The sequence below is a fragment of the Aquabacterium sp. genome (assembly GCF_041915145.1).
GTDB lineage: Bacteria > Pseudomonadota > Gammaproteobacteria > Burkholderiales > Burkholderiaceae_C > Aquabacterium.
In genome coordinates this window covers 1-57,671 of sequence record NZ_JAYSBZ010000011.1, presented here as the reverse complement: position 1 = coordinate 57,671, position 57,671 = coordinate 1, and the positions used below count along the sequence as shown (strand labels likewise).

The window sequence follows — 57,671 nt, the reverse complement described above, 5'->3', positions numbered from 1 at the left end:
GCAGCTTCCAAGGCTTGAAGCAATTCGACGCATCGCCGGCCCCGCTTCTCTCGTCTGAATCCTTCCGCTGAGCCCTGTAGCGCATGTCCTTGCCTTCCTTCCTCCAGCGATTTCGCGCCAAGCCGACCGACGAATGGGTGGCTTCGGCAGCCACGCCGAGTGAAGAAGCCCGCACGCGTGCGCGCCGCCGCCTGATCGGTGCTGCGGTGCTGGTGGTCGTGGGGGTGATTGGTTTTCCGCTGTTGTTCGATAGCCAGCCCCGGCCGCTGCCGTCCGATTTGCCCATCGTGATGCCGCACAAGGATGGCGGGCATGATCTCGAAGTGCCCCGCGTGGCTGGTGCCACGGCTGCTCGCCGAGTGGACGAACCCGCGCCGGCGGCACGTTCTGTTGCCGAGGACGAAACGCCCGCTGGTGCCGCTCCAGCTGCTCCAGCCGCTTCCGCTGCGTCGCCAGCGGTTGTCGCCGCGCACGACGTATCTCGGGCCGCGACCAGGCCGTCCGTGCCGGCTGCTGTGTCCCCGAAGCCGGAGGCGGCGGCCAAGCCCGCCAGCAAACCCGACAGCAAGAACCCAGGCGGCAAATCCAACGACGGAGCAGATGCGGCTCGCGCCCAGGCCCTGCTCAATGGCAAGGAGGCCGCCAAGCCGGCCGCCGGCGCCGCGCGCGCTGCCTCGTCAGCGGATGTGCGCTACATCGTGCAGATCGGCGCCTTTGCCGATGTGCCCAAGGCGCACGAAGCACGAGTCAAGGTCGAGAAACTCGGTCTGAAAACCTATACCCAAGTTGTGAACGGTGAGGGCGGCAAACGCATTCGGGTGCGGCTGGGGCCCTTCCCGGACAAGGAAGCGGCCGAGAAGGCCGCCAGCAAGATTCGACAGGCCGGCATGACCGCGGCCATCCTCACGCTTTGAGCCCGACGGACTGACCGGGGGCGCATGCATGGCTTGGGTGGATGTGGCATTGTTGAGCATGTTGGCCCTGTCCGTCGCCGTGGGTGTGCTGCGGGGCTTGCTGGCCGAGGTGCTGTCGTTGTTGGGCTGGGCGGTAGCGTATGTGCTGGCGCATCGGTTTGGCGCGGACTTTGCCGTTTACGTGCCGGTCGGCGCGCCGGGGTCGCCGGTGAATGTCGGCGTCGGCATGGGGGTGTTGTTTTTGATCGTGCTGGTGCTGTGGGGCGTGGCGTCGTGGCTGCTCAACCAACTGGTGCGGGCGTCGGCCTTGAGCGGGACCAACCGCTTGCTGGGTGGCGTGTTCGGATTGGCCCGTGGGGTCGTGATTGGGCTGGTGGTGGCGACGGTGGTGCAGATGACCCCGCTGTCGCACTCTTCAGCGTGGCAAGCCTCGCAAGGGGCGGCTTGGTTGCTGGTGTTGATCGACGGGTTGAGGCCTCTCATGCCCGATGCGGTCGATCACTATCTGCCCGAGTCGGCTGGGCGTGGTGTTCTTGAGATGGGGTGAGATATGTGCGGCATCGTGGGCGTGATTTCTAAGGCGCCTGTCAACCAGTTGATTTATGACGCGCTGCTGCTGCTGCAGCACCGTGGTCAGGACGCCGCCGGCATCGTCACGGCCGGGCCCGATGCGCGTGGCACCAAGTTCTTCATGCACAAGGCGCGCGGCATGGTGCGCGACGTCTTCCGCACGCGCAACATGCGCGCGTTGCCGGGCACCGTGGGTCTGGGCCAGGTGCGCTACCCGACGGCAGGCAATGCCTACAGCGAAGAAGAGGCACAGCCGTTCTACGTCAACGCGCCATTCGGTCTGGTGATGGCCCACAACGGCAACCTGACCAACGCCCATGCCCTGCGCGGCGAGCTGTTCGCGATCGATCGTCGTCACGTCAACACCGAGAGCGATTCCGAGGTGCTGCTCAACGTGCTGGCTCACGAGCTCGAAGTGGCCGCCCGCGAGTTGCCGCTCACGCCCGAGAAAGTCTTTGCCGCCGTCAAGTCGGTGCATCGCCGCATCAAGGGCTCGTACGCGGTGGTCTGCCTGATCGCCGGCCATGGCCTGCTGGCATTCCGGGACCCCTACGGCATTCGCCCGTTGTGCTTTGGCGAGTCCGACGGCCCGGACGGGCGCACCGTGATGGTGGCCAGCGAGTCGGTGGCGCTGGAGGGCACCAGCCACCGCCTGGTGCGCGATGTGGCGCCGGGCGAGGCCGTCTTCATCAACCTCGATGGCGAAGTCCAGGCACAGCAGTGCGCCGAGCAGACCAACCATCACCCGTGCATGTTCGAGTTCGTCTACTTGGCGCGACCGGACTCGGTGATCGACGGTATTTCTGTCTACCAGGCCCGTCTCAACATGGGCGAGACGCTGGCGCAGCGGGTCATCTCGACCATGCCGCCGTCCGAGATCGATGTGGTCATTCCGATCCCGGAATCGAGCCGGCCGTCTGCCATGCAACTGGCACAGAAGCTCGGCAAGCCTTATCGCGAAGGCTTCGTGAAGAACCGCTACGTGGGCCGCACCTTCATCATGCCGGGGCAGTCGGTGCGCAAGAAGTCGGTGCGCCAGAAGCTCAACGCCATCGGCTGTGAGTTCGAAGGCCGCCGCGTCCTGCTGGTGGACGACTCCATCGTGCGCGGCACCACGTCCAAGGAGATCGTGCAGATGGCGCGTGAGGCGGGTGCCAGCAAGGTGTATCTGGCCTCGGCCGCGCCGCCGGTGCGCTTCCCGAACGTTTACGGCATCGACATGCCGACCAAGACCGAACTGGTGGCGCACGGGCGCACCGCCGAAGAGATCCGCCAGATCATCGGGGCCGATGCGCTGATCTATCAGGACGTCGAAGCCATGAAGCGCGCTGTCGGCGCCTTGCAGCCGGGCATCAAGGGATTCGAAGCGTCGTGCTTCGATGGCGTGTACGTCACGGGCGACGTGTCGCCGGAAGACTTCGACGCCATCCAGACGCAGCGCGTCTCGGCCGCCCAGGGTGACGAAGAAGACGCCGCCGCGCGCGGGCGTCTGGCCTTGCAGTCGAGCTCGGAGTCGAACTGATGGCGGTGCCGCCGAACAGCAAGGGGCTGCGCCCGCAGACGTTGGCGGTGCGCGCGGCCGTCGAGCCCAGCCAGTATGGCGAGAACTCCGAGGCGCTCTACCTGACCAGCGGCTACGTTCAGCCCAGCGCTGAGGCGTCGGCACGTCGCTTTGCCGGTCAGGATGCGGGCTATACCTACGGACGGTCGGGCAACCCCACCGTGGCCAGCTTCGAGCAACGGCTGGCGGCGCTCGAGGGCACCGAAGCCGCGCTGGCCACGGCCTCGGGCATGGCAGCCATCATGCTCATGTGCTTCAGTTTGCTGAAGGCGGGCGACCATGTGCTCTATTCGCAGTCGATGTTCGGCTCGACGATCAAGCTGATCGGCACCGAGTTCGCGCGCTTTGGCGTCGAATCGACCTGCGTGCCGCAGACCGATCTGCCGGCCTGGAAGGCGGCGATCCGCCCGAACACCCGCTTGCTGTTCGCCGAGACGCCCACCAATCCGCTCACCGAGGTTTGCGACATCGCGGCGCTGGCTGATCTGGCTCACGAGGCGGGCGCCTTGCTGGCGGTGGACAACTGCTTTGCCACGCCGTCGCTGCAGCGCCCCACCGAGCTGGGCGCCGACATCGTCATGCACTCGGGCACCAAGTATCTCGATGGGCAGGGCCGCGTGATGGCTGGCGCGTTGTGCGCCAGCGAGCAGCTCGTCAACGAGAAATTCCTGCCCGTGCAGAAGAACAGCGGCATGGTGCTCTCGCCCTTCAACGCCTGGGTCGTGCTCAAGGGACTCGAAACGCTCGACCTGCGCATGCGTGCGCAAAGCGCCCAGGCGCTCGAGCTGGCGCAGTGGTTGCAGCAGCAGCCCGCCGTGGCGCGCGTGTACTACCCGGCCCTGGCCGACCACCCGCAGCACGAGCTGGCCATGAGGCAGATGGGTGGCATGGGCGGCGCGGTGCTGTCCTTCGACGTGCAGGCTAGCGGCCCCGAGCAGGCGCGTGAGCGGGCCTTCCATGTGCTCGATTCATTGCAGACGCTGTCGCGCTGCACCAACCTCGGCGACACCAAGACCCTTCTGGCGCACCCGGCCAGCACCTCGCACGGCAAGCTTTCCGAAGCCCAGCGCCAGGCGGCCGGCATCGGCCAGGGGCTGATCCGCGTGGCGGTCGGCCTGGAGCACCCGCTCGACATTCAGGACGACCTCCTGCGCGGCCTGGGCACCTGGGCCTGAATCTGAAATTGTTTTGAATTCTTTATGACTTCTCGCGTTCGCACCCGTTTCGCACCGAGCCCGACCGGCTTCATCCACCTCGGCAACATCCGCTCCGCGCTGTACCCCTGGGCCTTCGCCCGCGCCAATAACGGCGTGTTCGTGCTGCGCATCGAAGACACCGATCTCGAACGCTCGTCGCAAGCGGCCGTTGACGTGATCATCGAAGGCATGAAATGGCTGGGCCTCGACCACGACGAGGGCCCGTTCTTCCAGATGCAGCGCATCGAGCGCTACAAAGAGGTGCTCATGCAGATGCTCGACGCCGGTCTGGCCTACCCCTGCTACATGTCGCAAGCCGAGCTCGACGTGCTGCGCGAGCGCCAGATGATGGCGAAAGAAAAGCCGCGCTACGACGGCACCTGGCGCCCGGAGCCGGGCAAGGTCTTGCCCCCCGTCCCCGAGGGCGTGCAGCCGGTGATCCGCTTCAAGAACCCGATCGGCGGCTCGGTGGTGTGGGACGACAAGGTCAAGGGCCGCATCGAGATCAGCAACGACGAGCTCGACGATCTCGTGATCGCGCGCCCGGACGGCACGCCCACCTACAACTTCTGCGTGGTGGTCGATGACCTCGACATGGACATCACGCACGTGATCCGTGGCGACGATCACGTCAACAACACACCGCGTCAGATCAATATCTTCCGTGCGCTCGGCAAGCAGCCGCCCGTGTACGCGCACTTGCCCACCGTGTTGAACGAGCAGGGCGAGAAGATGAGCAAGCGAAACGGCGCCAAGCCGGTGACGCAGTATCGCGACGAGGGCTATCTGGCCGATGCCGTCGTCAACTACCTGGCGCGCCTGGGCTGGAGCCATGGCGACGACGAGGTGTTCTCGCGCGAGCAATTCATCTCGTGGTTCGACCTGGACCATCTCGGCAAGTCGGCCGGTCAATTCGATGGGGCCAAGCTCCGCTGGCTGAACGCACAGCACATCAAGATGACGGACGACGCCAAGCTGGCATCCCTGGTGGTGGAGCAGTTGGCCAAGCGCGGCATCCAGACCACGGCGGACGATCGGCTGGTGAGGGCGTGCGGCCTGTTCAAGGATCGTTGCGCCACCACCATCGAGTTGGCCGAGTGGCTCTCGATGTATTTCGCCGACGTGACGCCGGCCGATGAAGACCGTGCCACGCACTTGACCGACGCCATCCGGCCTGCCGTGCAGGCATTGGCTCAGCGGCTGAGCGCGGCCAATTGGGACAAGGCCTCGATCAACCAAGCCATCAAGGACACCATCGCCGAACACGGCTTGAAGATGCCGCAACTGGCCATCCCGGTGCGCGTGCTGGTGTGCGGGCGTGCTCAGACGCCGTCGATCGACGCGGTACTCGAACTCTTTGGCAAAGAAATTGTCATCAACCGCTTGCAAAGATTTTGATGGCGGTGCTATAGTAGCGGTCTTGCTTGAGCAGCACTGCAATCAACGCAACGCAAGCCAAAAGCTTGCAGGTTTGAATGCAGAATCAGCGCGGTACTCGTGAGAGTTTGGCAACAAACACCGGGGGTATAGCTCAGCTGGGAGAGCGCTTGCATGGCATGCAAGAGGTCAGCGGTTCGATCCCGCTTACCTCCACCACATACCAAAGCTGAGTGCGGTTCAAGTTCGACGAAGATTCAGTCCCCTTCGTCTAGAGGCCTAGGACACCACCCTTTCACGGTGACTACAGGGGTTCGAATCCCCTAGGGGACGCCAAGTTTGACGGCACTTGGCTGGCGCAAGTCAGCAAAGTCGTTGCCACTGCGGAGTGGTAGTTCAGTTGGTTAGAATACCGGCCTGTCACGCCGGGGGTCGCGGGTTCGAGTCCCGTCCACTCCGCCAAAAATTAAAACCGCCTTGAAAGCAATTTCAAGGCGGTTTTTCTTTGTACCTGTGTTTTGCGCTCGCTAGTGAGACTGCGCATGCGTTCAGCCGACTGCAATGCCGGGCTTGGGCGGCGAGCTCGTGCGTCGCATCAGCGTTCTTTCAAGGCGGTGGCGATTTCGCGACGGGCTGCCTGGCGTTCGCGGCGCATCGACTTCTGATGCGAGCCGGCTTTGCGCTGACTGGTTGGGGCCACCAGCGGATTGCGGGGCTTGGCGAGCTTCAGGCTCAAGCGGTGCTTGTGCTGGCGTTGTGTGGTCATGTCCGTTCTGTGTTTGTTCGAGCTCGGCAGTAGTCTGTTGACGACGAATTGTCAGCCGGCTGGTTGCGAGTCACGGGTGGCTCGTGATCGGTATCTAAAATCGCCGCACTTCAATTTCTACCATTCACCAACCAGCGTTCGCGCTGAAGGGACCGTCATGCAAGTTGCCGCATCCATTTTCAAGGCTTACGACATCCGCGGCATCGTGGGCCAGACATTGAACGAAGTGGTGGCCGAGCATCTGGGCCGCGCGTTTGGTACCGAGGCTGCCAAGCTGGGCGAGCGCACCGTGGCGGTGGGGCGCGATGGTCGCGTGTCGGGCCCCTCGCTGGTGGCGGCGCTGATTCGCGGCCTGCGTGCTGCGGGCGTCAATGTGATCGACCTCGGCGCGGTCACGACCCCGATGCTGTATTACGTGGCCGCCACGCGGGGCGCCGAGGGCTGCCACAGCGGCATCCAGGTGACCGGCAGCCACAACCCGAAGGACTACAACGGCTTCAAGATGGTGCTGGCCGGGCGCGCCATTTACGGCGACGACATCCAGGGCCTGCGCAAGCGCATCGAAGCGGAAGACTACGCCAGCGGCGCCGGCTCGCTGACGCAACTCGACGTGCTGGCCGAATACACGCAACGCATCGTGGGCGATTGCAAGCTGTCGCGCCCGATGAAGATCGTGGTCGACTCGGGCAACGGCATTCCGGGCGCATCGGCGCCGGGCATCCTGCGTGCGCTGGGCTGCGACGTGACCGAGTTGTACTCCGAGGTGGATGGCGACTTCCCGAATCACCACCCCGATCCGTCCAAGCCCGAAAACCTCGTTGACCTCATCAACAAGGTCAAGGAGACCGGAGCCGAGCTCGGCCTGGCGTTCGACGGTGATGGCGACCGTCTGGGGGTGGTCACCAAGGACGGCAACAACATCTTCCCGGACCGGCAGTTGACGCTGTTTGCCCGCGACATCCTGACCCGCGTGCCGGGCGGCCAGATCATCTTCGACGTGAAGTGCTCGCAGCGCTTGGCGCAGGCGATTCGCGATGCCGGCGGGCAGCCGCTGATGTGGAAGACCGGCCACTCGCTGGTCAAGGCCAAGCTGAAGGAAACCGGCGCGCCGATCGCCGGCGAGATGAGCGGCCACATCTTCTTTGCCGAGCGCTGGTACGGTTTTGACGATGCCACTTACACAGCCGGGCGCTTGCTCGAGATCCTGTCGCGCAGCGCCAACCCGAGCGCGGTGCTCGACGCCTTGCCGACCAGCTTCAGCACGCCCGAGTTGAACGTGCCATGCGCCGAGGGCGAGCACCACGCGCTGGTCGAGAAACTGCGCAGCACCGCCCAGTTTGAGGGCGCTCGCGAAGTCATCACCATCGACGGCCTGCGCGCCGAATACGACGACGGCTTCGGCCTGGTGCGCGCCTCGAACACCACGCCGGTGCTCGTGCTGCGCTTTGAAGGCCAGACGCAAGCCGCGCTCGACCGCATCCAGGCGCAGTTCATGGCGGCGATTCACGCCGTCAAGCCTGACGCCCACGTGGGGGCGGGGCACTGAGCGGCGCCGCTTTGCCGTTGACGCTCAAGCAGCGTTGCGCGCGCGGCGTCTATTCGGCGCTGCTGCGCTTGTTGACGCCGGTGTATCTGGCGCGATTGTGGTGGCGCGGCCGGGCTGAGCCGCTGTATCGCTTCGCGTGCTTGCAGCGGCTGGGTTGGTATGGCGCTGATCGATCCGCCGATGCCTCGGTTGGATGGATCTGGGTGCACGCCGTATCGCTGGGCGAGACTCGCGCGGCCACCGCGCTGATCGACGCGCTGCGGGCTGATCTGCCCGGCATGCGCCTGCTGCTGACGCACACCACCGCCACCGGTCGCGAGGCCGGGCAGGTCTTGCTGCACGAGGGCGACCGCCAGGTCTGGTTGCCTTACGACACCCCGGGCGCCACGCGGCGCTTCATGCGGCAGTTTCGCCCGCGTGTCGGCGTGTTGATGGAAACCGAGGTGTGGCCGAATCTGCAAGTGACGGCGGCTGATGCCGGCGTGCCCATGGTGCTGGCGAATGCCCGCTTGAGCGAGAAGAGCCTGCGGCAAGGTTTGCGCTTTGCAGCCTTGCTGCGGCCGGCTGCCCAGCAGCTCGCCTTGACCTTGGCGCAGACGTCGGATGACGCGGCCCGTTTGCGGCAAGCCGGTGCGCCTGAGGTGCTGGTGACGGGCAACCTGAAGTTCGACGTGACGCCCAAACCGGCCTTGATCGAGTTGGGGCAATCGTGGCGAGGCATCAGCACTCGGCCCATTGTGTTGGCGGCCAGCACGCGCGAAGGCGAAGATGCCGACTTGCTAGATGCCTGGTTGGCGCAACATCAACCGCGTCCGCGTTTGTTTGTGGTGCCCCGGCATCCGCAGCGTTTCGATGAGGTCGCCGCAACCATTGCCGCGCGAGGCATGACACTGGCTCGGCGCAGCACCTGGGGAGCTGGATTGCCGGACGCCCGCGCGCAGGCCGCCGACGTATGGCTGGGCGACTCGATCGGCGAAATGCCGGTCTACTATGCGGCAGCCGATGTGGCCTTGCTCGGCGGGAGTTTTGCCCCACTTGGCGGGCAGAACCTGATCGAGGCTGCGGCATGTGGCTGCCCCTTGGTGATGGGGCCACACACCTTCAACTTCGCTCAAGCGGCCGAGATGTCGGAGCAGGCGGGGGCGGCGCGTCGGGTGGCGGATTGGGCAGACGGCGTGCGCGCGGCCTGCGAGATCGCCCAAGACCCGGCGATGCGTGCGGCGATGGCTCAGCGTGCCACGGCATTCAGTCAGGCCCACCGCGGCGCGGCGGCTCGCATGAGCGAGCAGATCGCCGGCTTGCTGCGCGCGGTTTGATCCGCCCCGGTCCGGGTGGTTTGCCGGACGGTGCGAGGGGCGGTCAGTTCCCGAGCAGGCGGTTGACGGCTTCGAGGTCTTCGACCTTCAGCGAGCCGACGGCCTGACGCAGCTTGAGCGTGGCCATGATCACGTCGTAGCGCGCCTTGGACAGGTCACGTTGCGTGGTGTAGAGCTGCGTCTGCGCGTTCAGCACGTCGATGTTGACGCGCACCCCGACGCGATAGCCCAGCTCGGTGGCTTCGAGCGCCAGCTTGGTCGATGTTTCGGCCGCCTCGTAGGCCTTGACCGACGCGAAGCCCGATTGCACGCCCAGATAGGCTTGGCGTGTGCCCAGTGTGACGGCCCGACGGGCGGCGTCCAGATCGCGCTCGGATTTCTCTTCCAGGGCCAGCGTTTCTTTCACGCGGTTTTGCACGGCGAAGCCGGCAAACAGCGGCAGGTTGCCTTGCACGCCGATGCTGGCGTTGTCGGTGCTGCCGGGCAGGGTGGTGGAGGTGCGCGAGTTGTTGTGGGTGCGGGCCAGCGAGCCCACCAGATCGACGGTCGGCAGGTGCCCGGATTTGGCGACTTGCACTTCTTCCTTGGCCACGTCGAGGCCGACCTGGGCCTTGCGGATCGTGGGGGCGGTGTCGGCGCGGGTGAGCCAGTCTTCCATGCTGGCCGGGGCCAGCGGCGGCAGGACGATGGGCGACATCAGGGGCTTCGGCGCGATCGCCGGCCGGCCGACGAGCTGATCGAGCGCGGCGCGCTTGGTCATCAGGTCGTTGGTGGCCGCGATTTCTTGCGCCGTGGCCAGGTCGAAGCGGGCCTGGGCTTCGCGGGCGTCGGTGATGGTGGCGTTGCCGACCTCGAAGTTGCGCTTGGCCGAGGCCAGTTGCTCGCTGATGGCCGCCGCATTGGCTTGCGCCGCGGCCAGCTGGTCGCGGGCGGCCAGCACGTCGAAGTAGGCTTGGGACACCCGCACCATCAAGTCCTGCTCGGCGATTTCCAGGTCGGCTTGCGCGGCGTCGAGCGAGCGTTGTGCCTGGTTGATCTGCGCGGTGTTGGTGGCGTTGTAGAGCGCCTGTTTGGCCTGCAGCGCGATTTGCGTGGACGTGTTGAACTGGTTGCCGTCAGCGGTGGTGCCGGCTTGGGCCGTAGCGATCGGGCCGCTCACGGGCAGCGAGGTGCCTGTGCGGTTGACGCCGGCCGACAAGCCCACCGTGGGCAGGCGTTTCGATTCGGCCTGGCGGGTCTTGAAGTCGGCCGAGCGGGCTTGGGCGATGGCGCCCAGGTAGGCCGCGTCGTAGTCGCGCGCGGCCTGATAGACATCCATCAGGCTCTGCGCGGACACCAGGGACGATCCCATGGCGAGCAGGCCAAGGGCCACGCAGCGAGGCAGCATGCGCAGTCGGGGGCGTTGCGAACCGGGCTGGAGCGTGCGCTGGGACATGGATCTTCCTTTGGTAGGTACCGTGCAGGTTGTGTGAACTGGATGCGGGCGTCGAGCCTCGGGCGGCTCAGAACTGGAAGCGGGAGAGCTCGCCGAAACCGTCGAGGCGGGGGGCGACCGTGTCGAACAACTCTTTGCTGTTGAAGCGGCCGTCAGCGCCTTGCGTGACCAGCACGGCGCGCATCACAGGCTCTTGTCCGACGATGGCGATCAGGCGGCCGCCCGGCTTGAGCTGGCTCAGCAGCTTGTCGGGCACGCTGGCCACCGAGCCAGACAGCACGATGGCGTCGAACGGCGTGTCTTGCGAGCAGCCCAGGGTGCCGTCGCCTTGGCGCACTTCGGCGTTGGTGATGCCGGCGCGGCGCAGGTTCTGCGCGGCCAGGGCGGCCAGCTCGGGGCGGATTTCGAGCGACACCACGCGCTGCGCCTTGTGCGCCAGCAGGGCAGCCATGAAGCCGGAGCCCGCGCCGATTTCGAGCACCTTCTCGTGCTTGTGCACGTTCAGCTCTTGCAGCATGCGGGCTTCGACGCGCGGGGCGAGCATGCACTGGCCATCGGGCAGCGGCACTTCGAGATCCATGAACGCCATGGAGCGGTAGGCGGCGGGAACGAAGTCTTCGCGCTTGACCATGGCCAGCAGCGACAGCACGGAGCTGTCCAGCACGTCCCAGGGGCGGATCTGCTGCTCGATCATGTTGAAGCGGGCTTGTTCGATATTCATGGCGACATCCTCAAATTGCGCTGTACGGGTCAACCGCGCATTGTATGAAGCTGGACAGGGTGGGGTGGCCGGGGTTCCGAGAATCTCTACGCATGGCCCACATCCTCAGGGGATCGGCGCAGGCGCTTGCGTACAGCGCTGGCAAAGTCGTCGAGATAGCAGTAGATGACCGGCACCACGATCAGCGTCAGCAGCGACGACGCGATCACCCCGCCGATCACGGCCTGGCCCATGGGGGCGCGCTGCTCGGAGCCTTCGGACAGCGCAAACGCCAGCGGCACCATGCCGAACACCATGGCCAGCGTCGTCATCAGGATGGGACGCAACCGCACGCGGGCGGCCAGCAGCAGGGCGGCGTTGCGGTCGAGCGGCTCGGTGTCGGGGCCGACGCCGCTGTGCCCCGAGCGGGCGCGGTTGGCGAAGTCGATCAGCAAGATGGCGTTCTTGGTAACCAGCCCCATCAGCATGATCACGCCGATGATCGAGAACATGTTCAGCGTCGAGCGGAACACCAGCAGCGCCAGCACCACGCCGATGAGCGTGAGCGGCAGCGACACCATCAGCGCCACCGGCTGCAGGAAGCTCTTGAACTGCGACGCCAGGATCATGTAGATGAAGATCACCGCCATGGCCAGGGCCGACAGCGCGTAGCCGAAGGACTCCTGCATGTCTTTCGTGGAGCCGCCGAAGCGGTAGCCGTAGCTGGGTGGGAAGGCTGTGCGGTCGAGGATCTGCTTGATGTCGGCCGAGATTTCACCCAGCGATCGCCCCGCGAAGTTGGCAGTGATCTCGACCTCGCGATTCAGGTCGCGGCGGTTGATCTGATTGGGGCCGAAATCGGGCTCCACATCGGCCACCTGGGCGAAGCGCACCACGCGCGGCGTGCCGTCGCTGGCCAGGGTGGTGGCCAGGCCCAGGTTCAGCAGGTCGCCGGGCGTGCGGCGGGCGTCGGGGTGCAGGCTGACCTTGACGTCGTAGCTCTGGTCGTCTTCGGCGCGCCAGGTGCCCACGGTGTCGCCGGCGTAGAGCGTGCGCAGCGCCTTGGTCAGCGAGCCGACGCTCATGCCCATGTCGGACGTCGCGTCGCGCCGGATACGCACGGTGGCCGTCGGCTTGTTGGGCTTCATGCTCGAATCGAGATCGACCACGCCCGGCACCTGGCCGATGGTGGCGCGCAACTGCTTGGTCAGGCGTTCGAGCTCTTTCAGGTCGGTGCCCTGGATCGACAGCGAGATCGGCTTTTGCCCGCCCACGGCATCGAGCAGCCCGACGTGCGTGACCGTGATGCCGGGCACCCGCGCCAGTCGCTCGCGCAGCGGGGCCGACATCTGATCGACGTTGCGCTGGCGCAGATGGCGATCGACCAGGCGCACATACACGCTGACGAAGTTGCGCCCCAGTGCCTGCCCGGTGTTGATCGAGGTGACGGTGTACTGCACCTCGGGCATCTCGCGCAGGATCGCGTCCACCTGCCGGGCCTTGGCCTCGGTGGCCTCGATCGACGAGCCCATCGGGGTGTAGAAGTTGACGAAGGTCTCGGAGTAGTCGGCCTTGGGCACGAACTCGGTGCCGACGAAGCGCAGCATGCCGATGGCCCCGACGATGCTGGCCACGGCGATGAGCAGCGTCACGAACTTGTGCTGCAGCGACCAGCTCAGCATGGTCTCGTAGAACCGCCCCAGGCCGTGCGACCAGCGGTCCACCCAGCCGGTGACGCGGCCGATGGTGCGGTCGTAGAAGGTGCGCGGCGCGGCGGTGGCGCCTTCGGCGTGGATGGCGGGGTCGTGCCAGATGCTGGACAGCATCGGGTCGAGCGTGAAGCTCACGAACATCGAGATCAGCACGGCTGCCACGATGGTGATGCCGAACTCGTGGAAGAACTTGCCGATGATGCCGGCCATGAAGCCGATGGGCAGGAACACCGCCACGATGGACAGCGTGGTGGCCAGCACCGCCAGGCCGATCTCGCTGGTGCCGTCGAGCGCCGATTGCATCGCGCTCTTGCCCATCTGCACGTGGCGCACGATGTTCTCGCGCACCACGATGGCGTCGTCGATCAGCAGGCCCACGCACAGACTCAGCGCCATCAGCGTGACCATGTTGATCGAGAAGCCCAGCACCTGCATGAAGAAGAAGGTGCCGATCAATGCGATGGGCAAGGTCAGCCCCGTGATGACGGTGGATCGCCACGAATTGAGGAACAGGAAGACGATGCCGATGGTGAGCAGCGCGCCCTCGATGAGCGTGCGCCGCACGTTGTTGACCGACACCTGGATGGGCCGCGAGTTGTCGCGCACCACGGTGAGCCGCATGCCTTTGGGCAACTGCGCGTTGAGGTCCGTCACCACGCCTTGCAGGCCGCGCACCACGTCGATGGTGTTCTCGCCCTGGGCCTTGAGCACGTCGAGCGCCAGGGTGCGCTGGCCGTTGTAGAGGGCGAGGCTGTCCACCTCTTGCGGGCCGTCCACCACGTCGGCGACTTGCGACAGGCGCACGGCCGCATTGCCGCGTCGCGCCACGATCAGTTGCTTGAAGTCGTCGGGGCGCTTGAGCCGGGCGTCGATCTGCACGACGCGGTCGTTGATGCGCGAGCGCAGCGTGCCGGCGGGCAGGTCCTGGTTCTCGCTGGCCACCACGGCCTGCACCTGATCGACCGTGACGCCCTGGGCTTCGAGGTCGTCGGGCCGCAGGTAGATGTTGACCTCGCGCTTGAGCCCGCCGACGAGGCTGACGGAGCCCACGCCGCGCACGTTTTCGAGGCGCTTCTTGACGATCTGATCGGCGTAGGTGGTCAGCTCCATCTGGCTGCGCGTGCCATCGGGCGAGAGCAGCGCCAGCGTGTAGATCGGGCGGCTGGCCGGGTCGAAGCGCAGCACGCGCGGCTCCTTGACCTCGTCGCGCAGGGTCGGGCGAATCAGCGAGAGCTTTTCGCGCACGTCGTCGGCGGCGCGGCGGCCGTCCATTTCGAGGTTGAACTCGATGATGACGACCGAGGTGCCCTCGTACGAACGCGAGTAGAGCTGCTTGATGCCGGCGATGGTGTTGACGGCCTCCTCGACCTTCTTGGTCACCTCGGACTCGACGATCTCGGGCGAGGCGCCGGGGTAGTCGAGCTGCACCACCACGGTCGGGAATTCGATGTCGGGAAACTGATCGACCTTGAGGCGCTGGAACGAAAACAGCCCGAGCACGACCAGGGCCAGCATGACCATGGTCGCCATCACGGGGTTGTGAATCGAGACGCGGGTGAACCACATGGCGCGGCCCCCGATCAGTGCGCAGCCGAGGCGCTGGACGCAGGGCTCGCCTTGGGCGTGGCCGTGATGCTGACGAGCGTGCCGTCGCGCACCAGGCCGACGCTGGCGGCCAGCAACTGCGCGCCGGGTTGGATGCCGTCAAGAATCTCGACCTGTGCTTCGTCGCCCACGCGGCCGTGCGTGCCCAGGCGCACGCGTCGCTGCACCACGTGGGCGGCGGTGCCCGCTGTGGCATCGATGGTCAGCACGTAGGGCGCGGCCTGGTCGGTACGCACGGCCGACTCGGGCACGGCCAGGGCCTTGCGGCGTTCCAAGTCGATCTGACCGGTAGCGAACAGTCCTTGGCGCAGGGCGGGGTGCGGTGCGAGGGCCAGGTAGACCATCACCGCGCGGCTGCCGGCTTGTGCAGCGGGGCTGATGCGGGCGACCTTGGCGGCGACGGGCGTGTCGATGCCGTCCACGCGCAAGGAGGCCGGGTAGCCGGGCTTGAGCTCGGCCACGTCTTGCGGGGTGAGTGCGGCTTCCAGCTCGATACGCGAGAGATCGACGATTTCGACGAGGCGGCCGTCCACCGCGATGCGTTCGCCCGGTTGGGCCAGGCGCTGCGAGACGAAGCCGCTGATCGGCGCACGCAGCGTGGTGTCATCCAGCGCCTTCTGCGCCAGGTCGACCGCAGCCTGCGCCGCTTGCAGGTTGGCAAGCGCCCCGGCGGTGTTCGACACCGAGGTGTCGAGCGCATTTTTCGAGATGAAGCCCTTGTCCACCAACGCCTTGTTGTTGTCGAGGGCTCGCTGGGCGATGTCGAGCTGGGCCTTGGTGGACGCGGCTTGCTCGCGAGCCTGGGCGAGCTTGAATCGCACCTCGCGCGCGTCGAGATGGCCGATCACCTGCCCGGCTTGCACCGGGTCGCCCTCGCGCACCGTGAGGCTCTCGATCTCGGCAGCAATCTTGGCCTTGACCACCGCCGAGTTGGCCGCCTTGAGCCCGCCCGACACGGCAATGCTGCGGGTGAGCTCGATGGTGCGCGCGGTGATCACGTCGGTCGGGCTCAGTTCCAGCGCAATGGCGGTGCGCGTGTCGGCGGCGGCCGGGTCGGTCTTGCGCCCGCAGCCAGCGAGCGAGAGCAGAGCGGCGCACAAGGTCACGGCGCCCGCCAGACTGGTCAGCTTGGCGTGAGGCAAACGCAGGGTCAAACGCGAAAGTGGCGATGAGGTCATGGCGGAGCGAGGTGGGTCAAGGGGGCAAGGAGCGCGGGCACATCAAGCTGCCGGGTCGCTTCGGGGCGCATCATGCCGTAGAGCAGCATGTCGATCTGGGTGCTCATGAAGCTTTGCGGCGACAGATCAACATCGTGAAAACCGCAGGCGCCGATCGAGTGCTGGTGCAGCACCAGGTATTGAACCGGGGCAATCAGCGCATGAGCAACTTCATCGACGTTGAGCGGGCGAAATTCACCCCGATCGATGCCGCGCTGCAGCGCCCGCACCAGCAGTTGGCGGGTCGGGATCACCACCTCGTTGACGTAGAACTGCGTCAGATCCGGGAAGTTGCAGGCCTCGGCCAGGATCAGCTTGAAGATGCCCGAGGCACGCGTGTTGCCCACGCTGTTCCACCAGGTCGTCATCAGGCGCACGAGCAGTTCGGGCGTGCTGCCGGTGAAGCTGCCCACGATGTCGGCGCCACGGGCAATGATGGGAGTCAGGCTCTGCCGCACCACGGCCTTGAACAGCTCCTCTTTGCTCGGGTAGTAAAGGTAGAGCGTGCCCTTGGATACGCCGGCGCGTCGGGCCACTTCTTCGGAGCGGGTGGCTGCAAAGCCCTTTTCGACGAACAGGCTCAATGCGGCGTCGAGCAGCTCATGCGGGCGGGCGTCTTTGCGGCGCTGGCGGCGAACCGGACAGAGGGTCATGGTTTCATACTGACTGACTGGTCAGTAATGTAGCTCAGCCGCGAGCTGTCTGGGCAGATTGCATACAAACCGGCTGACGGGCAGATCGTTCGTGCCGCAGCTCGGCGTGGCGCGCATCACGAATTGTCAGACGTGGTCGCTAAGATCGCGAGCTTTGCCAGCCGGCATCCCGTTCAACCCGCCAATTCTTTCGAGGTTGGCCGTCAACTGCGAGACCCATCTTGGACATTCTTTTGCTGATCAAGGCCGCCATCATGGGCGTGGTCGAAGGCCTGACCGAGTTCCTGCCGATCTCCAGCACCGGACATTTGATCCTGGCCGACGCGTTGCTGCATTTCGAGCAGGTGGTGGGGGCAGATCGGGCGCGCGCTTTTGAAATCGCCATCCAGCCGGGTGCGATCCTGGCGATCATCCTGGTCTATGCCCAGCGTATTCGCGATACGGTGGCCGGTCTGGGGTCGGACGCCCGCGCGCAGCGCTTCACGCTCAACGTGCTCATCGCTTTCTTGCCGGCCGTGGTGATCGGCCTGGTGCTCGGCAAGTTCATCAAGTCGCACCTGTTCACGCCGTGGGTGGTGGCTTCGGCCTTTATCGTCGGGGCGCTGGTCATTTTGTGGGCCGAGCGCCGTCAGGTGCAACCGCGCATTCATTCGGTGGACGACCTCACGCCGCTGGACGCGCTCAAGGTGGGCCTGGTGCAGTGCTTCGGCATGATCCCCGGCACCAGCCGCTCGGGGTCAACCATCATTGGCGGCATGCTGCTGGGCCTGTCGCGGCAGGTCGCCACGGAATTCAGTTTCTTCCTGGCCATTCCGACGCTGGTTGGCGCCGGCGCCTACAGCTTGTACAAGGAACGTGCCTTGCTGAGCGTGGCCGATGTGCCGCTGTTCGCGGTGGGCTTGCTGCTGTCCTTCTTGTCGGCCTGGGTGTGCGTGCGCTGGCTGCTGCGCTACGTGGCCACGCACAGCTTCGTGCCGTTCGCGTGGTATCGGCTGGTGTTTGGCGCGGTGGTGCTGCTGACCGGGTTCACCGGCTGGGTCGACTGGAAGGCCTGATCAGGCCCGCTTGAACACCAGATCCCACACGCCGTGGCCCAGCCGCAGGCCACGGTTTTCAAACTTCGTGAGTGGGCGGTAGGCCGGTTTGGGGGCGTAGCCTTCAGCGGTGTTGCGCAAGTCGGGGTTGGCCGACAGCACGGCGAGCATCTGCTGGGCGTAGGGCTCCCAGTCCGTGGCGCAATGCAGATAGCCGCCGGGTGCCAGATGCGAAACCAGTGTCTCGACGAACGGCGCCTGGATCAGCCGGCGCTTGTTGTGCTTCTTCTTGTGCCACGGGTCGGGAAAGAACACGTGCACCCCGGCCAGAGAACCCGGCGGAATCATGTGCTGCAGCACCTGTACGGCGTCGTGCGCCACGATGCGGATGTTGTCGATCTGCAGGTCGCCCATGTGCTTGAGCAGGGCGCCCACACCGGGTTCGTGCACCTCGCAGCCGATGAAGTTGGTGTCCGGCATGGCCTTGGCGATCTTGGCGGTGGCGTCGCCCATGCCGAAGCCGATCTCCAGCACGGTCGGGGCGTTGCGACTGAAGGCGGCGGCAAAGTCGAGCGGCTTTTCTTCAAATGGCAACACGAAGCGCGGCCCCAACTCGGTCAGGGCGCGAGCTTGGCCTTCGGTGGTGCGCCCGGCACGCCGCACATAACTGCGGATCGTGCGACGCGGCGGCGCTGTCTCGGAGGCCGGCGTGGCGTGCTGGTCAGACTCCGGCGAATTCGGATCAGCCGGATCAGGGGCGTGACTGGATGCGGACATGGGGTTGGAGCAGCATTCAGGAAGCGAATGCGCCAAGTAGTAGTGGCGCAGTCCGAAACTGCCATCAAGCGGTGAAGGGAAGCTAAAAACAGTTGCAAGCTGTTGTCAGCTATGGGATTTTCTCATAATTATTGCTGCGTGTTCCCCCACTTGTTCCCCCGCTTTGCGACTGCTGGCGGCCGGATGTTCGTGTCGGATCGCCCCTATGGTTGGTAACCACGTGGTAACCACATGGCAGCTGCATGGTAACCACACTGGTTAACCCTCGTCAGCCAAGTTTGGTCGGCTGGCACTGACCTTGCCGCCAGCCAGAATGCTAACCATCAAGCGCGAGGTCTGACCTGATTCGTCCGGATCCGGCCTCGGTTTTGTGCCTTGGCACATCGCGCTTGTTTTCCTGCGTCGGTTCTTCGACCCACGCTGCCGGGTCACCCACGCCAAACAGCGGCATGCGTTTGATTGGTCGATCACTGTCTAGCCAGAGCACGGGCGCCGCAAGCGTATCGGTAGCGCCAATCAGATCCGCATATCTTTCGGCCTGCTCACGCGTGTCAAACGCTCCGCAGGGTTGCAATCCGTTTGAGCCAAGTACACGCCACGTCTTTACATGCTGCTCAGTCGGCTGCACGCGGCGCTGCAACAACAAGACACGAGACAGTTCCAGCTGCAAAACACGCGACAGCTTCCGGGCGGCATCAGGTAAATCATGCCGATAAACGCCGCTCGGCGGATACCACCCTTCCCAGCGCAATTGATGCAACTCTGGCGAGCTCCATGCCACCCCATCCAGCCCCTGTTGCGATGCCCACCACAAGGCGACCTTGAGCGCGAGCATCGGCCACTCGCGCGCAAACGGAGCATCTGGCGCTGAGGATGCTGCGTCTCGATCGACATGCGACTGCTTCGCCAGCATGCCGTGCCAATCGCTCTGCACCTCGTCCAAAAAGAGCACGCGTCGCCCATCGTCGGTGCGGCAAACGTTGGTTCGCAGATGCACGAGCAAGTTGCGCACACCGGGAAAATGCCGTGGACTGTAGAAACTGTCCACCCACTCCGGCAGAGTGATCAACAACTCGGCATAGGTTCCCAGGCCGTGCAAGCTGAAATGCTCCCAGCGAGGCGTATGTCGCGCCCTGGCCGACTTCTTGAACTGTCCTGCCAAGAACACCCGAGCCTGCGCCAACGCTTGGCGTGCCGACGAATAGCCATGGATCGGCTGACCATGAACACTTTTCCCCTTGGCATCCAGAACCAACCACCACTTGCGCTCGCTTTGAATCAGATCGTGGTGCCTTGCCAGCACAACAGACCAGCCGAGCGAGCGATGCCGGTACCGGACCACATACACCGATGTCGGCCATCGGCCGAGCAAGTTGCGCTTGGTGTATTCGGTGCGCTTGATCGGCTGCGCGCATTCAATCCAGTCGTTCGAGGGGCGAAAGCTCTCATCGACCATCAAGCGGACCCGTGGCGTTGCGGCCTGCAGGTTCACCATTGACGCAACCTGCTGGCGCGTGAGTACGTCTGCCTCCTGGAAGGCTCCCGCCAAGCGGTGAATCACGCCGGAATGTTTGGTTTCGTCCTTGCTGACCCCATGCTCACCAGATGCCAAGATGAACCGAACCCATTCTCCGGCAGTTGCCCGAGCGGGGCCGCGGCGACGAATGCGTTCAACCAGGGCTGAGCCCCAGATGGGAGACCCGAGATCTTGCATGGGCGGCATGACCGGGCCGCGAAGCGCGTTCGTCAGTTCACGACCGACCCGCTCCGTCTGCGACGAGTACCAATCAAACCAGGACCAGGCATCGTCGTCGGAGCGCAGCAATATCGCCTGCCATTCAAAGGCATTCTTGCCAATGAAACGTGGGGGGAGCCCGCAGCCGTCAAGCACCACAACATCGATGAGACGCTGCACGCTAGGCAGAGAGGCCCTTAGCGACGACCTCGGCGACAAAACATGTCGCTGCTCGGCGCATCGCTCAAACGACAGGTCATAGGTTCGACCATCGGACAGCGTGACGGGCATCTTCCCCCCTGAATGCTTCGCCAGCTTCGCTCAATCTTGCGTCGGCAGATCGGCTTTTTGTTTTGTCGGAATCAGGCGACTGCTTCCATCCTTGAGGTGCACCTCGATAAAACCGCGCCGGAATTCCTCGTATGTATCTGGTTCGTCTGGATCAGGTTGAAGCCGACGCCAAACAGCTTTTGTCTGCGGCTGGCTCGGCGCCTCCCGGCTACCAAACAGACGACGCTTCAGGTCAAGAAAAAAGCTGAACATGGTTGAAGGGCTCCGTTGATCCGCTCACATTGCGCAGCACCACAGGCGTTGGACTTCTCCCGTAGAGATCAGGCTTGGGCACAGCCTTGTCCTTGCTAAGCGTCCGATGCTTTGCCAGCGTTACCTGGTGAAGCCGGCTCATACAAGTGCCGTTGAAACCCAACGAAAACGCCGCGTACCTGCTCGGGTTTGCCCAGTTCGGCAAACGCATCCGACAGCGCGTTTTGATACTTCAACTTCAACAGCGGTGACAACTTCTCGGCATCCAGTTCGTCCACGCCTTGCTTCACGTATTGAGCCAGCACGAAATCGACGAATGCGCGCTGTTTGTCAGTGAATTCAGTGGCGGAGGCCGCGCGTGCAGCAGCAGCTCGCGCTTCACGAGTTTGGGGTGCGGCGGCGAACGCCACGTAGGCCAACACATCGAATAGATCGCTGTCGGTCGCATCGATGGCTTTTTGCATTTCGGCCAGGGGTTCGCGGCCAAAACCTTTGTCGCCCAGGCCTGCCAGCAGCGCCTTGCGGGTTGCTGGATCGCTCCAGATGCGGCGCAACTCGTCTTCATCCTTGAAGAACTCGGGCAGCGCACCGAACAGGCTCTCCAGAAACTGCGCAGCCGACATAGGCCGCCCATCTGCGCTCCAGAAGGTGGTGGCAGACATGTGCTGAATCGCGCGCTCTTTGCCATCGGCCAGCTTTACCTTGATCTTTGCCGGGCGCGGGTCGATCGGATCCTTTGGCCGGGGCTCGTTGACGCCAACCACGATAGGCCCGTTTTCCACGCCCCCCGTTTTGGGCTTGGGCGGTTCCGGCTCGATCGGTTCGCCATCCCATTCCGGATCGCTGAACAGGTGATGCGCCTTCACGAAGTCATAGATCGTGAAGTAGTCCTTGCCGTCATACAAGCGAGTGCCACGGCCGATGATCTGCTTGAACTCGATCATCGAATTCACCGGCCGCATCAGCACGATGTTGCGCACATTGCGTGCGTCAACGCCCGTGGACAACTTTTGCGACGTGGTCAGGACAGTCGGGATGGTCTTCTCGTTGTCCTGAAAGTCGCGCAGATATTGATCGCCCAGTGCGCCGTCGTTGGCCGTCACCCGCACGCAATAGAGCGGGTCGGTGCTGGTCTTGGCCTGGTTGATCAGGTCACGCACGGCCAGCGCATGGGCCTGGGTGGCGCAGAACACGATGGTCTTCTCGCGCTGGTCGATCATGCTCATCAAGAGTTTGACCCGGTAGGCCTCGCGCTCCTTGATCTCGATGATCTTGTTGAAGTCCTTTTCTTCGTAGCGCTTGCCAGCCTGAATATCACCCTCAACCACCAGGTCGTCAGGCGTATACACGTACTCGTCCAGCGTGGTGGCGATCTGTTTGACCTTGAACGGCGTCAGGAAGCCATCGTTGATGCCCTCCTTGAGCGAATACACAAACACCGGCTCGCCGAAGTAGGCATAGGTGTCGGCATTGAGTGTGCGCTTGGGCGTGGCCGTCAAACCGAGCTGCACGGCCGGCGCGAAGTAATCGAGGATGGCGCGCCAGCTGCCTTCATCGTTGGCACCGCCGCGGTGGCATTCGTCGATCACGATGAAGTCGAAGAAGTCGGCCGGGTACTCACCAAAGTATGGCGAGCCGCCTGGGCCGCTCATGAAGGTCTGAAAGATCGTGAAGAAGATGCTGCCGTTCTTCGGCACCCGGCCCTTCTTGCTGATGCTGGCGGGGTCGATCCGCACCAGCGCATCGTCAGCGAAGGCCGAAAACGCGTTGTAGGCCTGATCCGCCAGGATGTTGCGATCGGCCAAAAACAGAATGCGCGGGCGTCGAGACGGCTCGGCGCCGCTTTTCCAGTCGGCCAGATTCCAGCGGCTTTGAAAGAGCTTCCAGGCCAGCTGAAAGGCGATGAAAGTTTTGCCCGTGCCTGTGGCCAGCGTGAGCAAGATGCGATCGCGCCCGTCGGCTATGGCTTGCAGAACGCGATCGATCGCGATGTCCTGGTAATAGCGCCCCTGCCACGTGCCGCCCTTGTCTTCAAAAGGTACGGCAGCGAAGCGGTCGCGCCAGGCGTTGGCCTCGGCAAAGGTCAGGGCCCACAACTCGTCCGGGCTCGGGTAGTTGGCAACGTCACCTTCGGCGCCCGTGGCCATGTCGATGCCGTAAATCGCCTGGCCATTGGTGGCATAGGTATGGCGCACAGCCAGCTTGGCCGCATAGCTCTTTGCCTGCGCCACACCTTCGGTATACGGCTTGTCCCAAGCCTTGGCCTCGATGACGGCCAGCTTGGTGTTTCGGTAGACCAGAACGTAATCGGCGATCTCTGCCTTGGCCCGTTTGCCGCCACCCTGCAGCCGGCCTTGCGTGATGCCGTGCTCGCGCAGGATGCGACTGCCTTCAACCACGCCCCAGCCAGCGGCCTTCAGGGCAGGGTCAATGTGTTCCGCGCGGGTCTCGGCTTCGTTCATGGCTCAGGCGAAGTCCACGCGCCACACATGCGCTGCACGCTGCGCTAGCAGATCCTGTCGGGCATTGATGGCGGCCGGCGTCCATTCCGCCTGACCCGAACCCGCCATGTCTACCGTCATACGGTAGGTGCTGCCGGCATAGCGCGAGAGCTTCTGCGTGAACGTGTCGTTTTGGCAGGCCCGGTTGATGGGTGCTTCCAGCAAGAGCAGGTTGCCCAGCCGGTAGGTGAAGTCCTTCTGGCGCTCGGGTGCAAAGGCATCGTCCCAGGCGGCGGAGGGGTTCTCGGGCAGCACGTGTTCAATCGTGGCGGGATCGGATTCCCAGTCTCGGGCCACGCCCGAGGCATCGGCCTCAAGCTTGCACAGTACGTACTTCACCAAGCGCTTGCGGCGGCCGTGTGTGTCGATGTCCTTGGTCGAGAAATCGCGTATGAAACGCTCGTCATCCACCAAGATGCCTCGCAGCGCCTCGAACACCCCGGCCGGCGTGGTGATCGCGCCGTCCAGTAACCCCTTGGCAGCGGCATGGTAGGCCGGCTCCAGCTCATTCGTGTTGAGCCCACCGATGACCGTGTATCGAAACGACAGCACGCACAAGAGTTTGAGCACTCGCACCACGTCTTCGCGACCCAGACGCTCCCAGGCTGCGAACACCAGCGGTGTGTGCTGACGCACCCCGAACAGCGCCAGGTCGCGCACATGTGGCCGCGCGGCCGGCAGGTCCACCCAGTACTCGTGGGTGGCATCGTCCATGGCGGCGAACAGGTCAGCGCGCGCCTCCAGCGCTTCCATCAGGGCGAACACGTCTGCAGCGGTCTGCACATCTTCACGCACGATCTTGAACAGCCTTTGCTTGCGCACCTGAGGGAAGCGGCACAACAGGTGATAGCGCAAGAACTCGGGGAAGCGCTCGTGCTTGACCGTGCCGATCAGCTGGCGCCAACGTCGCTGCAGGGCAGCCAGATCGGCCTGAGTCTTGACCCGGGAGAACAGGTAGTTCTTGAGCAGGTCGGTGGACGACAGTTCCAGCCCGCGCGCGTTGAGGGTTTCAAACACCGTGTAGGCGCTCAGGTCGTCTTCTACCGTGATCTGGATGAACAGCAGCTGCCGCGCCACGGTGTCGGACAACAGACGCGCAAGGCCCTCACCGTCCAGCCCCAGATCAGTCACGCGCTTGAGAAACCATTCAAAGCACTGCCACAGCAGTCGGTTGGACTTGGGCAGCGCACGCGGGTTCTGTGGCGTGCGCAACTGCACCAAGTAGTCTTGGTAGAAGCCGTCATCGGTGTCGTTGAGGAAGAGCTTGCTGCTTTGCTGCAGCGAGGCGGGGTCTTTTTCACCGATGAATCGATTGCGCAGCTGCGTAGCGCGTTCCTGGTTGGCTTCACGGGTGGCCGGGTCACCGGGCAGGGTGCCAAGGCCGGATATGACGGCCAACGCCAGCAGGCTGAGCGTGGCCACGCGCTGCTGGCCGTCGATGATCTGAAACTCCCGGTCGGAGGCGGCTTCCAGCACCAGGGCGCCCATGTAGTGGAAGGCGCCCGGCGTGGCGCGCAGCTCCAGGATGTCGTTCCACAGGTCTTCCCACTGCTCTTCTTCCCAGGCGTAGTCGCGCTGGAAGGCTGGCACGCGGTATTTCTTGCCGTTGCCGATCAGGTCGAGGAAGGTGACGTCGGCGGTTTTCAGCAGGTTGCTCTTGGCCATGGCGGGGTTCCCTTGTCGGGGCCGATGCACGCCCCATGGGTTTGAACTTTATGCGATCTGGTGTGGCGGGGCGTGCGGGCTCATAGCTGGCCGGTGAAGGCCTGATGCAGGAGGGATTGCTTGAGTTCGTCGAGAGCGGCGATTTTTCGTTGATAGATGGCAGCCAGGCGCTGACACTCACCATGCAGATCATCGAGGCGATTGGTCGCGGCCTGCTGTACCTCACGGCTCCGCGGATAGCGAACGCGAACCGCTCCGATCTTGCCGGGCGATGTATGCCTGACCTTGGCACCTGACGCGCTGTCGTGGATCTCTTGGCGGACACGCATGAGATTGAACACATGGAAGAAAAAGCCATTGAACCAGGGCACATCAGGCTTGCCGATGACCTTGCCCAACCGCTGGTTATGCAGGTATCGCCCTGACTCCGGCACCAACAAGGGACTCCCGAGCAAGCCAGCCGCTTGCTCCGTCATGGCAACCAACAGATCACCTTCATCCAGCACAAAGGCCGGCGGGATGGAGCCAGTGAAGTACTTGGTCTTGTCACCCCGATCCCGGAAGCCACCTGCTTCGTGGAAGCTGCCTGGCGTCAGCAAAACATGCTCACCCGAGTCGGCGAAGAATTCGCCTTCAAAGGCGTAACCGTGCTTGATGTCGCACAGCTCAGACAAGGTCGCTTCAGACCAGGACGCATCACCTGACAGTGCTGCTTCGCGATGGTGAGCGAACACGTCCATTACGTTGCGAAGGTTCTGCTCGGCATGGGCCTTGGCGGTGGCGATGGCCTCGAAGGCTTCGTCGAGGATGGCGACGATGCGACGCTGCGTATCGATATCAGAAGGGAAACTGACTCGGTAGTCGTTGGCCAACTTCGCGCGGGAAAGTTCAGTTTGGCCCCCGCAACCCTCACCACCTTCTTGAATCTGATTTTCAATGGCGATCAGCGCGTACCCGAAAAACTCGGTGTAGAACAGCCCTTGCAAGGGTCGAACGATAGTCACATGCGAATCAACAGTTGCCGACTCTGGCGGTGCTTCCCTGATTTGAGCGACACGCCCTAACGTACCTGTTCCAGTGGAGTTGACCAACACATCGCCAACACGCACAAGCCTTTCTGGTGACACCCTCTTGACTGCCACGTCATGACGCCGGCCGAGGTCAAAGTTGACTGCATGGTCGCGAACACACTTTTGATTCAGGACCGCAATACCGCCACTTTCCAAGTAAGTCGGCGAGATGCCGCGGTTTATGAACTCGCAGACTGCGCCCAGTGGTTCGCTCCGCCACTCAACGTTCGTACGAGCCTCTGGATCCTTATTGGCTTTTTTGCACGCCACGCCTTCAGCCTTACTCATCCCCCACCTCGCCCGTCCACTCCTGCAACTTCTGCCGAAACTCCACTTTGCTCGGCAGATACAGCCGGTACTCCCGCGCATGAATGTTGGCATCTGCCGGCAGCGCGATTTCCACCAGTGCTTCGTTCTTCTTCTTGCACGGCACGATGCCGATGGTCGCGTTCTCGCCTTCGGCCTTCACGTAGCGGTCGAAGTAGTTCATGTACATCTGCATCTGGCCCAAGTCCTGGTGCGTGAGCTTTGATTGTCCAGTCGCTGTCTGGACAATCGGCGCATGGGCTTGGTAGGCCGGGTAGAAGCTGCGCATGGAGGCCAGGTTGCTGCGCGAGTAGCCCTTGCCAAACTCAGCTGAGAGCCGCTCGGCCAAAGCCGTGATCAGGGCCTTGCCATAGCCGGCCCGAGCCCGGCCTTGCTGCTCATGCTCCACGATGTGGCGGCCGATCTGGAAGGAGGTGTGAACCTGCACCAGATCAATACCGCGCACCACGCTTTGGCGGGCTGTGGTGATGAGCTCACCGATGCGCTTTGCCAGCGCAGCCTCGGCGGCAGCGGCCAGGTCAGCTCGTTTGATCTGCTTCACACCAGCCCCCTGATCGTAGCAAGCACTTCGGCGCTCTCGGCATCCAAGGCTGCAATCTCATCGAGGATCTCCTGCGGCGTGCGCAGGGCCACTTCATCACCGCCGTTCGGGTTTTTGACGGACAGATCGAAGGTGGCAGCATCGATGCCGGCCACGTCCACAGACCAGCTCTGAGTCGAGTCGGAAAAGGTCTTCTGCCGCTCGACAAAATCAAGCAGGTCGTCGTCGTTCAGCGGATTGGTCTTGCCCAAGCTGCGGCCCGGGTTCAACTGGTAGAACCAGACCTTGCGCGTGGGCGCACCCTTCTCGAAGAACAGCACCACGGTTTTCACGCCCGCCCCCTGGAAGGTGCCGCCGGGCATGTCCAGCACCGTGTGCAGGTTGCAACTTTCAAGCAGCAGCTTGCGAATGCTGGTGCTGGCGTTGTCGGTGTTGCTCAGGAAGGTGTTCTTGATGACGATGGCCGCGCGCCCGCCGGCCCGCAGCGTCTTGATGAAGTGCTGCAAGAACAGAAAGGCGGTCTCGCCCGTCTTGATGGGGAAGTTCTGCTGAACCTCCTTGCGTTCCTTGCCACCAAATGGCGGGTTGGCCAAGATCACATCAAAGCGGTCCCGGTCTTGAATGTCGCTGATGTTGTCGGCCAGCGTGTTGGCATGGATGACGTTGGGCGCCTCGATGCCGTGCAGGATCATGTTCATGATCGCAATCACGTAGGCTAGGCTCTTCTTCTCTTTGCCGTAGAAGGTGCGTGTCTGCAGCGTCTTCAGATCGTCGGCCTTGGTGGCCTTGGGCAGCAGGTAATCAAAGGCCTCGCACAAGAAGCCCGCCGAGCCGCAGGCGCCGTCATAAATGCGCTCGCCGATCTTCGGGTCCAGCACCTTGATCATGGCGCGGATCAGGGGGCGTGGCGTGTAGTACTCGCCGCCGTTGCGCCCCGCGTTGCCCATGTTCTTGATCTTGGCTTCGTACAGGTGTGAGAGCTCGTGCTTCTCAGTCTGTGAGCGAAACCGCAGCTCATCGACCAGTTCGATCACATCGCGCAGGTTGTAGCCGCTCTGGATCTTGTTCTTGATTTCGCCGAACACCTCGCCGATCTTGTACTCAATGGTGTTGGGCCCGCTGGCACGCTGCTTGAATCCGGCCAGGTAAGGGAAGAGCTTGGTATTGACGAAGTCCCGCAGGTCGTCGTCTGTCATGGCGGCGTTGTGGTCAAACTTGCCGTCCGCCGTCTTGGGTGCCGCCCAGCTATCCCAACGAAACTCTTTAGCCAGGATGAACGTGTAGCGCTTGCCTTCCAATTCGGCTTCAGAAGACTTGTCTTGCTCAAGCGCGTCGAGATACTTCAGGAACAACAGCCAAGACGACTGCTCGGTGTAGTCCAACTCGCTCGTGCAACCCGCATCTTTGTGCAGGATGTCGTCGATGTTCTTAAAAGTCTGTTCAAACATGTCAGGACAGCAATCAGGGAAACGAAGGCCGCGCCATTGTCCACAGAATTACGACGTGTACCCACCCCAGCATGAGAGAGGCTGGTCAGCAGGCAAACGGGCACGAAGATCAGGTAGCTTGAGATGCCAGAAACGCCGCGTTTTGCTGCGTACCTTGCTGCGCACCAGGTTGGAAGTCCGCAACTAAAAGCAACTTTCGGCGCAACTTTCCAGGCCAATGATTCCGAAGTCGGTTTGATTGACTCGAGTCCACCGGCGCAGAAATGGACGTGCGGCCCCTGGTGCGCGATGCGCGCAACGCCGCGATCACCGGAAATGGCCGTGCGACTCTGCGGCAAGCATCACCACTCCAAGTGACCGCCTGGATTCCAGATGTTCGTTTCAATCCACGCCCGCCATCACTGACGGGCGATGCGTCGCTATGCAAATTTGCACACCGCCCAACTCGCGTTTCAATCCACGCCCGCCATCGCTGACGGGCGATGCGGGGGTGCACAAATCTGTGCAGGCCCCCTGCCTATGGGCATCAGCCTTGAGTGCCTGCTTGAGAACCACGTGGAAGGCCGTCAATTTGCCCGGCTGCTCGCTTCGCCGGTACTTGGGCTCGCCATCCAATGGCGCCTTCAGCCACTTGGCTATCGTGTTGCGCGACAGCCCAGTCATCCGCGAGATCTCCCGCTCTGGCTACTTGCCTCGGCTGTGCAGCCGCCGGATTCTGCCGATCATGTCCATGGTGATCACTCCTCGAACCCCGCTGCATCAAAAAGCAGCAAAGTAGGTTGAACACCTGGCTCAGTTTTAGGGCAACGCTGAACAAGTTCAGAACTGGCACGGCACCTGCATTGAATGTGGCGTGAAGCAACAAACCCTGGCGATGGCTTAGGTCTTGCAGCCCTCGCCAGAGTTCAATGGCCTCTGCTAGCACGCTCATACTCATTGATCTCGTTCACAAATTCCTGATGAGAAGCCTCCATCTTCAAGGCTGTATTGGGTTTTGCTGTGTTGGGCTTTACTAAGGACTCGCGACCACCTCGCGACTTACTCGTCAGGGTACTCGCCGAGGTACTCGTCGGGGTACTCGCTGAGGTACCCGGTGGGGTGCTCGTCGGGTTACCCGCAGGTTCGTCGGGTGCGCAATTCCGTTGATTGATTTTTGCAGCGCCTTTTTTGCCGCCTGCAGATTGCTTGGCTTTGCGCTGCTCAAGATGCTCCCTGTAGCTGTCGAGTTCAGGGCAAACAATGAAGTCACCCCTGACCTCAACAAATGACGCCAAGGCATTCAACGCTGCGGTGACTTCACCCTGAGGGCTGCCCAGAAACCGAGACAGTTTTTCGGGGTCAGCCGGCAGTCGCTTGTTTGCCCAGCATTCAAGCCTGATGGTGTAGAGCAATCCGCGCTCAGCCAGCGACATGGAGCGAAAGTCGGCATTCGCCAGCATGTTTGCCGCGTATTCCTGATATGCCGGGGGTTCACGTTTCTGACTCATGACGCCCCCTATTGCGAGACCAACGCGGCCAGGCGTTCGGTTCGCTTGGCGTGCAGGTGCATCACGAGTGCTCGGATCTCATCATCCGACTTGCCTGCAATGCGGGCTGCACAAATAGCGCGAACCTCATCATCAGGCCAGCCAACAGAGCGTTGGCCAATAGATACCGGCTTCGTGAAAAGCCCGGCCTTGATGGCGTTGTAGATGCTGGCGTGCGAGCGGTAACCGGTTTCAGCCTTGACGGCTGGCATTCTCAAAATCGACATTGCTGCTCCTTGGTGACGGCCTTGTCAGCCGTTGTAAACGTGGGGAGCAGTTTTGATTTTCAGGCGTTGGGTTTGAAGCCGGTCAGCCGGCATGGAGATAGATTGGCCGGCGCACGATGCACTGCGCAAGCAGGAACTACGTTGTGCCGGCAGAGCGCAACTTTTTCCACTCACCGACCCAAGCTCGTGCCGTTCTGAATGCAATTGGGGCAATCTTTCCGGCAATGGCTTCGGCTGCCTTGTCCATACTTTTGAAGTTCTTCATATGAGCGTCTAGCCATGCAAACACGTCAGCTTTCATCGCTCGATTTTCCGCATGTAAGGCATTTGCGCCAGCAGTAGCCAGCGCTTTGCGCCCCATGCTAATCAGAACTTCCTTCTCATCAATCTTCCCGATCAAGGCCAGCACACTCCCACGCTTGGACGCTACAAGCATCAGTGTCTGAAGACTTGAAAGCTCGTCCTCCGCTTCATCCAATGTCAAGTACAGAGCCCCATAACTCAAGCTGGTGTGCCAAATTGCAGCTCGGGGCGTTTGAGGGGAGGCCTGAAACAAAATCTCAAGTTGCTTATTCGCTTCTTCGAGGTGCGCCTCCATGCCCGAATCTTGAAATGCGATGACGTCCCAAGCGCTCATCCCATGGTCCCTCATGACCGACTCGGGAATACCCATGTGGTCTCTTGTAATCACGTTCCACGCAGCCACTTCCTCGCGCCAAAGGGTCTTGATCACGTCTTTCATCTGGTGAGACTTCCATTGCCCGCGCGTCCAATCGCGGGCCCCGAGAAGCACCTTTGGACGGGCTTGCTTGATGAACTGTCCAATTGGGGGCTCATGCTCGCCTCAACTCAATCACGGCCGCGCCAGCCCGCAACGTGTCTAGGTAGTCAGCCCACGTCTGCATCATTTGCCGGCGTTGCTCCAGATACTCAGCCCGGTCGTAGGCGCTGCCCAGGGGCCGGATTTGCCGTGGCCCAGTTGAGCTTCCACCATGTCAGCGGGAATGCCCGGGATGCGCTCAGCAATCATGGTTCGAGCCATGGCCCGAAACCCGTGAGCCACATGTTCGTCATTGCCAAAGTCGAGCCGACGCAGCGCCGCATTGATGGTGCCGTCACTCATGGGCTTGGTATGGTCGCGTGCCCCGGGGAATACGTACCGCCCGTTTCCGGTCAGTGGTTTGATCGAGCTGAGAATGCGTACAGCCTGGGTAGATAACGGCACTAGGTGCGGTTTGCCGTTCACCTTCTCATGCAGCTTGCGCTTCATCTGGGACGGAGGAATGGTCAACATGGCGCCTTCCAGATCAACCCATGTCCACTCCATCGACCTGATATTGCCCGGCCGCTGAAAGAAGAGCGCCGACAGTTGCAGGGCAGCCAAGGTGGTCGGCTGCCCGGTGTACCCATCAATGGCACGCAGCAAGCCTCCCGCCTGAACGGGATCAAGCACTGCAGAGAAGTGCTTGGCAATGTGTGGCTTGAGTGCCCCCTTCAGATCGCTCGCGGGGTTGTGCTCGCAATAGCCAGTCTGGATTCCGTAGCGGAACACTTGTCCTGCCATTTGATGCAGGTCTTGAGCCGTGCTGAGGATGCCTTTGGCTTCGGCTTTGCGCAGCGTGGCCAGCAGTGACGGCGCCTTGATGTTGCCGAGCGGCAAGCTGCCGATGTGGGGGAACAAATAGAGCTCGTTCATCCGCAGCCACTTGGCGGCATGGCCGGAGCTCCAGCCCGCTGACTTAACGCCGTGGAACTCTCGCGCCACCACCTCGTAGGTGTTTGCTCCCGCAACTGCCTTGGACAGCTTTTCTGCCTGGCGTACCTGCACGGGATCGGACCCACTCTCGCGAGCCTTGCGAGCTTGATCTCGACCGTCTCGTGCCGCCTTGAGTGAGACGCTAGGGTAGCTGCCCAACGCCAGCCGCTTTTCTTTGCCATCAAACCGGTACTTCGCGAACCATCGCTTCGAACCGTTGGGCGTCACCTCCAGGTACAGTCCCCCGGCATCAGCCAAGCGAATGCGTGGCTTGTCCTGTGGGCATGTGGCGTTTTTACAAGCGGGATCCGTCAGCATGGGGGAACAATCCGGGGGAACGTTTGGCCCCTGTAGGGGGTACAGTTGATCTGTTCCCCCAAATGTTCCCCCGGTCATCGATGTATGTCAATGTCTTCCGCTGTACATCGCTGCAAGGTAACTTCTTGATTTACCAATGAAAAAGGCCGTCAGGTGTATGTCCTTGACGGCCTTTGACAATTCATTTGGAGCGGGTGAAGGGAACCTTATCGTGTTCCCAACTCGTTGATTGATAACGAGTTTTCCGCACTCGGCGAACCGAGATGGACATAATTATGGACTGAAAAACCACGCTTGGTCAACGCGCGCTCCGAGCAAGTCCAGTGCGAGCCATGGACAGCCAGCAATAGCCAATGTACCCCAGCGCTCAACGTCACGAGGCCGGCTCATCTCCTTTTAGCAGGAACTCCTCGTGTGCGCGCTGCAGGAACCGCCTCATGGGTTCAGAGGGTTCGGCGCCGCGGCGCAGCAGGTAGGTGGACAGCATGGGTGGCGTACCGGCCAAGGGGCGGACGGTTATGTCGGGGCGGTTCAGGGTCTGCACCTGCGAAGCAATGGCGAAACCGATGCCGTAACCGGCACCGACCAGAGTCAGCATCACGCCTAAGCTCGTCACCTGATCTACCAGCTTGAGCGGCTTGGACGCACCTTGAAGCACTGCCTGGATCTGATGGTGGCAGCCCGATCCCGCGTCGGGATGGCACAGCACCAGCGGAAACTTCAAGGCTTCCTCCAGCGGCACTTCCGCATGCACAAGCAAGGGGTGGCGCACGGGCACGATTACTGATAGCGGATCGGTCCAAACAGGCACGGCGACGAGGCCATCATTCACCGCATCCGAGAGCGCAAAGCCGATGTCCAGCAGATCGTTGTGCAGGCCCTTGAGCTGCTGCGCGAAAGGCAGCTCGAAGACGCGAATCTCCAGTTCCGGTTCTTCCTCGCGGCTGCGCGCCAGCAAGGTGGCAATGTGGGGCTGCGCCAAGCTGTCGCAGATGGCGATGCGCAGATAACCCTGATAGCCTTGCGCCGCCGCCTTTGCGGCACTCACCGCCTGCTCCACGGTGGCCAGCACGCGCCGGCTCTCGCCGAGGAACACTTGGCCGGCCCAGGTTAGCCGTGTCTGGTTCGCGCTGCGGTCGAACAGCTGCACGCCGAGAGTGGCTTCGAGATTGCGCATTGCGCGCGACACGGGCGATTGCTCGACGCCAAGGCGCTCGGCCGCTCGTGCGAAATGCAGTTCTTCCGCGACCGCAACGAAATAGCGCAGTAGTCTGAATTCCAAAGCGGCCTCCTGTTTGCCCGTTCTTGGCCGGCGCCCACCTCATTTGGACTCCGTCTCGCTCTCTCCTACGATGATTGGAAAGAGGTTCTGGCTCTACAGAGGGAACAGATTCGCCACAGTCCTCCTTACTTCATCAACACCTCAGACTCACCTGTTTCGACTCACGCATCAGTTTTGAATGCCTGGTTTCTGCCCAAAGGCCTGCACTCCACCAGGCGAATATCCCAAGCCCCGAGCGACAAAGCCGCGTTATGGCGTCAGCAACTCCCGTAGCATCGCTACGTGAAGGCGTTCCCATGCGCTCATCGCATCAGGGGCCGCCGCGCCGCGGACCACGCAGTCGAGCATGGCATGTATGCCGGGCGACAGGATCAGACGCGGCTCACGCGTGATGGCACTGTTGCGCAGCGTGCCCTGTTGGACGCCACGCTGGAGCAGGCACGCCACATCGGCGATGTGCGGCTCAAACATGGTCTGGTGCCATTGACCGAAGGCCTGCGGCGCGCGCGAACCGTCAGCCAGCAGCAAGCGCACGGCCTGCAGCACCGAGGGATCGCCGAAGGATTGGTACATCGGCTCCACAACGCGACTCACCAGAAGGTCCACGGTCACGGGTTCGTCGTCCGCCAAAGGCTCGGGGGCGGCCGGCACAGGCTGGATTAGGCGCTTGAGCAGTGCGCCGAAGATATCCTCCTTGCTGGAGAAATGCGTGTAGACGCCGCCTTTGGACAGACCCGCGGCCGCGGCGATGTCGTCCAGGCGTGCGGATGCGAAGCCCTTGTCGGAGAACACATGCAGCGCTGCGTCGAGGATCTGCGTGACGCGAGTGACTGCAGGCAGGCGCCGGCGCGGCGGGCATGGCTCGCTGACGCCGGGCGATGCTGCCGAGATATCGTTTTTGATCATGGTGGTGTGTGCTAGGCAAGAAGAAGCCGACGCCTTACCCCGGCGACTGTTCGCGTTGTCATCGTGGACATGCAACAGTATACTACTGACCGGCCAGTCGGTATTTAAAAGATGATCGATTGATATATGTCAAATTCATCCTCCGGGAAAGCCCCAAGATCCTACTCATGACCTCTACAACCACATCCTCATTGCCAGGCGCGACGCTGGCGGATCGTCTCGACACGCAGGCCCACGCCCAGCTGGCTCGGGCCTCCAGCGGACTCTCGCCGGCCTCTGCGTTGTTGGCTTGGCAGGATTGGGCCGTGCACCTGGCCACTGCACCCGGCAAGCAGATAGCGCTGGCGCAACTGGCCGCCACGCAAGCCCAGGCGCTGGGCCAGTACATGCGCGAGCGCTTGCAGGCCGTACCTGGTCATGAGCAAAATCTGGTGGAGCCGCCAGCACAAGACCGCCGTTTCGCTGACCCGGCGTGGCGCAAGTGGCCGTTCTGTCTCTGGCAGCAGTCCTTCCTGCTGACGCAGCAGTGGTGGGATGCTGCGACCCATGGCGTGCGGGGCGTTGATCCGCACCACGAGAACATGGTGGCGTTCTGGGCGCGCCAGTATCTGGATGTTTTTTCACCCGGCAACCAATTGCCCACCAACCCGCTGGTGCTGCACCGGACGGCCGAGGAACTCGGCGCCAATCTTGTGCGCGGCGCGCAGCACCTGGCCGAGGATTTGCGGCAGGCCGCCACCGGCACCGCGCAGGAGACCGGCTTCACGGTCGGCCGCGATGTCGCTGTCACGCCCGGCCAGGTGGTGCTGCGCAACCGCGTGATGGAGCTGATCCAGTACGCGCCCGCCACCGCCACCGTGCACCCCGAGCCGGTGCTGCTGGTGCCGGCCTGGATCATGAAGTACTACATCCTCGATCTGTCGCCGCAGAACTCGCTGGTGAAGTACCTCGTGGACCAGGGCCACACGGTGTTCTGCATTTCCTGGAAGAACCCCGGCGAGGCAGAGCGCGATCTCGGCATGGACGACTACCTGCGCGACGGCTTCCACGCCGCGCTGGATGCCGTCAACGCCATCGTTCCCAAGCGCAAGGTACATGCCACCGGCTACTGCCTGGGTGGCACGCTGTTGGCCATCGCGGCCGCCGCCATGGCCCGCGACGGCGATACGCGCCTGGCCAGCACCAGCTACTTTGCCGCGCAGACCGACTTCAGCGAGCCCGGCGAGCTGGCCCTGTTCATCGACGAGAGCCAGGTCAGCATGCTCGAAGCGCAGATGGCGAAGACCGGCTATCTGAAGGCCAGCCAGATGGCCGGCGCGTTCCAGATGTTGCGCTCCTACGACCTGCTGTGGTCGCGTCTGGTGAACGACTATCTGCTCGGCGAGCGGAGCGGCTTCAACGACCTGATGGCCTGGAACGCCGACGCCACGCGGATGCCGGCGACCATGCATTCGCAGTACCTGCGCCGGCTGTTCCTGAACGACGACTTGAGCGAAGGCCGCTACCCGGTCGGTGGCCGGCCCGTGTCGCTGGGCAGCCTGACGCTGCCGACTTTCATGGTGGGCACTGCCACGGACCATGTCGCGCCCTGGCGCTCGGTGCACAAACTGCACTTTCTCAGTCCGGCCGAGATCACTTTCGTGCTGACCAGCGGCGGCCACAACGCCGGCATCGTGAACCCGCCGGTGCCCACGTCCAAGCGCCATTACCAGGGGCTGACGCGCGAGGCCGGTGGCACCTATCTGGCGCCCGACGACTGGCTGGCCGCCGCACCCACCGTGCAGGGCTCGTGGTGGCCGGCTTGGCAGCAATGGCTGGCCGCGCACTCGGGCGAGCCAGTCAAGCCGCCGCGCCTGGGCAGCAGTGCTTATCCCGCGATCGCTGATGCACCCGGCAGCTATGTTCTGGAAAAGTAAATGACTAACTCATTGCAAGGCAAGAAGGGCCTGGTGGTCGGCATCGCCAACGACCAGAGCATCGCCTGGGGCTGCGCACGCGCCCTGCGCGATGCCGGCGTCGAACTGGCCCTCACCTGGTTCAACGACAAGGCCCGCCCGCATGTCGAGCCCTTGGCGCAGAAACTGCAGGCCGCTATCACGCTGCCACTGGACGTGGAGCAACCCGGCCAGATGGAGGCCGTGTTCGACGCCATCGCACAGCGCTGGGGCCAGCTGGATTTCGTGTTGCACTCCATCGCGTTCGCCCCCAAGAGCGATCTGCACGGCCGCGTGGCCGACAGCTCGCGCGAGGGCTTCGCGCGCGCCATGGACATTTCCTGCCATTCATTCGCACGCATGGCACATCTGGCAGAGCCGCTGATGCCGCGTGGAGGCAGCCTGATGACCATGAGCTATGTGGGCGCGGAGGAAGTGATCCCGGGCTACGGCCTCATGGGGCCGGTGAAGGCCGCGCTGGAGGCCAGCACGCGCTACCTGGCAGCCGAACTGGGCCCCAAGGGCATCCGTGTCAATGCCATCTCGCCCGGCCCGCTGGCCACGCGCGCGGCCTCGGGCATCCCCGATTTCGATACGCTGTTGCAAGAGGCTGTGCAGCGCGCACCGCTGCGCCGTCTGGTGGACATTGACGAAATCGGTGCACTGTGTACTTTTCTGGCCGGCGATGGAGCCAAGGCCATCACCGGCAGCACGCTCTACGTGGACGCCGGCTACCACATCCTCGGTTGAACGCATGCTGATATCCCGACTCCTCCCTTTGGCCGGCGCTCTGCTGCTGGCCGGTTGTGCCTCGATGGCACCTTCTTACGAGCGCCCGGCCGCGCCGCTGCCCGCACAGTACGGTGCCGGGCTGGCGGCCACTGGTGCCGATGCCGCCGCGCTCGACTGGCGCGGCTACTTCACCGACCCGGCGCTGCAGCGGCTGATCGAGCAGGCGCTGGCGCACAACCATGACCAGCGAGTCGCCGTGCTGCGCGTGCAGGAGGCGCAGGCCGCGTACGGCGTGCAGCGCAGCGCGCGCTACCCCACGCTTGGTCTTTCCGCCGAGGCTGCTCGCGCGCGCACCCCTGCCGACCTGAGTCTCACCGGCAGCGCCGTCACAGGCAGCCAACTCCAGGCCGGTCTGGGCATCAGCAACTGGGAGATCGACTTCTGGGGCCGCATCGCCAGCCTGAGTGAGGCTGCCAAGCAAAGCTTCCTGGCCACGGACGCGGCCCGCCGCGCCACCACGCTAAGCCTGATCGCACAGGTGGCCGATACTTACCTTGGCCTGCGTGAGCTGGATGAACGCCTGCGCCTGGCGCAAGGGAGCGCGGCCAGCCAACGTGAGTCCCTGCGCATCTTCACGCGCCGCTTCGATGTCGGCTCTGCCTCGCGGCTGGAGCTGACGCAGGTGCAGACCCTGGTCACGCAGGCGGATTCGCTGGTCGTCCAGATTCAGCAGCAGCGCGACCAGCAGGCTCATGCTCTGGACTTGCTGCTGGGCAGCCCAGCCGAACTGCCGCCGATGCCGGCTCCGGCTCCGGCCCAGGCCGAAGCGGCATGGCAGTTGCCACCGCTACAGGTGGGACTGCCATCGGAGTTGCTGTTGCAGCGTCCCGACATCGTCGCGGCCGAACACCAGTTGCGCTCTGCCAACGCTCAGATCGGCGCTGCTCGTGCGGCCTTTTTCCCTAGCATCCGGCTGACGGCCTTCGGCGGTACGGCCTCTAACGAGCTCGATGGCCTGTTCAAAGGGGCCAACCGCGCGTGGAGTTTCGCGCCCAGCCTTTCCCTACCGATCTTTGACGGCGGCCGAAATCAGGCCAACCTCGACCTGGCCGAAGTGCGCCGCAATCTGGCCGTGGCGCAGTACGAGCAGGCGGTGCAGACCGCCTTCCGCGAAGTGGCCGACGCGCTGTCGGCACGCCGCTGGCTCGCCAAGCAGGTGCAGGTCCAGGGCGAGGCGTTGACCGTGCAGCAGGAACGCGCCCGCCTGTCGCGCCTGGCCTACGACAACGGCGCCACCAGCTTTCTGGACGTACTCGATGCCGAGCGCTCGCTGATCTCCGCCGCGCAGCAACTGGTGCAAACCCGCCGCGCGCTGCTGGCCAGCCAGGTCGCCCTGTACCGCGCGCTGGGCGGCGGCGCACAAGCGCTGCCTGACGCGCCACTGCTGGCATCTCCCACTGTTCCTGCCTCTGCCGCAGCCCCCATCACTCACTGAATACCATGGACAACGCATTGAAGAAGAAACTCATTACCGTCGGCATTGCAGTCGCGCTGGCCGCATGTGGCTGGTACGCCTGGCAGAAATACAAGGACGGTCAGGACAACGACGCCTTCCTGAGCGGCAACGGCCGCATCGAGGCCACCGAGGTCGATGTGGCGACCAAGCTGGCGGGTCGCGTCGATAGCATCCTGGTCGGCGAAGGCGCCTTCGTGAAAGCCGGGCAGATGCTGGCCACCATGCAGGTGCAAACGCTGAACGCGCAACTGCGCGAAGCCCAGGCTCAGCGCCAGCAGACCCTGGCCGCCGTCGCCAGTGCGCAGGCCCAGGTGACCATGCGCCTGAGCGACAAGACGGCCCAGCTCGCCCGGATACGCCAGGCGGAGGCCGATCTTGACGCCGCCAAGCGCAGGCTGGCACGTTCGGAGACCTTGACGAAGGAAGGCGCTGCCTCGGCGCAGACGCTGGACGACGACCGGGCTCGCGCACGCAGCGCTGAAGCCGCGATTGCCTCCGTTCAGGCGCAGGCCGACTCGGCCGATGCCGCCGTCGCCGCCGCACGCACGCAGGTCACGAGCGCACAGTCCCAGGTGCAGGCCATCGATGCCACGCTGGAGCGCATCCAGGCCGAAATCGACGATAGCCAGCTGAAAGCGCCGCGCGATGGCCGCGTGCAGTTCCGCCTGGCCCAGCCCGGCGAAGTACTCGGCGCTGGCGGCAAGGTGCTAAACCTGGTGGACCTGTCCGACGTCTACATGAGCTTCTTCTTGCCCGAAACCGCGGCCGGCCGCGTGGCGCTGGGCACCGAGGTGCGCATCGTGCTCGATGCCGCGCCCCAGTTCGTGATTCCTGCCGAAGTGTCCTTCGTGTCGAGCACGGCCCAGTTCACGCCCAAGACAGTGGAAACCGCGAGCGAGCGCCAGAAGCTCATGTTCCGCGTGAAGGCGCGCATAGCGCCTGAGCTGCTGCAAAAGCATCTGGAGCAGGTCAAGACGGGCCTGCCTGGCGAGGCGTGGATCAAGCTTGACCCGCACAGCGCGTGGCCGGCCCATTTGCAAACCAAGCTTGCGCCTTAACGGCGCGACACAGGGCTAGGCTTCATGGTCTCTGCAACTGATTCAACCCCGGTCATCTCCCTGCATGATGTGCGCCAGCACTACGGCAAGACCGAAGCGCTGCGCGGCATCACGCTGGACATCCCCGCGGGCGGCATGGTGGGCCTCATCGGCCCCGACGGCGTCGGCAAGTCCAGCCTGCTGTCGCTCGTGGCGGGGGCGCGTGCCGTGCAGCACGGGCAGGTGCTCGCGCTGGGCGGCGACATGGCCCGCCGCAGGCACCGCAACGCCGTGTGCCCGCGCATTGCCTACATGCCGCAGGGCCTGGGCAAGAACCTCTACCCGACCTTGTCGGTCGAGGAGAACCTGCAGTTCTTTGCGCGCCTGTTCGGGCATGACGCGACCGAGCGCCGCCGGCGCATCGATGACCTGACGCAGAGCACGGGCCTGAAGAAATTCCTGAGCCGCCCTGCGGGCAAACTCTCGGGCGGCATGAAGCAAAAGCTCGGCCTGTGCTGCGCGCTGATACACGACCCCGACCTGCTGATCCTGGACGAGCCCACCACCGGCGTGGACCCGTTGGCGCGCGCGCAATTCTGGGACCTGATCAACCGCATCCGCGCCACTCGCCCGCAGATGAGCGTGCTGGTGGCCACGGCCTATATGGACGAGGCCCAGCGCTTTGACTGGCTGGTGGCTATGGACGATGGCCAGGTCCTGGCCACGGGCACGCCTGCGGAACTGCTGACGCGCACCCAGACCGAATCGCTGGAGGCGGCCTTCATCGCCTTGCTGCCTGAAGACAAGAAACGCGGCCACGCCGCCGTGGTGATTCCCCCGCTGCAGACCCGAGCGGACGACATCGCCATCGAGGCGCAGGACTTGACCATGCGTTTTGGCGACTTCGTCGCCGTGGACCATGTCAACTTCCGGATCCGGCGCGGCGAGATCTTCGGCTTTCTCGGCTCCAACGGCTGCGGCAAATCCACCACGATGAAGATGCTGACCGGCCTGATGCCTGCCAGCGAAGGCCGGGCCTCGTTGTTCGGCCACGAGGTGGACTCCGGCGACATCGCCACGCGCCGCCGCGTGGGCTATATGTCGCAGGGCTTTTCGCTGTACGGCGAGCTGACGGTGTTGCAGAACCTGGTGCTGCACGCCCAGTTGTTCGACGTGCCGGCGGCCGAGATCTCCGCGCGCGTCGAGGAAATGCTGGAGCGCTTTGGCCTGCGCGAAGAGCGCCATGACCTGCCCGACAAGCTGCCGCTGGGCCTGCGCCAGCGCCTGTCGCTGGCCGTGGCCATGGTGCACAAGCCCGAGTTGCTGATTCTGGACGAGCCCACGTCCGGCGTGGACCCGATCGCACGTGACCAGTTCTGGCGCCTGCTGGTGGAGCTGTCGCGCCGCGACCAGGTAACGATCTTCATCTCCACCCACTTCATGAACGAGGCCGAGCGTTGTGACCGCATGTCCATGATGCACGCGGGCAAGGTGCTCGACTCCGACACGCCCGCCAAGCTGGTCGAAAAGCGCGGCGCTGCCACACTCGAAGAAGCCTTCATTGGCTATCTGGTCGAAGCCTCTGGCGAAGCGGCGCCTGTACTGAACAATAAAACAGGAGCACCAATCGCAGATATAGTAATAGTTTCAGATACAAAAATACCTGAAAACGTTGCTCAGCAAGCGCAAGCTGCTCCTGTTTTAGAGCAACGCGCTCACGCTCCGGGCTTCAGCCTGCAGCGCCTGTGGAGCTACCTGTGGCGTGAAGCGCTGGAGCTACAGCGCGACCCGGTGCGCGCCGCGCTGGCCCTGGTGGGCTCGCTGGTGCTGATGATCGTGATCGGCTACGGCATCAGCATGGACGTGGAGGACCTGACCTTCGCCGTGCTCGACCGCGACCAGAGCACCCTGAGCCAGGGGTACACGCAGGGCCTGTCGGGCTCGCGCTACTTCATCGAGCAGGCGCCGCTGACCTCGTACGAGGACCTGGACCGGCGCATGCGCGCCGGCAAGATCGCAGTGGCCATCGAGATCCCGCCCGGCTTCGGCCGCGACGTGCTCAGCGGCCGCTCCACCGCCATCGGCGCGTGGTTCGACGGCGCCATGCCTTCGCGCGCAGAAACGGTCAAGGGCTATGTGCAAGGCATGCACCAGCTGTGGCTGAGCGAGCAAGTGCGCGAGCGTACCGGCCAGGAGGTCAGCAGTCAGGTCAGCATCGAAACTCGCTACCGCTACAACCCGGATGTGAAGAGCTTGCCGGCCATGGTGCCGGCGGTGATTCCGATGCTGCTGCTGATGTTCCCGGCCATGCTCACCGCGCTGGCTGTGGTGCGCGAGAAGGAGCTGGGCTCCATCGTCAACCTATACGTCACGCCGGTCACCCGCGTCGAGTTCCTGCTCGGCAAGCAACTGCCCTATGTCGCGCTGGCGATGCTGAACTACCTGCTGATGTGCGCCCTGGCGGTATTCGCGTTCGGGGTGCCGATGACGGGCAGCTTCGTCACGCTCACGCTGGCGGCCCTGCTGTTCACCATCATTGCCACCGGCATGGGGCTGCTGGCCTCTGCCGTCACGCGAAGCCAGATCGCCGCCATGTTCTTCGCCATGCTGGGCACCTTGATCCCGGCCACGCAGTTCTCCGGCCTGACGGACCCGGTGTCCTCGCTGGAAGGCGCGGGCCGCTGGATCGGCGAGATCTACCCCGCCACCCACATGGTGACCATCAGCCGCGGCGTCTTCAGCAAGGCGCTGGGCTGGCATGACCTGAGCAGCTCCTTCGGGCCCATGCTGATCGCCATTCCCGTGATCATCGGTATCGCCATCTGGGCGCTCCCCAAACAGGAAAAGTAGCCATGGCGCACCATCTGAAAAACATCTGGCGCCTGGGCGTCAAAGAGCTGTGGAGCCTGTGGCGCGACCCGGTCATGCTTGTGCTCATCGTCTACACCTTCACGCTGTCGGTCTACACCGCGGCCTCGGCCATGCCCGAGACGCTGCACAAGGCTCCGATCGCCATCGTCGACGAAGATCAGTCGCCGCTGTCCACACGCATTGCCTCGGCGTTTTACCCGCCCCATTTCATGCCGCCGCAGATGATGAACTTCGCGCAGGTGGACCCGGCGATGGACGCTGGAACCACCACCTTCGCGCTGACCATCCCGCCGGGCTTTCAGCGCGACGTGCTGGCTGGCAAGAAGGTGGAGCTGCAGCTCAACGTGGATGCCACACGCATGAGCCAAGCCTTCTCGGGTGGCGGCTACGTGCAGCAAATCGTGAGCGCCGAAATCAACGAATTCACCCAGCGCCACCGCGCGGCCAGCAGCTCCCCGGTGGACCTGGAAGTGCGTGCGCGCTTCAATCCAACGCTGAACAAGACCTGGTTCGGCGGGGTGATGCAGATCATCAACAAAGTGACCATGCTGTCCATCATCCTCACCGGCGCGGCGCTGCTGCGCGAGCGTGAGCACGGCACCATCGAGCATCTGTTGGTGATGCCCGTGACGCCCACCGAGATCATGCTGGCCAAGGTCTGGTCCATGGGGGCTGTGGTGCTGCTGGCGGCCGGGGTGTCGCTGAACCTGGTGGTGCGTGGCTGGCTGCAGGTGCCCATCGAAGGCAGCGTGGCGCTGTTCCTCGCCGGCTCGGCACTGAGCTTGTTCGCCACCACGGCCATGGGCATCTTCATGGCCACCGTGGCGCGCAGCATGCCGCAGTTCGGTCTGCTGCTGGTGCTCACGGTGGTGCCTCTGCAACTGCTGTCGGGCGGCTCCACGCCGCGCGAATCCATGCCGCAGATGGTGCAAGACATCATGCTGCTGGCACCCACCACCCACTTCGTCAGCATGGCCCAGGCTATCTTGTATCGAGGCGCAGGGTTGTCCGTGGTGTGGCCGCAGTTCCTGGCGCTGCTGGCCATCGGCGGTGTGCTGTTCGCGCTGTCGCTGGCGCGCTTTCGCAAGACCATCACGCAGATGGCCTGAGTTCCTTTCACCGTCATTCCTGTTGAATTGGATATCCCATGAGTCACGAGACCTTTGCCCTGAACCTTTGCAAGGCCAACGCCGAGTTGCAGCTTGAGTTCGGCCGCCTGCTGCTGGAAAACGCGCAGCGCAACCTGGAGCTCTTGCAGCGCGGCGCCGCGCAAGGCCTGGCCGATGCCAAGGCCGGCATCAACGGGCTGCAGGGCGCAGCGGACTGGCAGGCCCTGACCCGCCTGCCGACCGAATCCTTGCCGGCCGCCGTGCAGCGGCACCTAGCCGAAAGCCAGACGCTCGGTCAGCAGGCCGTGCAGAACCAGTCCGCCTTTGCCAGCGGCGTGCAGCAAGCGCTGGTCTTCTGGCTGAGCACCGTAACCCACCGCAGCGCGGAGTCGCAGACGGTCGCCGCCGCCATGCCCGATTGGCTCAAACCCTGGGCCAGGCTGCTACCGCAGCAAGGCACGACCGCAGCGGCTCGGAAGGAGTGATCCAATGACACAACAACAGCGCACCGCACTGGTCACCGGCGGCATGGGCGGCCTCGGCGAGGCCATCGCGCGCAGCCTGCACGACGCGGGCCACCGCGTGCTGCTGACCCACACGCGCGACGAGGGCGCCGCAGCCGACTGGCTGGCCGCGCAGCAGGCCGAGGCCTACGCATTCCAGGCCTACGCGGCCGACGTGGCCGACTGGGAATCCTGCCAGCGCATGGCCGCGCGCATCGCCGCCGACGGCCACCAGGTCGACATCGTGGTCAATAACGCGGGCATCACCCGCGACGCGACGCTGCGCAAGCTGGGCAAGGACGGCTGGGACGCCGTGTTGCGCACCAACCTCGACTCGGTCTTCCACGTCACCAAGCCCTTTCTCGACGGCATGCTGGAGCGCGGCTGGGGGCGCGTCATCAACATCTCATCGATCAATGGGCTCAAGGGCCAGTTCGGCCAGACCAACTACTCGGCGGCCAAGGCCGGCATGCATGGCTTCACCAAGGCATTGGCCCAGGAGGTGGCGCGCAAGGGTGTGACGGTCAACACGGTGTCGCCGGGCTACCTCGCCACCAAGATGGTGACGGCCGTGCCGCCGGACGTACTGCAGCAGATCGTCGCCGGCATCCCCGTCGGCCGCCTGGGCCAGCCCGCCGAAATCGCCGCGCTCGTCTCCTTCATCGCCAGCGAGGCCGCAGCCTTCATGACCGGCAGCAACGTCTCGATGAACGGTGGCCAGTACATGGCCTGAGAACACCTGCCTTTTCCCCCGACCGAGCCACACCATGACCCCATCCGATGACACCGCCATGGCGGGTGCGCCACCCTTCGGTTTTGGCGCGCCAGCCCCGTTCTCGCCGCTGGCCCAAGCCGCCTGTGCCTATGCCGCTGACGCCTGGCAGCGGGCGCTGCTGGTCGCCGACATTGAGCGTGAGGTTGGCGACCAGTATCAGGCCCAGCGCGGCATGGACGTACCGCATGTGCTGCACTTCGCGTTCGAGCCGGTCATGTCCGGCGCGGAGCTGCCGCGCCCGGTGAACTACGGCTTGGTGCGCATCCTGCCGCCCGAGGGGCAGCCCACTGGTGAGGGCATGCGCCCCTTCGTCGTGGTCGATCCGCGCGCGGGCCAGGGCCCCGGCATCGGCGGCTTCAAAGCCAAGAGCGAGGTGGGTGCGGCGCTGCAGGCCGGCCATCCCTGCTACTTCGTCGGCTTTGCGCCGGACCCGGTGCCCGGCCAGACGGTGGAAGACGTGATGCGCGCCGAGGCGGCCTTTCTGCGCAAGGTGGCCGAGTTGCATCCAGACAGCGCCGGCAAGCCGGCCGTGGTCGCTAACTGCCAGGCCGGCTGGCAGATTCTGATGACGGCGGCGGTCTGGCCCGAACTGTTCGGTCCCATCATCGTGGCCGGCGCGCCGCTGTCCTACTGGGCCGGCGACAACCCGATGCGCTATGGCGGCGGGCTGACTGGCGGTAGCTGGCTGACCGCGCTGGGCGGCGACCTGGGCGCGGGCCGCTTCGATGGCGCCTGGATGGTGCAGAACTTCGAGAACCTGGACCCGGCCAACACGCTGTGGAAAAAGCATTACCACCTCTACGCGAACGCCGACACCGAGGGGCGCCGCTACCTGGAATTCGAGAAATACTGGGGCGGCTATGTGTTCCTCAACGATGTCGAGATGCAGTACATCGTCGACAACCTATTCATCGGCAACAAGCTGTCCACCGCGCAGTTACTGACCTCGGACGGCGTCCGCATCGACCTGCGCAACATCCGCTCGCCCATCCTGGTGTTCTGCTCTTATGGCGACAACATCACGCCGCCGGCGCAGGCGCTGGGCTGGATCACTGACCTGTACCGGGACGACCGCGACCTGCTGGGCCACGACCAGACCATCGTCTATGCCACACACGACAGCATTGGCCACCTGGGCATCTTCGTGTCAGGCGCGGTGGGCGACAAGGAGCACCGCAAGTTCGCCAGCGCCATCGAGCAGATCGAGCTGCTGCCGGCCGGCATCTTCCACGCAACGGTCAAGGACACGCCACCCGGCTCTTTGCTGCAGGACCCGCATCTGCTGGGGATACGCCGCAGCAGCATTGACGAGGTGCGCGCCATCGTGCAGCCCGACGCCGCCTCCGAGCGCCGCTTCGCCGCCGCCGCGCGCGTCTCCGAGATCAACCTGGCGCTGTACCGCAGCCTGCTGCAGCCCTGGGTGAGGGCCTGGGCCACGCCACAGCTGGCGCAGGCGCTGCAGACCCTGCACCCGATGCGCGTCAGCTTCGCGCACTGGTCCAGCTCGCACCCGCTGGCGCCCCGCGTGCAGGCGCTGGCCGACAGCGCGCGCACGCAGCGCGTGCCGGTGACGCCGGACAACCCCTTTGTGCAGTGGCAGGAGCAGGTTTCGCTGGCGATCGAACGGGCGCTAGACGCCTACCGCACGCAGCGTGACGAAGGCTGGCGCATCGCCTTCGAGACGCTGTACGGCTCGCCGTGGCTGCAAGCGCTGACCGGCGGCGACGCCGCCGCCCCCGTGCGTCCGCACCCGGGCGAATCGCCCGAGCACCGCGCCTTTATCCGACAGGTCGAGTCCTATCTGCAGCAGCAACTGCATGTCGGCGGCCTGCCAGAGGCCGCATTGCGCGCACTGTTCTACATCTTCGGCCATTGCGGGGAGATGGACGAGCGCTTGCGCCACGAGGCCGCGCGGCTGCTGCATGAAAACGTCAGCGATCACGTCATCGACACGTCGGAGCATCGCCGCGTGCTGCGCGAGCAGGCGCTGATCGTGCTCTACCACGGCCCGGCCATCGTCGACGCGCTGCCGGCCATGCTGCGCGGCACGCCCGCCAGGACGCTGCAGGCGACGGCGCGCTTCATTGAGCAGCTGGTGCACAGCAGCGGCGGAGGGCTGACAGACCAGGGCGAACAGGCGCTGGCACTGGTACTCGACGCCCTTGCGACCGCAATCGCGGCTGCAACTGCGACAAATACCGAAGCCGAAGCATCAGCACCGGCCACGCCGGTTCACCAGCCCCCCACCAAGACAACTCGCCCATCGCCGCGGGTCAAAAAGAAAAGCTACACATGAGTGACATACAACCCATCGGGATCCTGCGCAACCGCACCTTCGATGAATTGCAGATCGGTGACAGCGCCAGCATCGAGCGCCAGCTGACGCAGCAGGACATCGCGTTGTTCGCCGTGATGTCGGGTGACGTGAACCCCGCCCACCTCGATGCCGAATACGCCGCCGCCTCCCAGTTCCACGGCGTCATCGCCCATGGCATGTGGGGCGGCGCGCTGATCTCGGCCGTGCTCGGCACGCGGTTGCCCGGCCCCGGCACCGTCTATCTGAGCCAGACACTGAAATTCCGCGCGCCGGTGCGCGTGGGCGACCGACTCACGATCAGCGTCACCGTCAGCGCCAAGGACGAGGCCAGGCGTCGCGTCACGTTGGCGTGCCGTTGCGTGAACCAGGATGGCCAAGCCGCGATCGAGGGCGAGGCCCTGGTGCAGGCGCCCGAGCAGAAGATCGAGCGCCCGGCCACCACCCTGCCCGAGGTGCGGCTGCTGGCGGCCAGCGGCCTGCCGCGCCTGCTGGACCACGTCAAACCCCTGGGCCCGATCCGAGTGGCCGTGGTCCACCCCTGCGATGCCCTGAGCCTGGGCGGCGCGTTGGACGCGCGCGCGGCCGGCCTGATCGAGCCGGTGCTGGTGGGGCCGCGCGCCCGGCTGGAAGCGGTGGCCGCCGAGGCCGGGCTGAGCCTGGCCGGCATCGAGATCGAGGACGTGCCGCACAGCCACGCCGCCGCCGCACGCGCCACCGAGCTGGGCGGCCAGGGCGCGGTGCAGGCGCTGATGAAGGGCAGCCTGCACACCGACGAACTGGTCAGCGCCGTACTGGTGCCGGCCGCCGGGCTGCGCACCAAGCGCCGGCTGTCGCATTGCTTCCTGATGCAGACGCCGGCCTACCCGCGCCCCTTCATCATCAGCGACGCCGCGATCAACATCGCGCCCACGCTGGAGCACAAGGCCGACATCATCCGCAATGCCATCACGCTGGCGCATGCCATCGGCGTGGCCGAACCGCGCGTCGCCATCCTCGCGGCCGTGGAGACGGTGAACCCGGCCATGCCGGCCACGCTGGACGCCGCCGCGCTGTGCAAGATGGCCGACCGCGGCCAGATCACCGGCGCGGTGCTGGACGGCCCGCTGGCCTTCGACAACGCCGTGTCGGCCGCGGCCGCCCGCACCAAGGGCATCGTCTCGCCGGTGGCCGGCCAGGCCGACGTGCTGGTCGTACCCGATCTGGAGAGCGGCAACATGCTGGCCAAGCAGCTCGAATACATGGGCGATGCCGCCACGGCCGGCATCGTGCTGGGCGCCAAGCTGCCCATCGTGTTGACCAGCCGCGCCGACAGCCGCGAGACGCGCATCGCCTCCTGCGCGGTCGCGGTGCTGCTGGCCCATCACTTCCAGGGCAACCCGCAATGAGCACGCCGGCCTACATCGTGGTGCTGAACTGCGGCTCATCGAGCATCAAGTTCGGCGTGTTCGAGACCACCGGCGGCGGGCGCCGGCCGGCCTGGAACGGCAAGGTGCAGGGCATCGGCGGGCCCAGCCCCGATTTCGGCGCCAGCACGCTGCCGGTGCACTCGGTGGACCTGGGCACCGAGCACCCCTATGCCGTGGCGCTGCAGATCATCCGCGACGCGGTCCTGCGCTGGCTGGACGGCCGCCCCATCGCGGCCGTCGCCCACCGCGTGGTGCACGGCGGCGCCAAATACGTCGCGCCGACGCGCGTCGGTGCCCAGGTGCTGGCCGACCTGAAGGCGCTGGTCCCGCTGGCGCCGCTGCACCAGCCCTTTGCGCTGGAGGCCATCGCGATCCTGCTGCGCGAGCGGCCCGAGCTGCCGCAGATCGCCTGCTTCGACACGGCCTTCCACCACACGCTGCCGCCGGTCGAGCAGTTGCTGCCGCTGCCGCATGCGCTCACGGAGCGTGGCCTGCGCCGCTACGGCTTCCACGGCCTGTCCTATGAATACATGGCCGTCACGCTGGCCGAGCGCCATGGCGAGGCCGCGCAGGGCCGCACCCTCGTCGCCCACCTCGGTTCGGGCGCCAGCCTGTGCGCGATGCGCGGGCTGGCGAGTCAGGCCACGACCATGGGCTTCTCGGCGCTGGACGGCCTGATGATGGGCACGCGCACCGGCGCGCTAGACCCGGGGGCGGTGCTCTACCTGATGGAGGTGGAGAAGCTGACGCTGGAACAGGTCGGCCACATCCTGTACCACGAGAGCGGCCTGCTGGGCGTGTCGGGCCTCTCGTCCGACCCGCGCGTGCTGCTGGCCCGCGAGGCCGGCGAGCCGCGCGCTGCGCTGGCGCTGCAGCTCTACGTGCGCCGCATCGTGCGCGAGATCGGCGCGCTCAGCGCCGTGCTGGGCGGGCTGGACCTGCTGGTGTTCACGGCCGGCATCGGCGAGCACAGCGCGGTGCTGCGCCAGCGCATCTGCGCCGAGCTGGGCTGGCTGGGCGTGGACATCGACGCACCGGCCAACGCGGCCGACGCGCCCCTGATCTCCACCGCCACGAGCTGCGTGCGCGTGGCCGTGGAGCCAACCAACGAGGAGTGGATCGCGGCCTGCCATGCGCAGCGCCTGCTCGACGCCACGGCCCTTGCCTTTTCCTGAGAGACCCCCCATGTATTCCAGACTCTTGGTGCCGCTCGACGGCAGTACCACTGCCGAACTGGCCTTGGACCATGCCGCGTCGCTGGCGCGCCTAAGCGGCGCGACCGTGGTGCTGCTGCACGTAATCGAAGAGCTGAAGCACTGCAACGGCTTCGAACGGCCGCAGGTCTATATCGAACAGGTCCACCCCGGCTTCCTGGCCGCCGGCCAGGCCCTGCTCGATGCCGCTGCCGCACGCCTGCGCGGCCAAGGCTTGGCAGTGGAAACCTTGCTGGTCGAGAGCAAGGGCGAGCGGGTGTCGGTACTGGTCGCCCAACAGGCCCTGTCCGCGCGCTGCGATCTGGTGGTGCTGGGCACGCACGGCCGCCGCGGCGTGGACCGGCTGCTGATGGGCAGCGACGCCGAGCAGGTGGCCCGCATAGCACCGGTTCCTGTCATGCTGGTGCGTCAGCCCCAATCAGCCGCTGTAACCAGCCAACCGGAGTGGGTGGGCACTGCAGCGTGACGGCAGTCCAGCCCAAACACTTCGTTCAGAGACTTGGCGCCGCAGCCGTACTGTTGCTGTCGCTGAGCATCGCGTCCGAAAATGCCTTTGCGCAGGAACAGTCCTGCCCGCGCGACAACCCGCTGCGCTCGACCGGAACGCTCAATCTGCGGATCGACAACGACATGTTCGGAGGCGTTGGTCAGGACCGGGGGTACACCAATGGGTTTCTCGTCAGTTGGGTCTCTCCAAACCTGATCGACTATATCGATGACCCATGCCTTCCGCGACTTGTCCGCGGCCTGAATCGCTTTCTCGAAGTGCTGCAGCCCGAGGGTTTCGACGAGCAGAACATGACTATCGGATTCGGGCAGATGATGTACACCCCGACCGACAAGACGCGCAGTGATCTGATAGCGGATGACCGGCCTTTCGCCGGCGCATTGATGCTGAGTTTCGGCTACAACGCGAGGCTTGCAGATACGCTTCGTACCTCGCAGATTCGCGTTGGCGTGGTAGGGCCATCCTCCCTGGCCAGACAAACACAGAACTGGTGGCACGACATCATTGGAGTAGATCGCTTCAATGGCTGGGGGCATCAATTGCGCGACGAACCGGTGCTGCAGTTGATCCACGAACGCAGGACTCGCGCATTCAGGCAAGAGACTGCCGGCGGTTGGGGATTGGACTTCACCCACCACTGGGGCGGCAGCCTGGGCAACTTCGCCACCTACGCGAACGCGGGTGCAGAGCTTCGCTACGGAATACGCCTGCCCGATGACCTCGGTACCGCGCCGCTGCGGCCAGCCGGTGAAAATACCTCGCCTGTCAGAAAAACCGCTGGCGGCAACTGGAACGGGCATCTGTTCGTTGCGCTTGACGCCCGCTGGGTTTTGCACGACATCACGCTGGACGGCAATACCTTTCAGTCCAGCCACAGTGTCGACAAGCGGCCCTTCGTGGCCGACATCGGCTATGGCCTCGCGTTCACGCATGATCACTGGCGCATCGCGTTCGCGCGCTACTACCGCACACGCGAATTTCGCGGACAGCAAGAGATCCCAGTCTACGGAACGATCACCGTGGGGCGGAGATTTTGATGCAGGTCGATCGCTTCCTGGGCTCCACACTGGCCATCTTGCTGCTGTTCATTGGCAAGGGCTTGGTCGCTGGCGTGGAACCGCTGCGCCGGTACCGTATTTCTGAGGCACTGGCAGGCGGCATGCTGTACGTAGCGACGTTGCGCGCCCTGGCCCAGTCGTGGCTATTTGAGGCAGCGTCACCATGTGAGATCCAAAGCAGCTCATGAAGAAAGAGAGCACCCCATGCGACGACTGACCCTGGCCCTTCCCGGTAATGAAGAACTGGCCCATAGCCTCGCCCAGGCGTGCGGCAGCGAGGTCGGCGGCATCGAAATACGCCGATTCCCCGATGGCGAGAGCTATGTCCGTCTGCATGGCGATCCCTTGGGGCGTCCCGTCGATCTGGTCTGCACGCTGGCCCGGCCCGATCCACAATTCCTGTCTCTGGTGTTCGCCGCTGATGCTGCGCGCGAGCTTGGCGCCAGCGAGGTGAACCTGGTCGCGCCGTATCTGGCCTATATGCGCCAGGACAAGCGATTCCAGGAGGGGGAAAGCGTGACGTCGCTGTCTTTCGCACGCTTGGTCTCGTCGACATTCGACAAGCTGCTCACGGTGGATCCGCATCTGCACCGGCATCCCACGCTCTCGGCGGTTTACACCATTCCTACCAAGGCTTTGCATGCCGCGCCGTTGCTGGCCGACTGGATCGTGCAACACGTCGAAAAGCCCTTGGTCGTCGGTCCCGACGAGGAGAGCGAGCAATGGGTGGGCGCCATCGCGGCTCGCATCGGCGTCCCGCACGCCGTGCTGCGTAAGACCCGCCATGGTGATCGCAGTGTCGACATTGACGCCCCCGATCTGTCCGCCTGGCGCGACAGAACCCCGGTCTTGGTGGACGACATCGCGTCGTCGGGGCGCACGCTGGCCATGGCGGCGCACAAGCTCGTCGAGCAGGGGATGCGTCGGCCTGAGTGCGTCGTGGTGCATGCGCTGTTCGCAGAGGATGCCTGGACACAACTGGCGCCCTTGTTCTTCAGGATCACGTCCACCGACGCGGTACCGCATGCGAGCAACCGGATTGCCTTGGCTCCATTGTTCGCCCAAGCCCTGCTCAGCGGTCAGACCGATCCGTGCGGCTGATCCCTGCATACCCAACATCTGAAGGAGACCGACATGCCCCCTCATCAGGCCAACCCTCTTGCCGACTGGCAGTCCGGCTACGGGCCCATCGTCCACCGCGCTGAAACCATCGAACGCATGCAGGCCCTGGTGCAGCGACTGGTCACACAAATGCGTGTGGCAGACGTTGCCACGGCCCATGCGCTGTTGAGTGCGGCCGACCGTGTCAGTTGCACGGCCATGAGCGTGGTGGCCCACATGACCTATGCCCGGCGCATCGACCGCAGCGGCAACCCTCTGGAACCCGAGGATTTCAAGCGCACCCCTGAAGGCCACACCGGCGGCTCGCTGAACATGGTGCCGGCTTTCGTGGGCTACTTGCTGGCCAATGCGTTGACCGGAACGACACGCGGCTGGGTGATGGGACAGGGCCACTGCGTGGCCGCCATCGAGGCGGTGAATGCCTTGATCGGCGATGTATCCGCTACGCAACGCGGCCGCTACGACCGCAGCGAGGCGGGCCTGTCGCGGCTGATCGGGGATTTCTACTCCTATGCCATCGATGAGCAGGGCCGGCCTGCGGTGCCGTTGGGCAGCCATGCCGGACCGAACACGGCCGGCGCGATCTCCGAGGGTGGTTACCTGGGGCTTGCCGAGCTGCAGTATGTGCATACGCCACTGCCGGGAGAAAGCCTGGTCACCTTCCTCAGCGACGGTGCCTTCGAGGAGCAGCGCGGCTCGGACTGGGCGCCGCGCTGGTGGCGTGCCGAGGACTGCGGCTTTGCCATCCCCGTCATGGTCCTCAACGGCCGGCGCATCGAGCAACGCACCCAGATCGTGCAGGAGGGCGGCGCTGGCTGGCTGGCCGAGGATCTGCGCCACAACGGCTTCGATCCCATCATTGTCGATGGGCGCGATCCTGCGGCGATCGCCTGGGCCATCATCGAAGCCGAGGATGCATTGAGCGCATTCGTAGCGCAAGCGGACCGGCGCTATCCAGCCAAGTTGCCCTACGTGATTGCCGAGACGGAGAAAGGCTTCGGCTTTCCGGGCGCTGCTACCAATGCCGCCCACAACCTGCCGCTAGCGGGCAACCCGCGCGAGAACGCACAAGTACGAGCGGTTTTCAATGCGAGCGCTGCGGCGCTTTTTGTGCCGGAGGCCCAGCTGGAGGAGGCTCTCGCCGCGCTCACGAACCACGATTGGAACCGGCGCCCGCGCGAGAGCGGACACCCTATGGCCCACCGCCGTCCAGCGAACCCTCACTTGCCGCTGCCGAACTGGGCGCCGGCGGGCGCATCGAGCTGCGCCATGGCCGCGCTGGACCACTGGTTCGTCGCGCTAGTGCAGGCGAATCCACAGCTGCGCGTGCGCATCGGCAACCCCGACGAACTCGCCAGCAACAAGATGGGCACCACGTTGGCGCTACTCAAGCACCGCGTCAACGTGCCCGAGCCCGGCGTTGCGGAATCGCTGGACGGCGCGGTGATCACGGCGCTGAACGAGGAGGCCGTTGCGGGAGCCGCGCTCGGCAACAAGGGTGGGCTGAATTTGATCGTCAGCTACGAAGCCTTCGCGGTCAAGATGCTGGGCATGCTGCGCCAGGAGATCATCTTCGCGCGCCGGCAGAAGGAGCTCGGCCAATCGCCGGGCTGGATCTCGGTTCCGCTGATCGTGACCTCCCACACTTGGGAGAACAGCAAGAACGAGCAGTCGCACCAAGATCCCACCATCGGAGAAACACTGCTGGGCGAGATGTCGGACACCGCGCGGGTGCTGTTTCCGGTCGATGCCAACACGGCGACCGCCGCGCTGCGCGAGGTCTACGCCGGCCGGGGCCAATTGGCCTGCATCGTGGTGTCCAAGCGCGACACGCCGAATCATTTCACAGCCGAAGCGGCCCAGGCGTTGCTCGCGCACGGGGCGGCCCATGTGGCCGGCGACCCAGCCACCGCGCAGCTGCAGTTCGTGGCGGTCGGTGCCTACCAGTTAGAGGAAGCCCTCAAGGCTCATGCGCGCCTGGCACACCATGGCCTGGCATCGTGCGTCACCGTGGTGGTCGAGCCCGGCCGGCTGCGCATGCCGCGCGACGATATCGAAGCCGGTTTCGTGCTCGGCGATGCCGACCTGGAGAGTCTCTTTCCCCCGCAGCTGCCACGCGTGCTGCTGAGCCACACCCGTCCGGAACCCATGCTGGGCGTGTTGCGCCGGATCGACGCGGGCCCCTCGAAGACACGGGCGCTCGGCTACATCAACCGTGGCGGCACACTCGACGTCGCTGGCATGCTGATCGCCAACCGATGCACCTGGGTGAGTGCCATTTATGCCGCAGCGCAAGTCACGGGCTGGAACAACTCGCAGGCTGCCGTGGGCAACCCGGACGACCAATCAGCGTCTGCCAGTTCTGAGGCGGTTGCCACGGGCTCATCGGCAGCCTGATTCACATCATTCCAACATAGAAAGAAAAATCCATGCTTTCATTGACCAGCCTAGGCGGATCCGGCACCGTTACCGGCTCCAAGCACCTGCTCACCAGTGGCGACACACGCATCCTGATCGACTGTGGCCTGTTCCAGGGGCTGAAGAACCTGCGTGAACTCAACTGGCGCCGCTTGGACGTGTCGCCTCGCGACATCGATGCAGTGGTGCTAACTCACGCCCATCTTGACCATTGCGGCTACCTGCCCCGACTGATACTGGACGGATTCCGCGGCAAGATCTTCTGCACCCAGCCCACGCGCGACGTGGCCGAGTTGATCCTCCTCGACAGTGCCTGGCTGCAGGAAAAGGACGCTGACTTCGCCAACCGCAAGGGATTTTCCAAGCACAAGCCGGCCTTGCCGCTGTACACCGTGCCAGACGCCGAACGTGCGCTCAAGCACTTCCATCCGGTAGCGCTGCACAGTGAGGTCGAACTGCCCGGCGGTGCCAGACTCACGCTGCGCCGCGCGGGCCACATCCTGGGCGCCACAACGGCACAGATCGATATCGATGGCCAGCGCATCGTCTTCTCGGGCGACTTGGGGCGCTACGGCGACACGGTCATGCACGATCCCGAAGCGGTGCCGTCGGCCGACTATATTGTGATCGAATCCACCTACGGTAATCGCCGCCATGACCGCTCGGACGCGGTCAAGGCGCTTGGCGAAGTGATCTCCCGCACGGTGCAACGCGGCGGTACGGTGGTGGTGCCGGCGTTCGCGGTCGGCCGTGCCCAGTCCTTGATCCACGATCTGTGGCTGCTGCGCCAACAAGGCGGGTTGAACAACGTCCCCGTGTACCTGGACAGCCCCATGGCGAGCAGTGCGACCGAACTGCTGTACCGGCACAAGAGCGAGCACAAGCTCGCGGAGCACGAGTTCGAGCAAGCCTGTGCGGCCGTCACCTACGTGCGCGAAGTCGAAGAGTCCAAGGCGCTGTCGGCCAACCGTTATCCCAAGGTGATTCTGTCGGCCAGCGGCATGGCCACCGGTGGCCGCGTGCTGCATCACATTGCCGCCTTCGCGCCAGATCACCGCAACACCTTGCTCTTCTCCGGCTTCCAGGCCGCAGGCACCCGCGGACGCAAGCTGATTGAAGGCGCACGCGAGGTGAAGATGTTCGGCCAGTGGATCCCCGTAAACGCTGAAGTGGCTGAACTGCCGATGCTTTCAGCGCATGCGGACAGCGACGAGCTTGTGCAATGGCTGTCGGGCTTTGCGCAAGCACCCAAACGCCTCTTCATCGTGCATGGTGAGCCCGATGCCTCCGAAGGCCTGCGCGAACGTGTCCAGCGCGAACTCAACTGGCAGGCCACGGTGCCGCTGCAAGGCCAGGAGTTCGAGCTGTGAGCGCACGGCTACCTCCGCCTCCCCTGCGGGCGGTACGCATGTACCTGCATGCCCAGCACCAGCCTGTCGCGCTCATGCGCACCGACTGTCACGTCTGCCGCGCTGAAGGTCTGGCACCTCGCTCCCAGGTGCTGATCGTTGCAGGCGACCGCGAGGTGCAAGCCCTGCTGTACCAAATCGACAGCGACTTGCTCGCCACCGGCCAGGTCGCATTGTCCGAAGCCGCCTGGACGGCCCTGGACATCGGAGACGGCGATAGCGTGGTCGTCCGGCATCCGCCAGTGCTGGAATCGCTGGCCGGCATTCGCAGGCGCGTCCATGGGCAACGCCTGAGTCCAGAGGAGCTCGCGGCCATCGTGCACGATGTGGTTCAGGGGCGCTACACCGACGTGCATTTGTCTGCTTTCCTGACGGCCACAGCAGTATTGCCGCTCGACGCGCAAGAAACCGTGTCCCTGACGCGCGCCATGGTTGAGGTCGGTGAAACACTGAAATGGAACGCACCCATCGTGGTAGACAAGCATTGTGTCGGCGGTCTGCCCGGCAACCGGACAACGCCCATCGTGGTCGCGATCGCTGCCGCCAATGGACTGGTCATGCCCAAGACCTCCTCGCGCGCGATTACCTCGCCGGCAGGCACGGCCGATACCATGGAGACGCTGACGCCGGTAGACCTGGACATCGCGGCGCTGAGGCGCGTGGTCGAGACCGAAGGCGGATGCCTCGCCTGGGGCGGGGCCATGCACCTGTCACCCGCCGACGACATTTTCGTGCGCATCGAGCGCGAACTGGACATCGACACCGAAGGCCAGTTGATCGCATCGGTGCTGTCCAAGAAGATATCTGCCGGTGCGACCCATGTCGTCATCGACATTCCCGTAGGCCCCACCGCGAAAGTACGCAGCAAGGAAGCGGCACAACACCTGGCTGCCCGCCTGGCCGAGACCGCTGCGCAATTCGGGCTGGTTCTGCGCTGCATCTTCAGCGATGGCAATCAGCCAGTGGGGTGCGGCATCGGGCCCGCCCTGGAAGCACAGGATGTGCTGGCGGTGCTGCATCGCGATGATGACGCTCCCATGGACTTGCGTGAACGCGCTGCCTCGGTCGCGGGCGCAGTGCTGGAATTGGCTGGGGCTGCAACTGAAGGAGATGGCATGCGGCTGGCTTTGGAGACGATCGACAGCGGTCGCGCATGGGAGAAATTCCAGCGCATTTGCGCAGCCCAAGGCGGCTTGCGTCAGCCCCCCGTCGCCGAGTATGTCGAACCACTGATCGCGGCGCACGCAGGGCGAGTCGTGCACATCGACAACCGCAAGCTCGCTCGACTGGCCAAACTGGCGGGAGCACCGCAGAGCCTGGCCGCCGGCATCAGCATGCATGTGCGGCTGGGCGATGAGGTCGCACGCGGCCAAACATTGCTACGCCTGCACGCGCAAACGCAAGGGGAACTCGCCTACGCACTAGGTTACGCAAACGAAGTCGGGGAAATTGTCCGAGTAGCACAGTAAGGATCTCAATCGTATATCGCCCCTAGGTTGTTTCTCGTCCCGATACCGA

At 64.3% G+C, this 57,671-nt stretch carries 47 protein-coding genes, 3 tRNA genes and 1 pseudogene (1 of these 51 running past the window's edge); 30 read left to right on the top strand and 21 right to left on the bottom strand.

The window, feature by feature from the left end; all coding sequences use genetic code 11:
* From ACE3SS_RS03745 to ACE3SS_RS03705, 9 genes are all read left to right on the top strand, one after another.
* The coding region annotated (locus ACE3SS_RS03745; RefSeq protein ID WP_374591486.1) for a glutamate ligase domain-containing protein crosses the window boundary (this coding region is incomplete at its 5' end): on the top strand, positions 1-18 show 18 of its 732 nt. Its footprint begins 714 nt before the window's first position.
* A 65-nt stretch (positions 19-83) separates the two neighbouring features.
* Entirely contained in the window at positions 84-914 is an 831-nt protein-coding gene (locus ACE3SS_RS03740; RefSeq protein WP_374591484.1) for an SPOR domain-containing protein, read from the top strand.
* Positions 915-942: 28 nt separating this feature from the next.
* On the top strand, positions 943-1,461 hold the full coding sequence (locus ACE3SS_RS03735) for a CvpA family protein (protein WP_374591482.1): 519 nt from the start codon (positions 943-945) through the stop codon (positions 1,459-1,461).
* A 3-nt stretch (positions 1,462-1,464) separates the two neighbouring features.
* Entirely contained in the window at positions 1,465-3,006 is a 1,542-nt protein-coding gene (gene purF, locus ACE3SS_RS03730; RefSeq protein WP_374591480.1) for an amidophosphoribosyltransferase, read from the top strand.
* Positions 3,006-4,220 carry an O-succinylhomoserine sulfhydrylase gene (locus tag ACE3SS_RS03725; RefSeq protein WP_374591478.1) on the top strand — a complete coding sequence of 405 codons (1,215 nt, stop codon included), beginning with the start codon at positions 3,006-3,008 and terminating at the stop codon, positions 4,218-4,220. Before purF ends, ACE3SS_RS03725 begins: the two co-directional genes overlap by 1 nt.
* A gap of 24 nt (positions 4,221-4,244) precedes the next feature.
* The gene (gene gltX / locus ACE3SS_RS03720; protein ID WP_374591476.1) at positions 4,245-5,639 is read left to right on the top strand and encodes a glutamate--tRNA ligase; all 1,395 of its coding nucleotides are present in this window, start codon (positions 4,245-4,247) and stop codon (positions 5,637-5,639) included.
* Between the two features lie 122 nt (positions 5,640-5,761).
* Positions 5,762-5,837, top strand: a tRNA-Ala gene (locus tag ACE3SS_RS03715).
* 41 nt (positions 5,838-5,878) lie between these two features.
* Positions 5,879-5,954, top strand: a tRNA-Glu gene (locus ACE3SS_RS03710).
* A 49-nt stretch (positions 5,955-6,003) separates the two neighbouring features.
* A tRNA-Asp gene (locus ACE3SS_RS03705) sits at positions 6,004-6,080 on the top strand.
* Between the two features lie 133 nt (positions 6,081-6,213).
* Here ACE3SS_RS03705 and ACE3SS_RS03700 read toward each other — a convergent pair.
* Positions 6,214-6,384: a hypothetical protein gene (locus ACE3SS_RS03700; RefSeq protein WP_374591474.1), complete on the bottom strand. Its 171-nt coding sequence runs from the start codon at positions 6,382-6,384 to the stop codon at positions 6,214-6,216.
* A 157-nt stretch (positions 6,385-6,541) separates the two neighbouring features.
* On the opposite strand from ACE3SS_RS03700, the gene ACE3SS_RS03695 reads away from it, so the two are divergent.
* Positions 6,542-7,930, top strand: a complete 1,389-nt coding sequence (locus tag ACE3SS_RS03695; RefSeq protein WP_374591472.1) for a phosphomannomutase/phosphoglucomutase — start codon at positions 6,542-6,544, stop codon at positions 7,928-7,930.
* A gap of 17 nt (positions 7,931-7,947) precedes the next feature.
* Complete coding sequence (locus ACE3SS_RS03690; protein WP_374591489.1) at positions 7,948-9,246, top strand: 3-deoxy-D-manno-octulosonic acid transferase; 1,299 nt, start codon at positions 7,948-7,950, stop codon at positions 9,244-9,246.
* 43 nt (positions 9,247-9,289) lie between these two features.
* On the opposite strand, the gene ACE3SS_RS03685 is transcribed toward ACE3SS_RS03690, so the two are convergent.
* The 5 genes from ACE3SS_RS03685 to ACE3SS_RS03665 all read right to left on the bottom strand — a co-directional run bounded on the left by ACE3SS_RS03685 (position 9,290) and on the right by ACE3SS_RS03665 (position 16,568).
* The gene (locus ACE3SS_RS03685; RefSeq protein ID WP_374591471.1) at positions 9,290-10,681 is read right to left on the bottom strand and encodes a TolC family outer membrane protein; all 1,392 of its coding nucleotides are present in this window, start codon (positions 10,679-10,681) and stop codon (positions 9,290-9,292) included.
* A 67-nt stretch (positions 10,682-10,748) separates the two neighbouring features.
* Positions 10,749-11,402 (bottom strand): protein-L-isoaspartate O-methyltransferase, encoded by a 654-nt coding sequence (locus tag ACE3SS_RS03680; RefSeq protein WP_374591469.1) that lies wholly within the window; start codon positions 11,400-11,402, stop codon positions 10,749-10,751.
* Positions 11,403-11,488: 86 nt separating this feature from the next.
* A complete protein-coding gene (locus ACE3SS_RS03675) occupies positions 11,489-14,659 on the bottom strand; it encodes an efflux RND transporter permease subunit (RefSeq protein ID WP_374591467.1) in 3,171 nt (1,056 codons plus the stop codon).
* Positions 14,660-14,673: 14 nt separating this feature from the next.
* Positions 14,674-15,876, bottom strand: coding sequence for an efflux RND transporter periplasmic adaptor subunit (locus ACE3SS_RS03670; RefSeq protein WP_374591465.1), 1,203 nt, complete (start codon positions 15,874-15,876; stop codon positions 14,674-14,676).
* Positions 15,873-16,568 carry a TetR/AcrR family transcriptional regulator gene (locus ACE3SS_RS03665; RefSeq protein WP_374591463.1) on the bottom strand — a complete coding sequence of 232 codons (696 nt, stop codon included), beginning with the start codon at positions 16,566-16,568 and terminating at the stop codon, positions 15,873-15,875. Before ACE3SS_RS03665 ends, ACE3SS_RS03670 begins: the two co-directional genes overlap by 4 nt.
* A gap of 221 nt (positions 16,569-16,789) precedes the next feature.
* Here ACE3SS_RS03665 and ACE3SS_RS03660 point away from each other — a divergent pair, with 221 nt between their 5' ends.
* A complete protein-coding gene (locus ACE3SS_RS03660) occupies positions 16,790-17,623 on the top strand; it encodes an undecaprenyl-diphosphate phosphatase (RefSeq protein WP_374591461.1) in 834 nt (277 codons plus the stop codon).
* Here the strand turns inward: ACE3SS_RS03660 and trmB are convergent, their stop codons facing one another.
* The 15 genes and pseudogenes from trmB to ACE3SS_RS03585 form a co-directional block, all read right to left on the bottom strand.
* A complete protein-coding gene (gene trmB, locus ACE3SS_RS03655; protein WP_374591459.1) occupies positions 17,624-18,379 on the bottom strand; it encodes a tRNA (guanosine(46)-N7)-methyltransferase TrmB in 756 nt (251 codons plus the stop codon).
* A 316-nt stretch (positions 18,380-18,695) separates the two neighbouring features.
* A complete protein-coding gene (locus ACE3SS_RS03650; protein WP_374591457.1) occupies positions 18,696-20,405 on the bottom strand; it encodes a hypothetical protein in 1,710 nt (569 codons plus the stop codon).
* Between the two features lie 30 nt (positions 20,406-20,435).
* A complete protein-coding gene (locus ACE3SS_RS03645) occupies positions 20,436-20,657 on the bottom strand; it encodes a hypothetical protein (RefSeq protein WP_374591455.1) in 222 nt (73 codons plus the stop codon).
* Positions 20,658-20,752: 95 nt separating this feature from the next.
* Complete coding sequence (gene hsdR / locus ACE3SS_RS03640) at positions 20,753-23,119, bottom strand: EcoAI/FtnUII family type I restriction enzme subunit R (RefSeq protein ID WP_374591453.1); 2,367 nt, start codon at positions 23,117-23,119, stop codon at positions 20,753-20,755.
* A gap of 3 nt (positions 23,120-23,122) precedes the next feature.
* On the bottom strand, positions 23,123-24,823 hold the full coding sequence (locus ACE3SS_RS03635; RefSeq protein ID WP_374591451.1) for a DUF262 domain-containing protein: 1,701 nt from the start codon (positions 24,821-24,823) through the stop codon (positions 23,123-23,125).
* Positions 24,824-24,903: 80 nt separating this feature from the next.
* A complete protein-coding gene (locus tag ACE3SS_RS03630; protein WP_374591449.1) occupies positions 24,904-26,181 on the bottom strand; it encodes a hypothetical protein in 1,278 nt (425 codons plus the stop codon).
* The gene (locus tag ACE3SS_RS03625; RefSeq protein ID WP_374591447.1) at positions 26,174-26,761 is read right to left on the bottom strand and encodes a PDDEXK nuclease domain-containing protein; all 588 of its coding nucleotides are present in this window, start codon (positions 26,759-26,761) and stop codon (positions 26,174-26,176) included. The genes ACE3SS_RS03630 and ACE3SS_RS03625 overlap by 8 nt, the downstream gene beginning before the upstream one ends.
* Entirely contained in the window at positions 26,758-28,209 is a 1,452-nt protein-coding gene (locus tag ACE3SS_RS03620; RefSeq protein WP_374591445.1) for an N-6 DNA methylase, read from the bottom strand. The genes ACE3SS_RS03625 and ACE3SS_RS03620 overlap by 4 nt, the downstream gene beginning before the upstream one ends.
* A 516-nt stretch (positions 28,210-28,725) precedes the next feature.
* Positions 28,726-28,881 (bottom strand): annotated as a pseudogene (locus tag ACE3SS_RS03615) (IS21 family transposase); the annotation flags it as partial.
* Between the two features lie 233 nt (positions 28,882-29,114).
* The gene (locus ACE3SS_RS03610; protein WP_374591443.1) at positions 29,115-29,696 is read right to left on the bottom strand and encodes a hypothetical protein; all 582 of its coding nucleotides are present in this window, start codon (positions 29,694-29,696) and stop codon (positions 29,115-29,117) included.
* A gap of 8 nt (positions 29,697-29,704) precedes the next feature.
* Complete coding sequence (locus ACE3SS_RS03605; RefSeq protein ID WP_374591441.1) at positions 29,705-29,962, bottom strand: helix-turn-helix transcriptional regulator; 258 nt, start codon at positions 29,960-29,962, stop codon at positions 29,705-29,707.
* Between the two features lie 136 nt (positions 29,963-30,098).
* Positions 30,099-30,704: a hypothetical protein gene (locus tag ACE3SS_RS03600; protein ID WP_374591439.1), complete on the bottom strand. Its 606-nt coding sequence runs from the start codon at positions 30,702-30,704 to the stop codon at positions 30,099-30,101.
* Between the two features lie 162 nt (positions 30,705-30,866).
* Positions 30,867-32,036, bottom strand: a complete 1,170-nt coding sequence (locus ACE3SS_RS03595; RefSeq protein ID WP_374591437.1) for a tyrosine-type recombinase/integrase — start codon at positions 32,034-32,036, stop codon at positions 30,867-30,869.
* Between the two features lie 373 nt (positions 32,037-32,409).
* The gene (locus ACE3SS_RS03590) at positions 32,410-33,318 is read right to left on the bottom strand and encodes a LysR family transcriptional regulator (RefSeq protein ID WP_275052747.1); all 909 of its coding nucleotides are present in this window, start codon (positions 33,316-33,318) and stop codon (positions 32,410-32,412) included.
* A gap of 249 nt (positions 33,319-33,567) precedes the next feature.
* The gene (locus tag ACE3SS_RS03585; protein WP_298428445.1) at positions 33,568-34,224 is read right to left on the bottom strand and encodes a TetR/AcrR family transcriptional regulator; all 657 of its coding nucleotides are present in this window, start codon (positions 34,222-34,224) and stop codon (positions 33,568-33,570) included.
* 167 nt (positions 34,225-34,391) lie between these two features.
* On the opposite strand from ACE3SS_RS03585, the gene ACE3SS_RS03580 reads away from it, so the two are divergent.
* Genes ACE3SS_RS03580 through ACE3SS_RS03495 form a run of 18 tightly spaced genes read left to right on the top strand, consistent with a single transcriptional unit; the run spans position 34,392 to position 57,622 of the window.
* Complete coding sequence (locus ACE3SS_RS03580) at positions 34,392-36,140, top strand: PHA/PHB synthase family protein (RefSeq protein ID WP_374591434.1); 1,749 nt, start codon at positions 34,392-34,394, stop codon at positions 36,138-36,140.
* Positions 36,141-36,908: an enoyl-ACP reductase FabI gene (gene fabI, locus ACE3SS_RS03575; RefSeq protein WP_276706186.1), complete on the top strand. Its 768-nt coding sequence runs from the start codon at positions 36,141-36,143 to the stop codon at positions 36,906-36,908. It begins immediately after the preceding gene.
* Positions 36,909-36,912: 4 nt separating this feature from the next.
* Entirely contained in the window at positions 36,913-38,385 is a 1,473-nt protein-coding gene (locus tag ACE3SS_RS03570) for an efflux transporter outer membrane subunit (RefSeq protein WP_298428451.1), read from the top strand.
* Positions 38,386-38,390: 5 nt separating this feature from the next.
* Entirely contained in the window at positions 38,391-39,464 is a 1,074-nt protein-coding gene (locus ACE3SS_RS03565) for an HlyD family secretion protein (RefSeq protein WP_276706189.1), read from the top strand.
* A 24-nt stretch (positions 39,465-39,488) separates the two neighbouring features.
* Positions 39,489-42,293: a ribosome-associated ATPase/putative transporter RbbA gene (rbbA, locus tag ACE3SS_RS03560; protein ID WP_298428454.1), complete on the top strand. Its 2,805-nt coding sequence runs from the start codon at positions 39,489-39,491 to the stop codon at positions 42,291-42,293.
* Positions 42,294-42,295: 2 nt separating this feature from the next.
* The gene (locus ACE3SS_RS03555; protein WP_298428456.1) at positions 42,296-43,423 is read left to right on the top strand and encodes an ABC transporter permease; all 1,128 of its coding nucleotides are present in this window, start codon (positions 42,296-42,298) and stop codon (positions 43,421-43,423) included.
* 38 nt (positions 43,424-43,461) lie between these two features.
* Positions 43,462-43,908 (top strand): hypothetical protein, encoded by a 447-nt coding sequence (locus ACE3SS_RS03550; RefSeq protein ID WP_275052757.1) that lies wholly within the window; start codon positions 43,462-43,464, stop codon positions 43,906-43,908.
* A 4-nt stretch (positions 43,909-43,912) separates the two neighbouring features.
* Positions 43,913-44,659 carry an acetoacetyl-CoA reductase gene (gene phbB, locus ACE3SS_RS03545; RefSeq protein WP_276706196.1) on the top strand — a complete coding sequence of 249 codons (747 nt, stop codon included), beginning with the start codon at positions 43,913-43,915 and terminating at the stop codon, positions 44,657-44,659.
* A gap of 58 nt (positions 44,660-44,717) precedes the next feature.
* Entirely contained in the window at positions 44,718-46,997 is a 2,280-nt protein-coding gene (locus tag ACE3SS_RS03540; protein ID WP_275054837.1) for a DUF3141 domain-containing protein, read from the top strand.
* Positions 46,994-48,403: a bifunctional enoyl-CoA hydratase/phosphate acetyltransferase gene (locus ACE3SS_RS03535; RefSeq protein WP_374591430.1), complete on the top strand. Its 1,410-nt coding sequence runs from the start codon at positions 46,994-46,996 to the stop codon at positions 48,401-48,403. Before ACE3SS_RS03540 ends, ACE3SS_RS03535 begins: the two co-directional genes overlap by 4 nt.
* The gene (locus ACE3SS_RS03530; RefSeq protein WP_295382702.1) at positions 48,400-49,599 is read left to right on the top strand and encodes an acetate/propionate family kinase; all 1,200 of its coding nucleotides are present in this window, start codon (positions 48,400-48,402) and stop codon (positions 49,597-49,599) included. Before ACE3SS_RS03535 ends, ACE3SS_RS03530 begins: the two co-directional genes overlap by 4 nt.
* Before the next feature lie 10 nt (positions 49,600-49,609).
* Complete coding sequence (locus ACE3SS_RS03525) at positions 49,610-50,104, top strand: universal stress protein (protein WP_295382701.1); 495 nt, start codon at positions 49,610-49,612, stop codon at positions 50,102-50,104.
* A complete protein-coding gene (locus ACE3SS_RS03520) occupies positions 50,101-51,183 on the top strand; it encodes a lipid A deacylase LpxR family protein (RefSeq protein WP_374591428.1) in 1,083 nt (360 codons plus the stop codon). The genes ACE3SS_RS03525 and ACE3SS_RS03520 overlap by 4 nt, the downstream gene beginning before the upstream one ends.
* Complete coding sequence (locus ACE3SS_RS03515; protein ID WP_295382699.1) at positions 51,183-51,392, top strand: sodium/glutamate symporter; 210 nt, start codon at positions 51,183-51,185, stop codon at positions 51,390-51,392. Before ACE3SS_RS03520 ends, ACE3SS_RS03515 begins: the two co-directional genes overlap by 1 nt.
* A gap of 16 nt (positions 51,393-51,408) precedes the next feature.
* Positions 51,409-52,305: a ribose-phosphate pyrophosphokinase gene (locus ACE3SS_RS03510; protein WP_295382698.1), complete on the top strand. Its 897-nt coding sequence runs from the start codon at positions 51,409-51,411 to the stop codon at positions 52,303-52,305.
* Positions 52,306-52,338: 33 nt separating this feature from the next.
* The gene (locus ACE3SS_RS03505; RefSeq protein ID WP_374591426.1) at positions 52,339-54,723 is read left to right on the top strand and encodes a xylulose 5-phosphate 3-epimerase; all 2,385 of its coding nucleotides are present in this window, start codon (positions 52,339-52,341) and stop codon (positions 54,721-54,723) included.
* Positions 54,724-54,755: 32 nt separating this feature from the next.
* Positions 54,756-56,114, top strand: coding sequence for an MBL fold metallo-hydrolase (locus tag ACE3SS_RS03500; protein WP_324590852.1), 1,359 nt, complete (start codon positions 54,756-54,758; stop codon positions 56,112-56,114).
* Positions 56,111-57,622 carry a thymidine phosphorylase family protein gene (locus ACE3SS_RS03495; protein ID WP_374591423.1) on the top strand — a complete coding sequence of 504 codons (1,512 nt, stop codon included), beginning with the start codon at positions 56,111-56,113 and terminating at the stop codon, positions 57,620-57,622. The genes ACE3SS_RS03500 and ACE3SS_RS03495 overlap by 4 nt, the downstream gene beginning before the upstream one ends.
* The last annotated feature ends 49 nt before the right edge of the window (positions 57,623-57,671 follow it).

Bases quoted from the DNA above. Each gene is read 5' to 3' on its own strand.
- ACE3SS_RS03740 (WP_374591484.1), top strand. From the start codon at position 84: ATGTCCTTGCCTTCCTTCCTCCAGCGATTTCGCGCCAAGCCGACCGAC.
- ACE3SS_RS03735 (WP_374591482.1), top strand. From the start codon at position 943: ATGGCTTGGGTGGATGTGGCATTGTTGAGCATGTTGGCCCTGTCCGTC.
- purF (WP_374591480.1), top strand. From the start codon at position 1,465: ATGTGCGGCATCGTGGGCGTGATTTCTAAGGCGCCTGTCAACCAGTTG.
- ACE3SS_RS03725 (WP_374591478.1), top strand. From the start codon at position 3,006: ATGGCGGTGCCGCCGAACAGCAAGGGGCTGCGCCCGCAGACGTTGGCG.
- gltX (WP_374591476.1), top strand. From the start codon at position 4,245: ATGACTTCTCGCGTTCGCACCCGTTTCGCACCGAGCCCGACCGGCTTC.
- ACE3SS_RS03700 (WP_374591474.1), bottom strand. From the start codon at position 6,384: ATGACCACACAACGCCAGCACAAGCACCGCTTGAGCCTGAAGCTCGCC.
- ACE3SS_RS03695 (WP_374591472.1), top strand. From the start codon at position 6,542: ATGCAAGTTGCCGCATCCATTTTCAAGGCTTACGACATCCGCGGCATC.
- ACE3SS_RS03685 (WP_374591471.1), bottom strand. From the start codon at position 10,681: ATGTCCCAGCGCACGCTCCAGCCCGGTTCGCAACGCCCCCGACTGCGC.
- ACE3SS_RS03680 (WP_374591469.1), bottom strand. From the start codon at position 11,402: ATGAATATCGAACAAGCCCGCTTCAACATGATCGAGCAGCAGATCCGC.
- ACE3SS_RS03675 (WP_374591467.1), bottom strand. From the start codon at position 14,659: ATGTGGTTCACCCGCGTCTCGATTCACAACCCCGTGATGGCGACCATG.
- ACE3SS_RS03670 (WP_374591465.1), bottom strand. From the start codon at position 15,876: ATGACCTCATCGCCACTTTCGCGTTTGACCCTGCGTTTGCCTCACGCC.
- ACE3SS_RS03665 (WP_374591463.1), bottom strand. From the start codon at position 16,568: ATGACCCTCTGTCCGGTTCGCCGCCAGCGCCGCAAAGACGCCCGCCCG.
- trmB (WP_374591459.1), bottom strand. From the start codon at position 18,379: ATGTCCGCATCCAGTCACGCCCCTGATCCGGCTGATCCGAATTCGCCG.
- ACE3SS_RS03650 (WP_374591457.1), bottom strand. From the start codon at position 20,405: ATGCCCGTCACGCTGTCCGATGGTCGAACCTATGACCTGTCGTTTGAG.
- ACE3SS_RS03645 (WP_374591455.1), bottom strand. From the start codon at position 20,657: ATGTTCAGCTTTTTTCTTGACCTGAAGCGTCGTCTGTTTGGTAGCCGG.
- hsdR (WP_374591453.1), bottom strand. From the start codon at position 23,119: ATGAACGAAGCCGAGACCCGCGCGGAACACATTGACCCTGCCCTGAAG.
- ACE3SS_RS03635 (WP_374591451.1), bottom strand. From the start codon at position 24,823: ATGGCCAAGAGCAACCTGCTGAAAACCGCCGACGTCACCTTCCTCGAC.
- ACE3SS_RS03630 (WP_374591449.1), bottom strand. From the start codon at position 26,181: ATGAGTAAGGCTGAAGGCGTGGCGTGCAAAAAAGCCAATAAGGATCCA.
- ACE3SS_RS03620 (WP_374591445.1), bottom strand. From the start codon at position 28,209: ATGTTTGAACAGACTTTTAAGAACATCGACGACATCCTGCACAAAGAT.
- ACE3SS_RS03610 (WP_374591443.1), bottom strand. From the start codon at position 29,696: ATGAGTCAGAAACGTGAACCCCCGGCATATCAGGAATACGCGGCAAAC.
- ACE3SS_RS03605 (WP_374591441.1), bottom strand. From the start codon at position 29,962: ATGTCGATTTTGAGAATGCCAGCCGTCAAGGCTGAAACCGGTTACCGC.
- ACE3SS_RS03600 (WP_374591439.1), bottom strand. From the start codon at position 30,704: ATGAAAGACGTGATCAAGACCCTTTGGCGCGAGGAAGTGGCTGCGTGG.
- ACE3SS_RS03595 (WP_374591437.1), bottom strand. From the start codon at position 32,036: ATGCTGACGGATCCCGCTTGTAAAAACGCCACATGCCCACAGGACAAG.
- ACE3SS_RS03585 (WP_298428445.1), bottom strand. From the start codon at position 34,224: ATGATCAAAAACGATATCTCGGCAGCATCGCCCGGCGTCAGCGAGCCA.
- ACE3SS_RS03580 (WP_374591434.1), top strand. From the start codon at position 34,392: ATGACCTCTACAACCACATCCTCATTGCCAGGCGCGACGCTGGCGGAT.
- fabI (WP_276706186.1), top strand. From the start codon at position 36,141: ATGACTAACTCATTGCAAGGCAAGAAGGGCCTGGTGGTCGGCATCGCC.
- ACE3SS_RS03570 (WP_298428451.1), top strand. From the start codon at position 36,913: ATGCTGATATCCCGACTCCTCCCTTTGGCCGGCGCTCTGCTGCTGGCC.
- ACE3SS_RS03565 (WP_276706189.1), top strand. From the start codon at position 38,391: ATGGACAACGCATTGAAGAAGAAACTCATTACCGTCGGCATTGCAGTC.
- rbbA (WP_298428454.1), top strand. From the start codon at position 39,489: ATGGTCTCTGCAACTGATTCAACCCCGGTCATCTCCCTGCATGATGTG.
- ACE3SS_RS03555 (WP_298428456.1), top strand. From the start codon at position 42,296: ATGGCGCACCATCTGAAAAACATCTGGCGCCTGGGCGTCAAAGAGCTG.
- ACE3SS_RS03550 (WP_275052757.1), top strand. From the start codon at position 43,462: ATGAGTCACGAGACCTTTGCCCTGAACCTTTGCAAGGCCAACGCCGAG.
- phbB (WP_276706196.1), top strand. From the start codon at position 43,913: ATGACACAACAACAGCGCACCGCACTGGTCACCGGCGGCATGGGCGGC.
- ACE3SS_RS03540 (WP_275054837.1), top strand. From the start codon at position 44,718: ATGGCGGGTGCGCCACCCTTCGGTTTTGGCGCGCCAGCCCCGTTCTCG.
- ACE3SS_RS03535 (WP_374591430.1), top strand. From the start codon at position 46,994: ATGAGTGACATACAACCCATCGGGATCCTGCGCAACCGCACCTTCGAT.
- ACE3SS_RS03530 (WP_295382702.1), top strand. From the start codon at position 48,400: ATGAGCACGCCGGCCTACATCGTGGTGCTGAACTGCGGCTCATCGAGC.
- ACE3SS_RS03525 (WP_295382701.1), top strand. From the start codon at position 49,610: ATGTATTCCAGACTCTTGGTGCCGCTCGACGGCAGTACCACTGCCGAA.
- ACE3SS_RS03515 (WP_295382699.1), top strand. From the start codon at position 51,183: ATGCAGGTCGATCGCTTCCTGGGCTCCACACTGGCCATCTTGCTGCTG.
- ACE3SS_RS03510 (WP_295382698.1), top strand. From the start codon at position 51,409: ATGCGACGACTGACCCTGGCCCTTCCCGGTAATGAAGAACTGGCCCAT.
- ACE3SS_RS03505 (WP_374591426.1), top strand. From the start codon at position 52,339: ATGCCCCCTCATCAGGCCAACCCTCTTGCCGACTGGCAGTCCGGCTAC.
- ACE3SS_RS03500 (WP_324590852.1), top strand. From the start codon at position 54,756: ATGCTTTCATTGACCAGCCTAGGCGGATCCGGCACCGTTACCGGCTCC.